Origin of the sequence: Thiohalocapsa marina, assembly GCF_008632335.1 — a bacterium.
GTDB lineage: Bacteria > Pseudomonadota > Gammaproteobacteria > Chromatiales > Chromatiaceae > Thiohalocapsa > Thiohalocapsa marina.
Map to the genome: position 1 here is coordinate 1 of NZ_VWXX01000014.1, position 53,530 is coordinate 53,530.

Annotated in this window: 59 protein-coding genes and 2 tRNA genes (1 of these 61 cut by a window edge); 24 read left to right on the forward strand and 37 right to left on the reverse strand. The window is 66.8% G+C overall.

Annotated features, from left to right (window positions below; genetic code table 11):
* Nucleotides 1-197: 197 nt before the first annotated feature.
* Together F2Q65_RS10320 and F2Q65_RS10325 are read left to right on the forward strand one after the other, a co-directional pair.
* Nucleotides 198-869, forward strand: coding sequence for a c-type cytochrome (locus F2Q65_RS10320; RefSeq protein ID WP_150093063.1), 672 nt, complete (start codon nucleotides 198-200; stop codon nucleotides 867-869).
* Nucleotides 870-946: 77 nt separating this feature from the next.
* A complete protein-coding gene (locus F2Q65_RS10325) occupies nucleotides 947-1,486 on the forward strand; it encodes a DUF302 domain-containing protein (RefSeq protein WP_150093065.1) in 540 nt (179 codons plus the stop codon).
* 64 nt (nucleotides 1,487-1,550) lie between these two features.
* Here F2Q65_RS10325 and rhlE read toward each other — a convergent pair whose 3' ends face one another.
* Nucleotides 1,551-2,984, reverse strand: coding sequence for an ATP-dependent RNA helicase RhlE (gene rhlE, locus F2Q65_RS10330; protein ID WP_150093067.1), 1,434 nt, complete (start codon nucleotides 2,982-2,984; stop codon nucleotides 1,551-1,553).
* A gap of 429 nt (nucleotides 2,985-3,413) precedes the next feature.
* Nucleotides 3,414-5,897 carry a DNA internalization-related competence protein ComEC/Rec2 gene (locus F2Q65_RS10335; protein ID WP_246156135.1) on the reverse strand — a complete coding sequence of 828 codons (2,484 nt, stop codon included), beginning with the start codon at nucleotides 5,895-5,897 and terminating at the stop codon, nucleotides 3,414-3,416.
* Nucleotides 5,898-6,095: 198 nt separating this feature from the next.
* Here F2Q65_RS10335 and F2Q65_RS10340 point away from each other — a divergent pair, with 198 nt between their 5' ends.
* On the forward strand, nucleotides 6,096-6,596 hold the full coding sequence (locus F2Q65_RS10340; RefSeq protein WP_246156136.1) for a DUF2062 domain-containing protein: 501 nt from the start codon (nucleotides 6,096-6,098) through the stop codon (nucleotides 6,594-6,596).
* Here the strand turns inward: F2Q65_RS10340 and lolD are convergent.
* The 3 genes from lolD to F2Q65_RS10355 form a co-directional block, all read right to left on the reverse strand.
* On the reverse strand, nucleotides 6,548-7,279 hold the full coding sequence (gene lolD / locus F2Q65_RS10345; protein ID WP_150093071.1) for a lipoprotein-releasing ABC transporter ATP-binding protein LolD: 732 nt from the start codon (nucleotides 7,277-7,279) through the stop codon (nucleotides 6,548-6,550). The genes F2Q65_RS10340 and lolD overlap by 49 nt on opposite strands.
* Nucleotides 7,272-8,531 carry a lipoprotein-releasing ABC transporter permease subunit gene (locus tag F2Q65_RS10350; protein WP_150093073.1) on the reverse strand — a complete coding sequence of 420 codons (1,260 nt, stop codon included), beginning with the start codon at nucleotides 8,529-8,531 and terminating at the stop codon, nucleotides 7,272-7,274. Before F2Q65_RS10350 ends, lolD begins: the two co-directional genes overlap by 8 nt.
* 86 nt (nucleotides 8,532-8,617) lie before the next feature.
* Nucleotides 8,618-9,415 (reverse strand): lytic transglycosylase domain-containing protein, encoded by a 798-nt coding sequence (locus tag F2Q65_RS10355; protein ID WP_170265638.1) that lies wholly within the window; start codon nucleotides 9,413-9,415, stop codon nucleotides 8,618-8,620.
* A 134-nt stretch (nucleotides 9,416-9,549) separates the two neighbouring features.
* On the opposite strand from F2Q65_RS10355, the gene F2Q65_RS10360 reads away from it, so the two are divergent.
* On the forward strand, nucleotides 9,550-10,485 hold the full coding sequence (locus F2Q65_RS10360; RefSeq protein WP_150093077.1) for a hypothetical protein: 936 nt from the start codon (nucleotides 9,550-9,552) through the stop codon (nucleotides 10,483-10,485).
* Between the two features lie 45 nt (nucleotides 10,486-10,530).
* On the opposite strand, the gene F2Q65_RS10365 is transcribed toward F2Q65_RS10360, so the two are convergent.
* Complete coding sequence (locus F2Q65_RS10365; protein ID WP_150093079.1) at nucleotides 10,531-11,190, reverse strand: riboflavin synthase; 660 nt, start codon at nucleotides 11,188-11,190, stop codon at nucleotides 10,531-10,533.
* Between the two features lie 19 nt (nucleotides 11,191-11,209).
* A complete protein-coding gene (ffh, locus tag F2Q65_RS10370; RefSeq protein WP_150093081.1) occupies nucleotides 11,210-12,619 on the reverse strand; it encodes a signal recognition particle protein in 1,410 nt (469 codons plus the stop codon).
* 165 nt (nucleotides 12,620-12,784) lie between these two features.
* On the opposite strand from ffh, the gene F2Q65_RS10375 reads away from it, so the two are divergent.
* Together F2Q65_RS10375 and F2Q65_RS10380 are read left to right on the forward strand one after the other, a co-directional pair.
* Nucleotides 12,785-13,603 (forward strand): cytochrome C assembly family protein, encoded by an 819-nt coding sequence (locus F2Q65_RS10375; RefSeq protein WP_150093082.1) that lies wholly within the window; start codon nucleotides 12,785-12,787, stop codon nucleotides 13,601-13,603.
* 137 nt (nucleotides 13,604-13,740) lie between these two features.
* A tRNA-Ala gene (locus tag F2Q65_RS10380) sits at nucleotides 13,741-13,816 on the forward strand.
* 31 nt (nucleotides 13,817-13,847) lie between these two features.
* Here F2Q65_RS10380 and galE read toward each other — a convergent pair.
* Nucleotides 13,848-14,858 (reverse strand): UDP-glucose 4-epimerase GalE, encoded by a 1,011-nt coding sequence (galE, locus tag F2Q65_RS10385; protein WP_150093084.1) that lies wholly within the window; start codon nucleotides 14,856-14,858, stop codon nucleotides 13,848-13,850.
* Between the two features lie 234 nt (nucleotides 14,859-15,092).
* On the opposite strand from galE, the gene F2Q65_RS10390 reads away from it, so the two are divergent.
* The 5 genes from F2Q65_RS10390 to F2Q65_RS10410 all read left to right on the forward strand — a co-directional run bounded on the left by F2Q65_RS10390 (nucleotide 15,093) and on the right by F2Q65_RS10410 (nucleotide 17,829).
* A complete protein-coding gene (locus tag F2Q65_RS10390; RefSeq protein ID WP_246156137.1) occupies nucleotides 15,093-15,848 on the forward strand; it encodes a methyltransferase domain-containing protein in 756 nt (251 codons plus the stop codon).
* Nucleotides 15,849-15,859: 11 nt separating this feature from the next.
* Entirely contained in the window at nucleotides 15,860-16,177 is a 318-nt protein-coding gene (locus tag F2Q65_RS10395) for a hypothetical protein (RefSeq protein WP_150093088.1), read from the forward strand.
* Nucleotides 16,178-16,182: 5 nt separating this feature from the next.
* Entirely contained in the window at nucleotides 16,183-16,674 is a 492-nt protein-coding gene (locus F2Q65_RS10400; protein ID WP_150093090.1) for a transposase, read from the forward strand.
* Between the two features lie 173 nt (nucleotides 16,675-16,847).
* Nucleotides 16,848-17,387: a hypothetical protein gene (locus tag F2Q65_RS10405; RefSeq protein WP_150093092.1), complete on the forward strand. Its 540-nt coding sequence runs from the start codon at nucleotides 16,848-16,850 to the stop codon at nucleotides 17,385-17,387.
* A gap of 25 nt (nucleotides 17,388-17,412) precedes the next feature.
* Nucleotides 17,413-17,829, forward strand: coding sequence for an IPTL-CTERM sorting domain-containing protein (locus F2Q65_RS10410; RefSeq protein ID WP_150093094.1), 417 nt, complete (start codon nucleotides 17,413-17,415; stop codon nucleotides 17,827-17,829).
* 209 nt (nucleotides 17,830-18,038) lie between these two features.
* Here the strand turns inward: F2Q65_RS10410 and F2Q65_RS19950 are convergent, their stop codons facing one another.
* The 10 genes from F2Q65_RS19950 to F2Q65_RS10460 all read right to left on the reverse strand — a co-directional run bounded on the left by F2Q65_RS19950 (nucleotide 18,039) and on the right by F2Q65_RS10460 (nucleotide 26,988).
* Complete coding sequence (locus tag F2Q65_RS19950) at nucleotides 18,039-18,290, reverse strand: hypothetical protein (protein WP_150093096.1); 252 nt, start codon at nucleotides 18,288-18,290, stop codon at nucleotides 18,039-18,041.
* Between the two features lie 84 nt (nucleotides 18,291-18,374).
* Nucleotides 18,375-19,049, reverse strand: coding sequence for a V-type ATP synthase subunit D (locus F2Q65_RS10420; RefSeq protein ID WP_150093098.1), 675 nt, complete (start codon nucleotides 19,047-19,049; stop codon nucleotides 18,375-18,377).
* 182 nt (nucleotides 19,050-19,231) lie between these two features.
* Complete coding sequence (locus tag F2Q65_RS10425; protein WP_150093100.1) at nucleotides 19,232-20,608, reverse strand: V-type ATP synthase subunit B; 1,377 nt, start codon at nucleotides 20,606-20,608, stop codon at nucleotides 19,232-19,234.
* A 247-nt stretch (nucleotides 20,609-20,855) separates the two neighbouring features.
* The gene (locus F2Q65_RS10430) at nucleotides 20,856-22,682 is read right to left on the reverse strand and encodes a V-type ATP synthase subunit A (protein ID WP_150093102.1); all 1,827 of its coding nucleotides are present in this window, start codon (nucleotides 22,680-22,682) and stop codon (nucleotides 20,856-20,858) included.
* On the reverse strand, nucleotides 22,669-23,298 hold the full coding sequence (locus F2Q65_RS10435; RefSeq protein WP_150093104.1) for a hypothetical protein: 630 nt from the start codon (nucleotides 23,296-23,298) through the stop codon (nucleotides 22,669-22,671). The genes F2Q65_RS10430 and F2Q65_RS10435 overlap by 14 nt, the downstream gene beginning before the upstream one ends.
* Complete coding sequence (locus F2Q65_RS10440) at nucleotides 23,295-23,594, reverse strand: V-type ATP synthase subunit F (RefSeq protein WP_150093106.1); 300 nt, start codon at nucleotides 23,592-23,594, stop codon at nucleotides 23,295-23,297. The genes F2Q65_RS10435 and F2Q65_RS10440 overlap by 4 nt, the downstream gene beginning before the upstream one ends.
* Nucleotides 23,595-23,601: 7 nt before the next feature.
* Nucleotides 23,602-23,958, reverse strand: coding sequence for an ATP synthase subunit C (locus tag F2Q65_RS10445; RefSeq protein WP_150093108.1), 357 nt, complete (start codon nucleotides 23,956-23,958; stop codon nucleotides 23,602-23,604).
* Entirely contained in the window at nucleotides 23,955-25,799 is a 1,845-nt protein-coding gene (locus F2Q65_RS10450; RefSeq protein ID WP_150093110.1) for a V-type ATPase 116kDa subunit family protein, read from the reverse strand. The genes F2Q65_RS10445 and F2Q65_RS10450 overlap by 4 nt, the downstream gene beginning before the upstream one ends.
* Nucleotides 25,799-26,638, reverse strand: a complete 840-nt coding sequence (locus tag F2Q65_RS10455; RefSeq protein WP_150093111.1) for a hypothetical protein — start codon at nucleotides 26,636-26,638, stop codon at nucleotides 25,799-25,801. The genes F2Q65_RS10450 and F2Q65_RS10455 overlap by 1 nt, the downstream gene beginning before the upstream one ends.
* On the reverse strand, nucleotides 26,635-26,988 hold the full coding sequence (locus F2Q65_RS10460; RefSeq protein ID WP_150093113.1) for a hypothetical protein: 354 nt from the start codon (nucleotides 26,986-26,988) through the stop codon (nucleotides 26,635-26,637). Before F2Q65_RS10460 ends, F2Q65_RS10455 begins: the two co-directional genes overlap by 4 nt.
* A 324-nt stretch (nucleotides 26,989-27,312) precedes the next feature.
* Between F2Q65_RS10460 and F2Q65_RS10465 the strand changes: the two genes are divergently transcribed.
* From F2Q65_RS10465 to F2Q65_RS10520, 12 genes are all read left to right on the forward strand, one after another.
* Nucleotides 27,313-27,630, forward strand: a complete 318-nt coding sequence (locus F2Q65_RS10465; protein ID WP_150093214.1) for an ATPase — start codon at nucleotides 27,313-27,315, stop codon at nucleotides 27,628-27,630.
* Between the two features lie 39 nt (nucleotides 27,631-27,669).
* Nucleotides 27,670-28,716, forward strand: coding sequence for a V0D/AC39 family V-type ATPase subunit (locus F2Q65_RS10470; protein WP_150093115.1), 1,047 nt, complete (start codon nucleotides 27,670-27,672; stop codon nucleotides 28,714-28,716).
* Between the two features lie 71 nt (nucleotides 28,717-28,787).
* Nucleotides 28,788-30,686, forward strand: a complete 1,899-nt coding sequence (locus F2Q65_RS10475) for a V-type ATP synthase subunit I (RefSeq protein WP_246156138.1) — start codon at nucleotides 28,788-28,790, stop codon at nucleotides 30,684-30,686.
* Between the two features lie 39 nt (nucleotides 30,687-30,725).
* A complete protein-coding gene (locus F2Q65_RS10480) occupies nucleotides 30,726-31,172 on the forward strand; it encodes an ATP synthase subunit C (protein WP_150093119.1) in 447 nt (148 codons plus the stop codon).
* Nucleotides 31,173-31,187: 15 nt separating this feature from the next.
* A complete protein-coding gene (locus F2Q65_RS10485; RefSeq protein WP_150093120.1) occupies nucleotides 31,188-31,532 on the forward strand; it encodes a V-type ATP synthase subunit F in 345 nt (114 codons plus the stop codon).
* Between the two features lie 21 nt (nucleotides 31,533-31,553).
* Entirely contained in the window at nucleotides 31,554-32,195 is a 642-nt protein-coding gene (locus F2Q65_RS10490) for a V-type ATP synthase subunit E (RefSeq protein WP_150093121.1), read from the forward strand.
* A gap of 92 nt (nucleotides 32,196-32,287) precedes the next feature.
* The gene (locus F2Q65_RS10495) at nucleotides 32,288-34,081 is read left to right on the forward strand and encodes a V-type ATP synthase subunit A (RefSeq protein ID WP_150093122.1); all 1,794 of its coding nucleotides are present in this window, start codon (nucleotides 32,288-32,290) and stop codon (nucleotides 34,079-34,081) included.
* Nucleotides 34,082-34,432: 351 nt separating this feature from the next.
* Complete coding sequence (locus tag F2Q65_RS10500; protein ID WP_150093123.1) at nucleotides 34,433-35,812, forward strand: V-type ATP synthase subunit B; 1,380 nt, start codon at nucleotides 34,433-34,435, stop codon at nucleotides 35,810-35,812.
* A 44-nt stretch (nucleotides 35,813-35,856) separates the two neighbouring features.
* Nucleotides 35,857-36,150 carry a YkgJ family cysteine cluster protein gene (locus F2Q65_RS10505; protein ID WP_150093124.1) on the forward strand — a complete coding sequence of 98 codons (294 nt, stop codon included), beginning with the start codon at nucleotides 35,857-35,859 and terminating at the stop codon, nucleotides 36,148-36,150.
* 58 nt (nucleotides 36,151-36,208) lie between these two features.
* Nucleotides 36,209-36,832, forward strand: a complete 624-nt coding sequence (locus F2Q65_RS10510) for a V-type ATP synthase subunit D (RefSeq protein WP_150093125.1) — start codon at nucleotides 36,209-36,211, stop codon at nucleotides 36,830-36,832.
* A 76-nt stretch (nucleotides 36,833-36,908) separates the two neighbouring features.
* Nucleotides 36,909-37,109 (forward strand): hypothetical protein, encoded by a 201-nt coding sequence (locus F2Q65_RS10515; RefSeq protein ID WP_150093126.1) that lies wholly within the window; start codon nucleotides 36,909-36,911, stop codon nucleotides 37,107-37,109.
* 230 nt (nucleotides 37,110-37,339) lie between these two features.
* Nucleotides 37,340-40,189 carry a valine--tRNA ligase gene (locus tag F2Q65_RS10520; protein ID WP_150093216.1) on the forward strand — a complete coding sequence of 950 codons (2,850 nt, stop codon included), beginning with the start codon at nucleotides 37,340-37,342 and terminating at the stop codon, nucleotides 40,187-40,189.
* A 442-nt stretch (nucleotides 40,190-40,631) separates the two neighbouring features.
* Here the strand turns inward: F2Q65_RS10520 and F2Q65_RS10525 are convergent, their stop codons facing one another.
* From F2Q65_RS10525 to F2Q65_RS10545, 5 genes are all read right to left on the reverse strand, one after another.
* Nucleotides 40,632-41,138 (reverse strand): GlcG/HbpS family heme-binding protein, encoded by a 507-nt coding sequence (locus tag F2Q65_RS10525; protein ID WP_150093127.1) that lies wholly within the window; start codon nucleotides 41,136-41,138, stop codon nucleotides 40,632-40,634.
* A 69-nt stretch (nucleotides 41,139-41,207) separates the two neighbouring features.
* Entirely contained in the window at nucleotides 41,208-42,437 is a 1,230-nt protein-coding gene (ispG, locus tag F2Q65_RS10530; protein ID WP_150093128.1) for a flavodoxin-dependent (E)-4-hydroxy-3-methylbut-2-enyl-diphosphate synthase, read from the reverse strand.
* Nucleotides 42,434-43,351 carry an NUDIX hydrolase gene (locus F2Q65_RS10535; RefSeq protein WP_150093129.1) on the reverse strand — a complete coding sequence of 306 codons (918 nt, stop codon included), beginning with the start codon at nucleotides 43,349-43,351 and terminating at the stop codon, nucleotides 42,434-42,436. The genes ispG and F2Q65_RS10535 overlap by 4 nt, the downstream gene beginning before the upstream one ends.
* Nucleotides 43,352-43,385: 34 nt before the next feature.
* Nucleotides 43,386-44,222 carry a nucleoside triphosphate pyrophosphohydrolase gene (gene mazG / locus F2Q65_RS10540; RefSeq protein ID WP_150093130.1) on the reverse strand — a complete coding sequence of 279 codons (837 nt, stop codon included), beginning with the start codon at nucleotides 44,220-44,222 and terminating at the stop codon, nucleotides 43,386-43,388.
* 94 nt (nucleotides 44,223-44,316) lie between these two features.
* Nucleotides 44,317-44,673: a hypothetical protein gene (locus F2Q65_RS10545; protein WP_150093131.1), complete on the reverse strand. Its 357-nt coding sequence runs from the start codon at nucleotides 44,671-44,673 to the stop codon at nucleotides 44,317-44,319.
* Between the two features lie 110 nt (nucleotides 44,674-44,783).
* On the opposite strand from F2Q65_RS10545, the gene F2Q65_RS10550 reads away from it, so the two are divergent.
* Nucleotides 44,784-44,860, forward strand: a tRNA-Arg gene (locus tag F2Q65_RS10550).
* Nucleotides 44,861-45,170: 310 nt separating this feature from the next.
* Here F2Q65_RS10550 and F2Q65_RS20425 read toward each other — a convergent pair.
* From F2Q65_RS20425 to rplF, 14 genes are all read right to left on the reverse strand, one after another.
* Nucleotides 45,171-45,614, reverse strand: coding sequence for a PilZ domain-containing protein (locus F2Q65_RS20425; protein WP_150093132.1), 444 nt, complete (start codon nucleotides 45,612-45,614; stop codon nucleotides 45,171-45,173).
* Nucleotides 45,615-46,062: 448 nt separating this feature from the next.
* The gene (locus F2Q65_RS10560) at nucleotides 46,063-46,830 is read right to left on the reverse strand and encodes an SAM hydrolase/SAM-dependent halogenase family protein (protein WP_150093134.1); all 768 of its coding nucleotides are present in this window, start codon (nucleotides 46,828-46,830) and stop codon (nucleotides 46,063-46,065) included.
* A gap of 73 nt (nucleotides 46,831-46,903) precedes the next feature.
* Complete coding sequence (rplQ, locus tag F2Q65_RS10565; RefSeq protein WP_150093136.1) at nucleotides 46,904-47,299, reverse strand: 50S ribosomal protein L17; 396 nt, start codon at nucleotides 47,297-47,299, stop codon at nucleotides 46,904-46,906.
* Nucleotides 47,300-47,317: 18 nt separating this feature from the next.
* Complete coding sequence (locus F2Q65_RS10570; RefSeq protein ID WP_150093138.1) at nucleotides 47,318-48,331, reverse strand: DNA-directed RNA polymerase subunit alpha; 1,014 nt, start codon at nucleotides 48,329-48,331, stop codon at nucleotides 47,318-47,320.
* Nucleotides 48,332-48,352: 21 nt separating this feature from the next.
* Nucleotides 48,353-48,973 (reverse strand): 30S ribosomal protein S4, encoded by a 621-nt coding sequence (gene rpsD / locus F2Q65_RS10575; protein WP_150093140.1) that lies wholly within the window; start codon nucleotides 48,971-48,973, stop codon nucleotides 48,353-48,355.
* 185 nt (nucleotides 48,974-49,158) lie between these two features.
* Nucleotides 49,159-49,545: a 30S ribosomal protein S11 gene (gene rpsK / locus F2Q65_RS10580; RefSeq protein WP_150093141.1), complete on the reverse strand. Its 387-nt coding sequence runs from the start codon at nucleotides 49,543-49,545 to the stop codon at nucleotides 49,159-49,161.
* Nucleotides 49,546-49,605: 60 nt separating this feature from the next.
* On the reverse strand, nucleotides 49,606-49,962 hold the full coding sequence (gene rpsM / locus F2Q65_RS10585) for a 30S ribosomal protein S13 (protein WP_150093143.1): 357 nt from the start codon (nucleotides 49,960-49,962) through the stop codon (nucleotides 49,606-49,608).
* A 124-nt stretch (nucleotides 49,963-50,086) separates the two neighbouring features.
* On the reverse strand, nucleotides 50,087-50,200 hold the full coding sequence (gene rpmJ / locus F2Q65_RS10590; protein WP_150093145.1) for a 50S ribosomal protein L36: 114 nt from the start codon (nucleotides 50,198-50,200) through the stop codon (nucleotides 50,087-50,089).
* A gap of 47 nt (nucleotides 50,201-50,247) precedes the next feature.
* Nucleotides 50,248-51,600: a preprotein translocase subunit SecY gene (gene secY / locus F2Q65_RS10595; RefSeq protein WP_150093218.1), complete on the reverse strand. Its 1,353-nt coding sequence runs from the start codon at nucleotides 51,598-51,600 to the stop codon at nucleotides 50,248-50,250.
* A gap of 174 nt (nucleotides 51,601-51,774) precedes the next feature.
* Nucleotides 51,775-52,209 (reverse strand): 50S ribosomal protein L15, encoded by a 435-nt coding sequence (rplO, locus tag F2Q65_RS10600; protein ID WP_150093147.1) that lies wholly within the window; start codon nucleotides 52,207-52,209, stop codon nucleotides 51,775-51,777.
* A gap of 1 nt (nucleotide 52,210) precedes the next feature.
* Nucleotides 52,211-52,402, reverse strand: coding sequence for a 50S ribosomal protein L30 (rpmD, locus tag F2Q65_RS10605; RefSeq protein ID WP_150093149.1), 192 nt, complete (start codon nucleotides 52,400-52,402; stop codon nucleotides 52,211-52,213).
* A 5-nt stretch (nucleotides 52,403-52,407) separates the two neighbouring features.
* Nucleotides 52,408-52,914 carry a 30S ribosomal protein S5 gene (gene rpsE / locus F2Q65_RS10610; RefSeq protein WP_150093151.1) on the reverse strand — a complete coding sequence of 169 codons (507 nt, stop codon included), beginning with the start codon at nucleotides 52,912-52,914 and terminating at the stop codon, nucleotides 52,408-52,410.
* Nucleotides 52,915-52,924: 10 nt separating this feature from the next.
* Complete coding sequence (gene rplR / locus F2Q65_RS10615; protein WP_150093153.1) at nucleotides 52,925-53,281, reverse strand: 50S ribosomal protein L18; 357 nt, start codon at nucleotides 53,279-53,281, stop codon at nucleotides 52,925-52,927.
* An 11-nt stretch (nucleotides 53,282-53,292) separates the two neighbouring features.
* Nucleotides 53,293-53,530: the final stretch of a 50S ribosomal protein L6 gene (gene rplF / locus F2Q65_RS10620; protein ID WP_150093155.1), read on the reverse strand. 296 nt of this gene lie beyond the right edge of the window; 238 of the gene's 534 nt are visible here — the last part of the coding sequence; the start codon falls outside the window, past its right edge; it ends in the stop codon at nucleotides 53,293-53,295.

A 53,530-nucleotide genomic window follows, 5' to 3' on the forward strand; every position in this document is an offset into this window, starting at 1 on the left:
GCGGATAAGCGAAGCGCATCCGCCGTTGTGGCCTGTGGCGGATGCGCTTCGCTTATCCGCCCTACCGTGCATCCGTGCAGGTTATTTCTGAATCGTGCCTAACGGCTTGTCTTGATTGCCTGACCCCGATTGCCTGACCCCGATTGCCTAACCAAAGAACAGGCCCGACGCCGGGCCCAGAGAGTGGAGTGACCCCAATGACCTTGACGCGATTGTTCCTCGCCGCACTGCTTGCGGCGCCCCTCGGTCTGCATGCCGCGCCTGATGATGACGCGGCCGAGATGGAGCCGGACCTGAAGGCCGGCGAGGTGATGTTCCGGCAATGCGCGCTGTGCCACGGGCAACGTGGTCAAGGCATCCTCGGCGGCAAGTACCCGCGCATCGCCGGCATGCCCGAGTACTATCTGTTGAACGCGCTGCACGACTACCGCTCCGGCGAGCGCGGCTACGATGCCATGGTGGTGGTCGGCGCCCTGCAGACCGCGGAAGATCAGGACCTGATCAACCTCGCCGCCTATATCTCCGATATCGACATCGAGCTGGACGTGCCCGGCCCCGAGGACGGCAGCGCCCGCAGCGGCAAGCGCACCTACAAGAGCGACTGCAAGACCTGCCATGGGCGCAAGGGCGAGGGCAAGTCGCGCAAGGAGTCGCCCCCCCTGCGCGGGCAGTATCATGAATACCTGATGCGCCAGATCGCCTTGTTCAACAGCAAGGAGCGCATCCACGCGGATGACCCCGAAGACGAGACCTTCGTCGACTATGACGAGGAAGACATCCTCGACCTGATGGCCTTCATCGCCTCGCTTGACGACCAGGCGGACGACGAGGACGACGATGACGACGAGGATGACGACGACCGGGATTGAGCCTCGGGCCTCGCCCGACACGCATCCCGTCCAGCCGTCCCGTCTTTCGACACGACCTGTCTCAGGAGTCACCCCTAATGCACAAGAACACCCTTGCCGTCACCGCCGCCCTGCTGTTCACTGCCGCCCCCCTGGTGGCGACCACCCTGTTCCCGGGCCAGGCTCGCGCAGAGCCCGAACGCGCCCCCTCGGTCACCATGTACGAGATCGGCCAGACCGTGCTCAAGATGGGCCTGGCCGAGGGAGTCACGCCGGACGCCGCCATCGAGGCCATGAACTCGAAGGCGGTGGAGCTGAACATGAAGCTGGTGGGCCACCAGAACGTCGGTGCCGAGTTGCAGGCCCGCGGCATCGACTCGCCGCGGCTGGAGATCTACCAGTTCTGCCGGCCTGAAGACGCGGTGAAGATGGTGCAGTTCAACACCATCTACGCCGCCTACATGCCCTGCCGCATCGCCCTGGTGGAAGACGACGAAGGCAACTACTGGCTGGAGATGCTGAACCTGGACATGATCATCAATGCCTACGAGCTGCCACCAGAGCTACAGGCTATTGCGATCACCATCAACGGCGAGATGCTGTCCATCCTCACCGCCGGGGCCACCGGCGCCTTCTAGGGAAGCGCTGATTCATTCAGCGCCTCCCTAGTCGCAATCCCAAGTGTCCGATCAGGCTGGCCGATCAGTCTTCCCGCCGACCGCCACCGAGCAGGGCCGCCTGCTCCGGCTGGCGGTTACCCCGCCCCTGACGATGATGCGGACGCGTTTCCGCTGCTACCGGCCGGCGACGCGCCGGGGCGTGCCGTGATTTGGCGCCCGATTTGGTTGGGGATTCGGCACCTGACCTGGCGGCCGGGGCCGCCCTGCCTGAGCGCCGACCATCACCGCGGCCACGACCGGATGCAGCCGGCTCCGAGCCTCGGCCGCGGCGCCCGTTCTGGATGGGCTCCGGCTGGATGCGCGGATCCGGCTCATAGCCCGGGATCACCTGCTGCGGGATGCGTCGGTTCAGCAGCCGCTCGATGTCGCGCAGCAGCTTGTGCTCGTCCACGCACACCAGGGAGACCGCCTCACCGGCATTGCCCGCCCGACCAGTGCGGCCGATGCGGTGCACATAGTCCTCCGGCACGTTCGGCAGCTCGTAGTTGACCACATGGGGCAACTGATCGATATCCAGGCCGCGGGCGGCGATGTCCGTGGCCACCAGCACGCGGACATCGCCGCTCTTGAAGCCGCCCAGTGCCCGGGTGCGCGCGCCCTGGCTCTTGTTGCCATGGATCGCCGCGGCGCTCAGGCCGTCTTTCTGCAGCTGCTCCGCCAGACGGTTGGCACCGTGTTTGGTACGGGTGAACACCAGCACCTGACGCCAGTTTCCCGCGCCGATCATCTGGCTCAGCAATTCGCGCTTTCGCCCCTTGTCCACCGGGTGAACCACCTGGCTGACGCGCTCTGCGGCGGTATTGCGGCGCGCCACCTCGATCAGCTCCGGCCGATTCAGCAGGCGGTCTGCAAGCTGCTTGATCTCGTCGGCAAAGGTGGCGGAAAACAACAGGTTCTGGCGCCGGCCGTTGTCCGGCAGCAGGGCCAGCACCTTGCGGATGTCGTGGATGAAGCCCATGTCCAGCATGCGGTCGGCCTCGTCCAGCACCAGGATCTCGATGCGGGACAGGTCCACCGTGCGCTGGGCGGCATGATCCAGCAGGCGGCCGGGGGTGGCCACCAGCACGTCGATGCCCCGGCGCAGCTGCTCGATCTGCGGATTGATCTTGACGCCGCCGAACACCACGGCGGCCCGCAGCGGCAGGTGGCGGCCATAGACCTCCACGCTTTCCCCCACCTGCATGGCCAGTTCACGCGTCGGCGTCAGCACCAGCGCCCGCGGCGGACGCGCACCGCGGCCAGACTGGCCCTCGGGCCGGGTTTCCATCAGGCGCTGCAGCATCGGCAGCGTGAAGCCGGCGGTCTTGCCGGTGCCGGTCTGGGCGCCGGCCATGACATCGCGGCCCTGCAGGATCGGCGGGATGGCCTGTTGCTGGATCGGGGTGGGTTGGGTGTAGCCCTGCTCTTGCACGGCACGCAGAAGCTCGGCCGACAGGCCAAGAGAATCGAACGACATCAGGATGACTCCAGTGGTGCCCTGCCGCGTCACGGGGTGCACGCGGGAGTCGGTCTGGGACGTGATAAGGCAGGCTTCAAGCGGAAGGCCCAAGACCCGGCTCTGGCCCAGGCCCCGACAACGGGAACCAGCAGCAGAAGCAGAACCAGGAAACGCGGGAACAAGCGGCTCGAGTGGTTTTTCGCGGCGTGTGGCCGCTCTGGATACCGACCGACCGGGTATCCGAAAGAGGGTAGTCTACACCAACCCAGCGTTGCCGTCAGTTTTTCCTGCACACCCCAGCAAGCGCAAATTCGGACTGCAGAGACGCAGAGACCACCCACAGCCACCGCCGCTTGACAAACAACACGGTTGCTCTAGGATTGATCGAGGCTCGACAACCGGGCGCGTTCAACTTGCTGGCATACCAGGCAAATTCAATCTGGACGGTCACGGCCGATGGCGCCAGATGCGCGGCGACTGATCGCGCCAGCGCACCGGCGGCGGGATCTCGCCGCTGGCGGGCAGCACGAAGGAGACGGCGCCGGCGTCGGCGGTATTGACACTGCGGGCCCCGATGGCATCGACCCGCGCCCGGACCTCGGCGGCCGGAAAGCCGAACCGGTTGCCATAACCCGCGGAGTACAGCACCCAGTCCGGCGCGACCGCCGCCAGGAAGGGCACCGTGCTGGACGTGGCACTGCCGTGGTGGGCAGCCACCAGCAGCTGCGACCGCAGCCCCGCCCCCAGGGTATCCACCAGGTCCAGTTCCACGCCGCCGGTGATGTCCCCGGTGAGCAGGGCCGAGGCCCCGCCGGCGCTGACGATGCGCAGCACGCAGGATGCATCGTTGTCATGCCGCGGCGCGTCGCCGTCGATCGGCGCCGGATGCAGCACCTCGAAGGCGACGCCATCCCACTGCCAGCGCTGGCCCCGCAGGCAGGGCGCGGGCTCCAGATCCCCCATCGGTTTCCCCACCAGTGCTCCCGCAAGGCCCAGCCCTGTCAGTTCTTCCGGCTGGCCGCTGAGCAGGCGCCCCACCGGGATCTTGCCCGCCAGCCCCGCCAGACCGCCGGAATGATCACGGTCGCTGTGGCTGATCATCAGCAGGTCAAGACGCCGCACACCGCGTTCGCGCAGGTAGGGCAACACCACCGCAGACCCGGTCTCGAAGCCGCTGCGATAACTCGGCCCCAGGTCGAACACCAGCGCATGCCGGGCCGTGCGGACCACCACCGCCAGCCCCTGCCCGACGTCCAGCATCGTCAGCTGCGCCGCGCCGGGGGCCGGCGCAGGCGGCCTGACCAGCAACAACGGCGCCAGCAGGATCACGCCGAGCCAGCGTGCCGGCAGCCCCCGCGGGGCCAGCAGCAACAGCACGCCGGCGAACGCGGACACCCAGACCCAGGCGGCACGCCCACCCAGCGACAGCGACGCCAGCGGCCAGTCGGACACCCGGGCCAGCAGGGCATAGCCCTGCTCCAGCAGCAGCACCAGCAGGCCCAGCGGCAATCCCCAGCCGGTCAGCAGTGTGCTCAGGGTGCCCACCAGGACCACCGGCAACAACACCCCGAACAGCGGTACCGCCACCAGGTTCACCAGGGGCGCTACCAGCGAGGCGCGCCCGAACAGCAACAGCAGCAGCGGCAGCAGCCCAAGGGCCACGGCCCACTGCGCCCGCCCCCAGCGCATCACGAGCTGTTCGGCCGGCTGCTCCGACACCTGATTGGGCGGCCGTTTTGGCGGCCGTTTTGGCGGCAGGCGGCGGCCCAGGGCATAGAGCAGCACGGTGACGGCACCAAAGGACAGCCAGAAACCGTAGGACAACACGCTCGACGGATCCAGCAGCAGCACCGCCGCCAGCGCCAGCACCAGTCCGCCGGCGGGGCGCAGCGTCCGGCGGGCCACCACCGCCAGCAGCACCACGGCCAGCATCACCACCGCCCGCTGGGTGGAGATGGCGAATCCGGCCAGGGCCGCATAGCCCAGCGCCACCAGCAGTGCCGCCAGCGCCGCCGCCCGGGGTGCTGCCAGCGCCCGGCCGAGCCGCTCGGAGCGCGACCACAGCCAGCGACCCAGAAAGAACGCAAAGCCGGCGACCAGCCCCACATGCAGGCCGGAAATGGCGATCAGGTGGCTGGTGCCCGTGCGTGAGAACACCTCCCACTGCGCCGGCGTCAGGTCACCCCGCTCACCGATCACCAGCGCCTGCACCAGTGCCAGGCCGGCGGAGTCAGCGCCGTTGGCGGCGGCGGCCGCCTCCAGGCGGTCGCGCACCTGCTGCCGCCAGCGCGCCAGCCAGTCGCGACCCGGCCCCTGACCCAACAGCACCGCACCGTCGCCGGCCCGCACATGGCCGGTGGCGGCGATGCCCTGCTGGAACAGCCAGCGCTCATAGTCGAAGCCACCCGGGTTGGCGAACCCGTGCGGGGATTTCAGGCGCACCACCAGGCGCCACTGCTGACCCGCGCGCAGGTCCGGCGCGTCGCGGTACCAGTTCAGCCGCACCAGACCACGAAAGGGCACCACCGCGCCGTCCGCCGTCAGCCGCTCCACCCGGAACAGGAAGCGCACCCGATCATCGCGGCGCCCCGGTAGCCCGGCGATGCGACCTTCCGCGCTCAGCGAGCGGCCCATGTACGCCTCGGGAAACGGCTGGCACAGGACATCGCAGGCATCGGCCTGGGCCCACAGCAGGCCGAAGGCGAACGCCGCCGCCAGGGCGACGCGACGCCAGCGCAGGGCGCCCAGCAAGGCGAGCAGAAACAGCGTCACCAGCGGCCAGCGCGGCGGCAGCGTGGGCAACAGGTGCAGCAGCCCCACGCCAGCACTGAAGGCCAGGGCGATGCCGAAGAGGCCGATGGAGGGCATCCCCTGCACCCGCCGCCAGTGGGCCAGGGCGCGGCTCACCAGGCCGACCGCCCCGGCGATCATGGCGTCCGCCCGGCAGCCACGGGATGCAATTTTCCGTCTCGCCGTCGGCGCGGTGGCATATACTCGTCCCCGCGACCATCCCGCAGCGAGACCTTCGATGACGCTGGCAATGACGTGCGCAATAACGCCCGTAATGACGCTGGGATCGGCCGGGTGAAACGGTGGCTGAAAGGCATCTTGCCTGACCCGCGGCAGGTCGTGGACAACAAGTGTCTAGGCGTCTTCGGCAACCTGCTGCACGATCCCAACCTCTGGCACATCAATCGCCACTCCGCCTCCGGAGCGGTGGCCCTGGGGCTGTTCGTGATGTACCTGCCACCCATCGGGCAGATGTTCATCGCCGCGGCCGGGGCGATCCGCTTCCGCGTCAACCTGCCGATCTCGGTGTCGCTGGTCTGGATCAGCAATCCCCTCACCATCCCCCCCATGTTCTACCTGGCCTACGCCATCGGCGCCTGGATCCTGGGCCGCCCGATCCGCACCTTCGAGCCCGCCTTCTGGCTGGACTGGCACAACTGGTTCAGTGTCATGGGACCGCTCCTGCTCGGCAGCCTCATCTGCGCCACAGCCTGCGCAGCGGCCGGCTATGTGATCGTCCAGGGGCTCTGGCGCTGGAGCCTGATGCGCCAGATCCGGCTGCGGCGCAAGCGCTACGCCGCCGCTCGGGTCAGCACGCCGTCGTCCAGACGCCAGATCTGATCGGTGCGCGCGGCCAGCTCCAGGTCATGGGTCACGATGACCACGCTGGTACCCACCTCGCGGTTGAGTGCCAGCATCATCTGGTAGACGTCCTCGGCGGTGTGGCGGTCGAGGTTGCCGGTGGGCTCGTCCGCCAGCAGGCAGTCGGGCCGGGTGACCAGGGCGCGGGCAATGGCCGCCCGCTGCCGCTCGCCGCCGGAGAGCTCCGACGGCTTGTGCCGCAGCCGGTGCCCCAGGCCCACCCGCTCCAGCAGGGCGGTGGCCTCCCGGGCCGCCTGCGCCGGCGCGGCCCCGCCGATCAGCAGCGGCATGGCTACGTTCTCCAGCGCGGAGAACTCCGGCAACAGGTGATGGAACTGGTAGACGAACCCCAGCCGCCGGTTGCGCAGCAGGCCGCGGGCCTTCTCGGACAGGCGCATCGGATCCTGCCCCGACCACAGGACCGCCCCGCTGGTGGGGCGCTCCAGGCCGCCGAGACAATGCAGCAGCGTGCTCTTGCCCGAGCCGGAGGCGCCAACGATGGCCAGCCGCTGGCCGCGGCGCACGCTGAAGTCCACCCCCCGCAGCACCGATACCTCCTGCGGCCCCTGCACGAAGGTCTTCACCACCGCTCGGGCCTGCAGCACCGGCTGCAGCGCCGGCACATCGGCCGCGCCCGTCTGTTGCCTGCCGCGATCACTCATAGCGCAAGGCCTCCGCCGGGTCTGTGCGCGCCGCCCGCCAGGCCGGATACAGGGTGGCCAGCACCGAGATCAGGAAGGCGCCGCCGCCGATCAGCAGCACGTCGGCGGCACGCACGTCCGACGGCAAGGCGCTGATGTAATAGATACTCGGGTCGAGAAAATGCACATCGAAGGCACGCTCGATGGCCGCGACGATGGACTCCACGTTCCACCCCAACAGCACCCCGCCCACGACCCCCAGCAGGGTGCCGGCGAGCCCGATGGTGGTGCCCTGCACCATGAAGATGCCCATGATGCGCCCGGGCGATGCCCCCAGGGTGCGCAGTACGGCGATGTCGGAGCGCTTGTCGGTCACCACCATGACCAGCGTCGACAGAATGTTGAACGCCGCCACGGCCACGATCATGAACAGGATGATGCCCATCATGCGCTTCTCGGTGCGCAACGCGGCAAAGAAGTTCCGGTGCACCTGGGTCCAGTCCGTCACCAGGTAGGTCTCGTGCTGCTCGGAGTCCAGCGCGTAGGCGATCTCCCGGGCCACCAGCGGGGCATCGAACATGTTGCGGAGCTTGATGCGCACCCCTTCGGCATTGTCGCCGAGGCGCATCAGGGTGGCGGCATCGGCCATGCTGATGAAGCCGGCACCGCGGTCGTAATCAGCCATGCCCACCTCGAACAGGCCCACCACGTCGAACGCCTTCAGCCGCGGCATCACGCCCACCGGGGTGGCGCTCACCTGCGGCGTCACCACGGTGACCTTGTCGCCGACCCGCACCCCCAGCACCGCCGCCAGTTCCGTGCCGAGAATGATGTTGAAGCTGCCGGGGGTCAGGTCATCCACCGAGCCCAGCTGCATGTCCTGCCGCAGATCGGACACCGCGTCTTCCTGCGCCGGCACGATGCCCCGCAGCAGCGCCGCATTGGTGCGGCCGGCGTTCATCAGCATCGCCTGGATCTCGACGAACGGGGCCGCCCCCACCACCTGCGGATGCGCGCTTACCCGCTCGACCAGGCGGCTCCAGTCCGCGACACCGTCCACCGGGTCGCTCAGGGTGGCATGGGAGGCCATGCCGAGGATGCGTTCCTGGATCTCCTTGTGGAAGCCGTTCATCACCGACAGCACCACGATCAGCGCCATGATGCCGAGCATGATGCCGAGCATGGAGATCAGCGAGATGAAGGAGATGAAGTGGTTGCGCCGTTTCGCCCGCGTGTAGCGCAGGCCGACGAAGACTGAGACGGGTCGGAACATGGTGTGCAAGGGCCAATGCGGCGGGGTGTGCGACGGGATGGGTGCGGGCTTTGCGACGGGCTCTGCGACCGGATCCGGTTGCCGGCTCAGTCCGTGCGCTCGATCACGAACATCGGCCGGCGCTGCGGCCCGGCCTGGGCGGCGGCCGGGACCAGCATCCGCTCGCCGGACAAGGGACGCAGGCGCAGGGACAACCGCGACAGGTCGCCGCGCTGCAGTGACCCTCTGCCGCCGGCGCCGGCCATCGTCGGGGTCAGCGTGATGCCGGTCACCTGCCTGGCCTCCGGCGAATAGGGCTCCACGCCCTTCAGTTGCAGATAGGCCGTCAGCACGCGATGGGTGTATTGCTGGGTCTCGGCATAGGTGACGAAGCCGTTGTGACGCTCGAGCGCCCCTTCGCCGGCATTGTAGGCCATCACGGCCTTGCCGATGCCATACTGTTGCACCAGCCGCTGCAGGTGGCGCGTGCCCACGCGGACGTTGGTCTGCACGTCGAACAGTGCCTCCACCGAGCCGACACCGTAGTCCGCGGCCGTCTCCGGCATGATCTGCATCAGGCCCACTGCCCCCGCCGGCGAGACCGCATGGGCGTCGTAGTTGGATTCCGCCCGCACCACCGCGTGCACCAGGCCGCGCTCCAGACGATGCTGCTTGGCGTAGCGGGCGATGAGTTCGTCGATACGTGCGCGTGTGGGCCGGGGCCGGTCCGGCGGTTGTGGCAACGCCTGTGTACGGCTGCGCTCCACGGAGCCGGTCTCCATGGCCTGGGTCGAACCAGCGCCGCACACCATGCCCAGCAGCAGCAGAACCGGCAGCAGTACCGAAAACGGCCCCGCGGCCAGAGGCGCGACGGCGGCCGGACACTCGCGAGATGACACATTCACCACAACTGGTAACCTCATCGCAACAAGGCGCTTGCAATCCGCTACGGCCGACAACGAAAATATCGGCCACTTCCGCCCGACATCCCGCAAAAACCGAGCCCAGCCGCCGAGCCCCGGAGCCCAGTCCGCCACCCATGAGCCAGGATATCAAGAACGGGTCGCTTGCCGAGATCGACGGCCGTACCTGTATCCACTACGACGGCTACTGGATCAAGTACTACGAGCCGCCGGCGGAGAGCCTCGAGGCGAAAAAGGCCCTGATCGAGGCCCTAACCCGGCGCCTGTTCAACCACGTCGAGCACGGCATCAACATCCCCGGCATCCGCCTGGCGGAGGCGCGCACCGCCTACGAGCGCGAGACCGATCCGGACCGCAAGCGCGTCAAGGGCGCCATGCTTGCTGGTGCCCTGTTCAACCGGGCCGCGGCCATCTTCACCAAGCTGGTGGAACTGCAGGCCGACGGCGTGGAGGTGGAGCCGGACGACGCCCTGATGAAGGAGTGCGGCGGCTACCTGCTCGAGGCGCTGGAACTGGGGCATATGGTACGCCATCGCGGCGGCGACGAGGGGATCGATGAACTCTGGGGCGAGCCGTTCAAGGCCTTCAGCCAGCCCATCGCCACCTTCTACGAAAGCCGCTACATCAAGATCGCGCAGACCATGCGCGACATCGACCGCATCACCGCCACCCTGGTCACCACCTTCGAGGGCAGCACCCAGATCCCCGGGGTCGGCCCGCTGCTGAAGGAGTTCGGCAGCTCGGCCAAGCGCAAGTGCGAGACCCTGCGCACCGACCCCTGCATCTTCGAGGTCTGGCCCGCCTTTGTCGTGGCCAGCGATCGACTGCGCACCATCCAGCCGCGGTTGCCGCCGGCGCCGAGCCTGCTGCAGATCCACGAGGCCCAGGAGGGCAACCGCATCCTGCAGGCCGGCACCGAACTGGTGACGCACATCGTGCGCGCCCGCGTGCCGATGCCCAAGAGCGCGCGTGACCTGATCGACCAGTGCGACCGCTTTCGGCGCAACTACCTGGACGGCAACCCGGAGCACCTGCGCTCGGGCCCGCCCTGAGGAACCGCCGCCAGCGGCCAGCGGCCGCCGGCACCCACCAGCGTCTCAGCGCATGAAACCGTGGTGGCGCAGGAACTCCTCGGTGATCGAGCCCAGTTCCTGCTCCCCGGCATGCTCGCCCAGGATCAGGCGCTCCAGGTAGCGGGCGATCAGGTCCACCTCCAGGTTCACCCGCGTGCCGGCCCGGTAGTCGCCGATGATGGTCTGCTGCAGGGTGTGCGGGACGATGTTCAGGTCGAACACCGCACCGGACACCTGATTCACCGTCAGGCTGGTGCCGTCCACGCAGATGGAGCCCTTGTGGGCGATGTAGCGGGCCAGCTCGCCGGGGGCATGGATCTGCAGCCGCCAGGAGCGGCCGTCCTCATGCACCTCGAGCACCGTCCCCACTCCGTCCACGTGGCCGCTCACCAGATGCCCGCCCAGGGGCGTGGACAGGGTCAGTGCGGTCTCCAGATTGACCCGCCCGCCGGGGCCCAGGCCGCCCAGGGTGGTCAGTGACAGGGTCTCGCGGGACACGTCCGCAGCAAACCGCCCGCCGCCGATCTCCACCGCGGTCAGGCAGACACCGTTCACGGCAATGCTGTCGCCCAGGGCGACCTCCGCCAGGTCGAGTCCGCCGGCACGCACCGACAGGCGGACGTCACCGCCGCGGGGCTGAAGGCGTTCAATCTCGCCGACGGCCTGAATGATTCCGGTAAACATGGGCCTGCTCTCTCCGCGCCTACAACGGGAAACCGCCGCCTGGGGGCGGGAAGCCGCCCGGGCCACCCATGCCGCCACCAAGCCCCGGCGGCAGGCGTCCCTGCATCTGGCGCATCATCTTGGCCATGCCGCCGCCCTTCATCTTCTTCATCATCTTCTGCATCTGCGTGAACTGCTTCAGCAGCTTGTTCACGTCCTGCACCTGGGTGCCGGAGCCCAGCGCAATGCGCTTGCGCCGCGAGCCCTTGATGATCTGCGGGTGCGCCCGTTCCATGGGTGTCATGGAGTCGACGATGGCGATCAGCTTGGTCACCTCGCGGTCGTTCACCTGGCCCTTGACGTGATCCGGGAGCTGACCGACCCCCGGCAGCTTGTCCATCAGGCCGGCCATGCCGCCCAGTTTGTTCATCTGCTGCAACTGCTCGCGGAAGTCCGCCAGGTCGAAGCCCTTGCCCTTCTGGATCTTCTTCGCCAGCTTCTCCGCCTTCTGCCGGTCGACCTTGTCCTGCATCTCCTCGACCAGCGACACCACATCGCCCATGCCGAGGATGCGCGAGGCGACGCGATCCGGGTGGAAGGGTTCGAGCGCGCTGGTCTTCTCGCCGACACCAAGGAACTTGATCGGCTTGCCGGTGATCTCGCGGATGGACAGCGCGGCGCCGCCGCGGGCATCGCCGTCGGCCTTGGTCAGGATGACGCCGGTCAGCGGCAGCGCCTCGTGGAAGGCCTTGGCCGTCCTGGCCGCGTCCTGGCCGGTCATGCTGTCGACCACGAACAGCGTCTCCACCGGCGACAACGCCGCATGCAGCTGCTGAATCTCCTGCATCATGGCCTCGTCGATGGCCAGCCGACCGGCGGTATCGACGATGAGCACGTCCTTGAACTGCCGACGCGCGGCCTCGACCGCGCCCTGGGCGATCTCCAGCGGCGTCTGCTCCGGCGAACTGGGATGGAACGCGGCCCCGACCTCGCCGGCGACGGTACGCAGCTGCTCGATGGCCGCCGGCCGGTAGACGTCGCAACTGACCACCATGGCGCTCTTCTTCAGCCGCTCTTTCAGGAACCGCGCCAGCTTCGCCGTGCTGGTGGTCTTGCCCGAGCCCTGCAGGCCGGCCATCAGGATCACCGCCGGTGGCTGCGCGCTCAGGTCCAGGCCCTCGTTGGCCTCGCCCATCAGCGCCGTGAGCTCGTCGTTGACGATCTTGATCAGCACCTGTCCGGGGGTGAGGCTGCGGGTAACCTCGGCGCCGAGGGCCTTGGCGCGCACCCGCTCGACGAAGCCGCGCACCACCGGCAGCGCCACGTCCGCCTCCAGCAGCGCCATGCGCACCTCGCGCAGGGTCTCGCGGATGTTGTCCTCGGTCAGACGGGCCTGACCGCGCAGGCCCTTGAGCACGTCGCCGAAGCGTTCCTGAAGCGTATCGAACATCTGTTTCCTCTCGATTTCTGACATCGCGCATCGGGGATGCGCCCGGCCCGACGCCGCAATTGCTTAACCTAAATCAAAGTTGCGCGAAAGAATACCCCGACCGGACCGCGCCCGAGCGCGCGACAGACTCCCCCACAGCGGCTTTTTATGCGATTATCCTCCGCCATGAGCATCGCCCCCATCGCCATCGCCAGTATCCTCTCCTACCTGGGCAGCGCCGGCGTCATCGGCTGGCGGCTGTTTGCCCATGCCGACAGCCAACGGGGTCCTGCCCGGGGCGTGACCCTCGGGCTGGGGTTCGTCGGCCTGGCGCTGCACACCTGGCTGCTGTACGCCGCCATCTTCAGCCACGCCGGGCTGAACCTGGCCTTCTTCAACGCGCTGTCGCTGGCCTCCTGGACGGTGGTCGCGTCGCTGCTGATCTCCAGCCTGAGCAAGCCCATCGAGAACCTGGGCATCGTCATCATGCCGCTGGCCGCCATCACGGTGCTGCTGGACCTGCTCTACCCCAGCGTCAGCTTCATGGGCGAGGGCGTGAGCTGGATGCTCAAGCTGCATGTGCTGCTGTCCATGCTGGCCTACAGCCTGCTCACCCTGGCCAGCGTGCAGGCCCTGCTGCTGGCGGTGCAGGATCACTACCTGCGCAAGCGCCGGCCGAACGGCTTCATCCGCACACTGCCGCCGCTGATGACCATGGAGGCGCTGCTGTTCGAGATGATCGGCATCGGCTTCATCCTGCTGACATTGGCGCTGCTCAGCGGGTTCGCGTTCCTGGAGAACATGTTCGCGCAGCACCTGGTGCACAAGACGGTGCTGTCGGTGGTGGCCTGGATGGTCTTCGGCGGCCTGCTGCTTGGGCGCCGCATCTGGGGCTGGCGCGGACGCAAGGCCATCGCCTGGACCCTGAGCGGTTTCGCCATCCTCATCCTGGCCTATTTCGGCTCAAAGCTGGTGCTGGAACTGTTGCTGCATCGCGGCGGGTGACCACAGCGGTCACCGTTGCCGCCTGCCCCTGCTGCCCGTTACCCGCCTGCCCGTCCGACGCGCCCCGCCAGACAGCGCGAAAACCGGCACGCAAAGGCGGCAAGGCTGTTAGAATTCGCCCGTATCGGATGCTTTACGGGGCCGTAGCTCAGCTGGGAGAGCGTCGCGTTCGCAATGCGAAGGTCAGGGGTTCGATCCCCCTCGGCTCCACCATCAGGTCATCAACGACCATCCCGGACAATCCTCAGCCATACCCATCCGGATTCTGCCGCTGCCAGCGCCAGCCGTCCGCCACCATGTCGTCGATTCCCCGGCTTGCCTGCCAGCCGAGTTCGCTCCGCGCCAGCGCCGGATCGGCATAACAGCAGGCGATGTCGCCCGGTCGCCTCGGCACCACCTCGTAGGGAACGGCCCGGCCCGTCACCCGCTCGAACGCGCGCACCATCTCCAGCACGCTGTAGCCGCGACCGGTGCCCAGATTGCAGGTCAGCAGCCCCGGCCGAGCGCTCAGGCGCTGCAGCGCGGCCAGGTGGCCCTGGGCCAGGTCGACCACATGGATGTAGTCGCGCACGCCAGTGCCGTCAGGTGTGTCATAGTCATCGCCGAACACGCGCAGCCTGGGCAGCTTGCCCACCGCCACCTGGGTGATGTACGGCATCAGATTGTTTGGTATGCCGTTGGGGTCCTCGCCGATGCGTCCGCTGGCATGGGCGCCCACCGGGTTGAAATAGCGCAGCAGGGCGATGTCCCACTGCGGATCGGCCCCATGCAGGTCGCGCAGTATCTGCTCCACGAACAGCTTGGTACGCCCGTAGGGATTGGTCGCGGACAGCAGGAAATCCTCGCGAATCGGCACCGACGCCGGATCGCCATAGACCGTGGCCGACGAACTGAACACCAGTCGCTTCACTCCCGCCTCCGCCATGGCGCGGCACAGGCACAGCGTGCCGTTCACGTTGTTGTCGTAATAGTCCAGCGGCAGCGTCGTGGACTCGCCCACCGCCTTGAGGCCGGCAAAATGCACCACCGCGTCCACCGCATGGCGCTGGAACAGCGTCCGCAAGGCCGCCGTGTCGCGCACGTCCGCCTGCTCGAACTGCAGGGCCCGACCACAGATCTCCTGCACCCGGTCCAGGGCGATCAACTTGCTGTTGCACAGATTATCCACCACCACCACGTCGTGACCCGCGGACAGCAGCTCGACGGCGGTGTGGCTACCGATAAAGCCCGCGCCCCCCGTGACAAGAACCTTCATGTTGCCCCCATTGACCGCGTTGTGCCGGGTTGTGCCGGGTTGTGCCGGAGTGACCCAAGCAGTGGCTGATGGTTAAGTGTACCATTCCCCTCGCCGGCCAAAACCCGCGCCAGCCATGCTGCCGCGGCATGAGGAATCCGAAGCACCATTGGTCGACGCATCCGACCGGATCAAGCCGCCTGGGAGTAAAGCAGACTGTCCGCTGATCTGAATTACCGGCTCTACGAGCGCTCGGTGCAATGCCCCGAGGCCGAGGCCGATTTCCTGCACACAGAATTCCAGCGGCTGCGTGGACGCGCGCCGCGCACCCTGCGCGAGGACTTCTGCGGCACCGCGGCGGTCTGCCGCGAATGGGTGCGGCGCGACCCGAACAACCACGCCGTCGGCATCGACCTCGACCCCGAGGTACTGGACTGGGCGCGCGCCGAGGCCCTGGCCAGACTGGCGCCCGAGGCGGGCAACCGCGTGCGGCTGCAATGCGCCGATGTCCGCCGCTGCCAGACCCCCGGCATGGACATCGTGGCGGCCATGAACTTCAGCTACTGGGTGTTCGACCAGCGCCCGGCCCTGCGCGACTACTTCCGCCACGTGCGCGCGCAGCTCGATGCCGACGGCGTGTTCTTTCTCGATGCCTACGGCGGCTATGACGCCTTTCGCGAGCTGGTCGAAGAACGCACCATCGACGACGCCGAGGGGCGCTTCACCTACCGCTGGGAACAGGCCTCGTACAACCCCATCGACGGCGCCATGCAGTGCCACATCCATTTCGAGCTGCCGGACGGCACCCGGCTGGAGCGCGCCTTCAGCTACCGCTGGCGGCTCTGGACCCTGCCGGAACTGCGCGAATTGCTCACAGAGGCGGGCTTTCGCTGCGTCACCTGCTACTGGCAAGGCTGGACCGCCGACGGCGAGCCGGACGGCCAATTCCATCCCGCCGAACAGGCCGACGCCGACGCCGGCTGGATCTGTTACCTGAGCGCGGAGCCCTGACCCCTCATGTCGTGATCGCCCGTAACGCCGGCAACCGCGTCTACTATCGCGCCCCGCCCGCTACCGCCGGCGCGTGCGGGCATCCGTTCTGGTATGGCGCGGCCTTTCGTCTCGCCGACCCCGAGACCTGGAGGCGTCCTTCACAGCGCGCCGAATGGCTCGATCAGACCGTCTCCGGACGGGCCATTCGCCTCACGCTTGAGCGCTGGAGCGACCTGTTGATGCGCGGACATCGCGACAGCCCGATGCAGGCCCACCCCTTCGATGTGGTCCGTTGCCGTGTCTTCGACATCCAGAGCGCGCGCGCTTCAAGCGCCCACTGTGGCTGATCGTGATGGGTCAACGCCGTGGCGAACTGTCCCTGCAACAGATCCAACAGGCCTACCGCCAGCGCTTCGATCTGGAGCACTTCTTCCGCTTCAGCAAACACCACCTGCTCCTCGACCGCTTTCAAACCCCCGAGCTGACCCACGAAGAGCACTGGTGGCCGCTGGTGTGCCTGGCCTACGTCCAGTTATGGCTCGCCGCCCCGCTGGCCAGCGATCGGCCCAGACCTTGGGAGCGGGGGCGCCCCAAGCCGCTTGCCGACACCCGCCTCTCCCCGGCGCGTGTGCAGCGCGACTTCGCACACCTTATTCGCCCGATCGGCACACCGGCCCACGCGCCCAACGCGTCCTGCGGACCGGCCCGAGCCCTGCGGGACCTGTGGACAACCCATGGGCCGAGCCGTCGAGTCCGGGGGCGCTTGGCCAGCCTCCGCCCGGGCGCGGCCCACAGGTTGCCCACACTCTCGGGCCTCGCGCACACAACTCCACAGGCAAAGTAACAGGGTTTACAATGCATCCAGGATAGGGGCTCCACAGGGAGGGGAAAACCCTTTACCCACAGGAAACGTAACAGAGGCACTTTATTGACTGAGTAGTTTCAGTTCGATGGTCAATACAAACCGAAAACCTTAATTTGCTGAGCATAACAGGCATTGTGTACGAGCCAAGCGCGATGAATAAACCATATCGAACACAACCCAATTCCAACCGTTCCTCGAAGCCATCTGCATGGATGTCCCTCGCTTTGGGACTTTCGATCTCACTGATGTCATCCGCGAGTTTCGCAGCGCCATTTGGATATGCAATCGATGGTGACAGTTTGGCTCCCTCTGTCTATGAGATTGACTTTGCTGACAACAGCATCAGCGAGATCGGTACGGCGGTAACTACTGATTTGCCCCATCAGGTAGACGAGGTTGAAGCATCCTCTTTCGGGCCAGGAGGTGTCACGCTATTCGCGGTGACCGATGATAACTCGTATAAACCGGGTCATGACATTGACGATGATGTGGATGGAACGATCCTTACAGACGCGCTCTATACCATCAATACGACCACAGGCGCTGCCACATGGATTGCGGATCTTTCCAGAGCTATCGATGATCCCGGCTTGGCGTTCTGTTCTTCTGATCAGACGATGTATCTGAGCTCAACTGTCACCGGGGGGGGGGGCGCTTTATGTGCTAGACCTGAGTACGGGCGAACTGAGTGAGCGGGGGACGAACGGCATTACTGCCATGTCCGCATTGGCATGCGCTATCGACGGTACCCTCTATGGCGTGAGTCATGATACCGATAAGTTCTATACGATCAACAAGACGAACGGGACAGCTACTGAAGTTGGCGACCTAACTATACCTGTAGCCAGCCAAACTGGGTTGGGTTACATCGGGTCGAAGCTTTACCTTGTGGCTGACTGGTTTGCCGGTTCCAATAGCCCGACAATGCTTTACGAAATCAATATCGTAACTGGAGCAGCATCTTTCGTCGCTAACCTGGATGGTGGTGCCTTGCATTTGGAAAACCTTGCCTCGCCCGAAGAGGCGGCCGGTAGCCCAGTCGCTATCCCCACGCTATCCCAGTGGGCATTGATGCTCTTGATCGGCGCAATGAGCTTGATCTCGATGAGGCAGTTGAAGGGCAGGAGTTTATGATCGCGATGGTGGGGTCGCGATAATTTCAGTAGTAGCCGATCTCGGATGCAAGATATGTACGCGCGACTACGGTGAGACAACGTAGGGCGCCCAGTCGAGTAGTTCGGTCACTTTCTCCGGGGCGCGGAGGCGTCCCCAGGTCTTCACCACTTCCTGCGAAAGCTTGAAGATCAGGCCAAGGACGGTTCCGCGCATGGCACAGGTCCTGGTCAGGCGGGTGCGATGGCCGGGGGGGGGGAGGTCGACTCGATCGGGTTCGCGCTGTGCAGGTGCGCCTTCGCCTTGCCTTGGAGGATCTTGGGCAAGGCATTAGGCACGATACCCATGTTGTGAAACCAGCAGCGCTGGTGGCGCGTGTCGGGGTAGACCTGATCGAGTGCGTTCCAGAACCGCAGGGCACCATCGCCGACGGCCAGCTTGGGGCCGACCTCGAGGCCGAGTACCTTGAGATTACGCAGCACGTCGAGCCAGGACTCGGCGGACTCGACTGGCTACGACCTTGCCTTACGCCGACCTTGAACCGAGTGCAGAACATCCTCCGGTTCTCAGACCGCCAAGGTGCGCACGCGTACGGCCTCTTCGCGCTCGAGTTCTTCCAGGGCGGTGTCGACGGCGCGCAGGGTTGCGTCGAGTTCGGGCAGGAGTACGTCTTCGAGGGCGCGGGCGCGGCGGGCGGTGCGCAGGTATTCCCGGCGCAGGCGTTCCAGGTTGCCGGTGAGCGTGGCCAGCCGGGCGGCGAGTTGCGGCAGCGGCGCGAAGCAGGCCCGGCAGTGCTCGGCCTCGGGGGTGCGCAGCACCGTCGCGGCCCCAGCCTGTTGCGGCTGTTGTTCCAGGACCGGCGCTGCTCGCGGGTCTGCCGCTTTGGCAGGGATACCTGGAATTTCCGCAAGCGGGGCCGGCGGCACGGAGACGACGGCGACGCCGAGCACCGAGCGCGGCGCCCCGGGGGATGGAAAGTCCGTTGGTGGTGATGCCGGGTAGATGCCGAGTTCCTCGATGCCATGCCGGCCCACGGCCAGGCGCAGGGCCGCCAGGGCGACTGACTGTGCCTGGTTCCAGCGGGCCATGGTGTCCTCGTAGTCCCTGAGCTGGGCCAGGATCTCGGAGGCGAGGATCAGGCGCTTTTCGTCGAGAAAGCGATATCCCTCCTGCATGCCGGCCCGCTCGGCCTTGAGCTCGAGGTAGGCGCTCTGGGTGGGGATGATCTCGCGGACGGACATTTTGAAAAAAGTTTGTAGTTCGAAGTTCGAAGTTTGAAAGCTAGTTGGCTTCCGTTTGGCCGCTGATGGCTGGTGGCTGGTGGCTGGTGGCTGATGGCTGGTGGCTGGTGGCTGGTGGCTGGCGGCTGGTGGCTGATTGGCTGGGGCCTGGCGGACGGCGCTGCGCTTGTCCGCCCTACGTGTTACGCCAGGTGACTTTCGATCTGCGCGTCGCTGAGGCGCGTGAGTTCGTTGCGGGGCAGGCCGCGCAGGGCGCGCCAGCCGGCGTCCATGCTCTGCTCGATGTCGCGGCGGTCGGGCTGGGCGAGGACGTCCTGCTCGAAGCGCCCGCCGAAGGCGAGGTAGGTGCGGTCGGTCTCGGACAGGCCCTCTTCGCCGACGACGCTGGCAAGGATGCGGGTCTGCTGCGCCTGGGCATAGGCGGCATAGAGCTGGGCGGCGAGGGCGGGATGGTCGGCGTGGGTGAGGCCGGCACCGGTGCCGTCCTTCATCAGACGCGACAGGCTCGGCAGCAGGCGCACGGGCGGATACAGGTCGCGCCGGTGCAGCTCGCGGTCGAGCACGATCTGGCCCTCGGTGATATAGCCCGTGAGGTCGGGGATGGGGTGTGTGATGTCGTCGTTGGGCATGGTCAGGATGGGCACCTGGGTGACCGATCCGGGCCGCCCGCGGATGCGCCCGGCCCGCTCGTAGAGGGTGGCCAGGTCGGAATACATGTAGCCTGGGTAACCCTTGCGGCTTGGCACCTCGCCGCGGCTCGCCGAGACCTCGCGCAGGGCCTCGCAGTAATTGGTGAGGTCGGTCAGGATCACCAGCACGTGCTTGCCCTGCTCGAAGGCCATGTACTCGGCGGCGGTCAGTGCGAAGCGCGGGGTCAGCAGGCGCTGGGCGCTGGAATCGCTGGCCAGGTTCAGGAACAGCAGGGTGCGGGCAAGGGCGCCGCTCTTCTCCATCTCCTCGCGGAAGAACTCCGCGCTGGCGTGGGGGATGCCGATGCCGGCGAAGACGATGGCGAAGTCCTCACCGCCACGGGCCCCGGGCAGCCGGGCGTTGCAGGCGATGTCCACGGCGATGCGGTCGTGCGGCAGGCCGCCGCCCGAGAACAGCGGCAGCTTCTGGCCGCGCACCAGGCTGTTCATGAGGTCGATGGCGCTGAAGCCGGTCTCGAGGAACTCGCTCGGGGCCTCACGGGCCGAGGGCTTCATGGGCAGACCGTCGACGCGCAGCGAGCGCTCGGCGGCCAGCGGCGGGCCGCCGTCGATGGGCTTGCCGACCCCATTGAAGACGCGCCCGAGCAGGCCGGGGCCGACGTCGAAGCGCAGCGGCTCGCCAAAGAAGCGCACGCGGGTGCCCTGCAGCCGCAGCCCGGCGGTGTCGTCGAGCATCTCCACCGTGACCGTTTCCTGATCCAGCGCGGCGATGCGCCCGAGCCGCACGCCGCCGTCGGCGGTCTCGACCTCGACGGCCTCGTTCAGCCCCACGTCGACGCTGCGCCGCAGGAACAGCAGCGGGCCGTCGACGCGATTGGCAATGTCTTCACCGGTGAGCCTGGCGTACATGTTCAGCCCCTGTTTCGATGACCGGTTCTTGCCGCTTCAAAATGATCAACCGCAGAGCCGTAGGTTGGGGTGAGGAACGAACCCCAACGTCCCCCGCGCCCGAACCTGCCCGAACCTGCTGTTTGTTGGGGTTCGCAAGCTCACCCCAGCCTACGAACTATTGATCGTTGGGGTTCGCAAGCTCACCCCAACCTACGAACTCGTCTTTCCTCTGCGTCCTCCGCGCCTCTGCGGTTCCATACTTCATTCACTCGTCTCCGGAGACCTCCTCGCGCAGCCGTCGAGCGGTGGCGGTGAGCTCGCGGTCGAGCTCGGAGAAGCGCTCCCAGTCGCCGTCGGGGATCTCCTCGCCCATGCGCATCAGGGCGCGGAAGATCGGCGCCTCGGCGATGCGCTCCGGCGGCACATTGGCCTCCAGCAGGCCTTCGGCGGCCTCGATGAAGCTGCCGAGCAGTCGCATCATCACCGCCTGGCGCTGGGGCGTGGCATAGCGGTCGATGTCGGAGAAGGCGGACTGGCGCAGGAAGGCCTGGTTGACCAGTTGCGCACAGAGCAGGATCAGGCGCTGGCGCGCGGGCATGGCGTCGCGGCCGATGATGCGGGCCATGCGCTCCAGCCGCGCCTCGTCCTCCAGCAGCGTCAGAAAACGCCGGCGCAGGGCCTCCCAACGCGTGCAGCCCGCGCTGTGCCACCAGCGCGCCAGGCTGGCGGCGCTGACGCTGTAGGAGGTGAGCGGCTGGATGGCCGGATAGAAACGCGCCTGGGCACGGCGCACATCCAGCGCCCAGAGGCAGCCGACGTAGCGCCGGGTATGGTTGGTGACCGGCTCGGAGAAGTCGCCCGAGGGCGGGCTCACGGCGCCAAGCACGCTGACCGAGCCGTTGGCACCACCGAGGGTGCGCACGCGTGCGGCACGCTCATAGAAGTCCGCCAGCCGGCTGGAGAGATAGGCCGGATAGCCGCCCTCCCCCGGCAGCTCGCCGAGCCGCCCCGAGACCTCGCGCAGGGCCTCGGCCCAGCGGCTGGTGGAGTCGGCCATCAAGGTCACGTTGAGGCCCTGGTCGCGGAAGTACTCGGCCACGGTGATGCCGGTGTAGATGCTGGCCTCGCGTGCCGACACCGGCATGTTCGAGGTGTTGGCGATGACCACGGTGCGCTCCAGCAGCAGCCGGCCGCTGCGCGGGTCCTCCAGCTCGCCGAACTCGGCCAGCAGCCCGGCCAGCTCGTTGCCGCGCTCGCCGCAGCCCACATAGACGATGACATCGGCGTCGCACCATTTGGCGACGGTCTCCAGCAGTACCGTCTTGCCGGTGCCGAAGCCGCCGGGGATCGCCGCGGTGCCGCCGCGGGCGATGGGGAACAGGCAGTCGAGGATGCGCTGCCCGGTGAGCATGGGCTCGTCGGACGGCAGGCGCTGCGCCACCGGACGCGGGATACGCACCGGCCAGCGGTGTGACAGGGCGATGCCGTGCTCGCCGCCTTGCGCATCGCGGACGCGGCAGATGGGCTGGTCTTCACGGTAACTGCCGGCGGCGGCGATCTCGATGACCTGGCCGGCGGGCAGGTCCGGCGGTACCAGGCAGCGCTGGGGCAGACCGCTCAGCGCCTCGCCGCTGCCGGAGAGGCTGGCATCGACGCCGACAGACACATCAGCCACGACATCGCCAGGGCCGATGGCATCCCCCACCCGGACCCGGGGCGTCAGCCAGAACTGCGCCGGGGCCTCGTCGCGCATGCCCGGCAGCACCCAGGGATCGCGTCCCGCCTCCCCGGGGGCAACGCCGATGGGTCGCAGCAGACCGTCGAAGATGTGCCCGAGGATGCCGGGGCCGAGCCGCACCGACAGCAGCCGCCCGCTGCCGTTGACCAGGGTCCCGGGCCTCAAGCCGGAGGTATCCTCGTACACCTGCACCGTGATCTCGTCGCGGGCCAGCCGGATCACCTCGCCCAGCAGGCGCTGCTCGCCCACGGTTACCGCCTCGCGCAGCAGGAAGGCGCCCTCCGGTCGGGCGCGCAGCACCGGACCGCTGATCCAGGTGGTGGCGGCCCGCGCGGCCACATCATGAGCGTTCATGCCGCCCCCCTTGCTCGGCCAGCGCCAGCAACCGGGCCTCGATCCGCGCGCGGTCGCGCAGCAGGCCACTGAGACTCATGTCGAGCACCGCGCCATCGGCGCTGATGATGAGGCCGGCATCGATCTCGGCATCGGCACTGAAGCGAACGGCGTCAGCCCCGGGGCGCTGTTGCCCCAGCCAGGCCGCCGCATCCGCCTGCTCGGCCTCTGGCCAGCCCGCCGCATGCCGGATCAGCCAGCCGCCGCCCGCAAGCCGCGTGGCGGCATCGGCCAGGGCGTGCTCGACCCAGCGCCGTCGCGACGCCGCCTGCGCCCAGCGCGACTGCAACGCGGCGACCAGCGCTGGCCAGGCGGCGGCCACCAGGGCGGCATCCCGTTGCTCGCTGCGCCGACGCAGGCGGGTGTCGCGCTCGGCACGGGCCGCCTGCACCAGCGCCTGGGCGCGGGCACGCTCCGCGCTGACCCGTTGATGCAGCGCCGCACGGTCGCGGGCGAAGGCCTGTCGCCGCATGTCCGAGGCCTGCGTGTCGGCCTCCGCCAGCAGGCGCCGACATTCCTGGTCGCGCCAGTCCTGCACCAGTTTCAACAAGGCCTGTTCGCGCTCGTCGATGTTCATTCCGCCAGCCCGAGTTGACGTTTCAGGGAAGCCGCCAGGTCCGCCGGCTGCCGGCGCCCGCGGATGTCCGCGATCACCAGCGTCGGCGGCGACTGCGTGCGCAACGCCTCGTCCAGCAGCCGCTGCGACAGCTGCTCGGCCAGCTCCGCCGTGATCAGCACCAGCCCGGCCTCGTCGCGCACGCGCTGGAACAGCGCGGTCACCTCGGCCGATGTCGGCGGCGGCACATGGCACTGCAGGCCCGCCAGCCGCCAGCCCGCCGCGCTGATCTCGTCGCCGATGAAGACAGCGTCCATGACGGCCTCACAAGCGGTTCAGGATCAGTACCGACACGATCAGGCCGTAGATAGCGATGCCTTCGGCGAGACCGACCAGGATGATGACGCGGCCGAACAACTCCGGTTTTTCGGTCAGGGCGCCCACCGCCGCAGAGCCGATGTTCGCCACCGCATAGGCGGCCCCCAGGGCACCGATGGCGGTGGCCAGGGCAGCGGACAGGAACCCCCATTTCTGCACCTCCGGGCTGATCAGGCGCTCGGTCACCTCCAGCACCTCGCCCTGGGCCAATACCTGCGGCTGCCAGAGCAAGAGGCTGGCCAGGGTCGCCACCAGGCCGGCGGCGACCACCAGCAGACCGGCAAACAAGACTCGATAGCTCATGTTGACCCTCCTGAAGCCAGTGTAGGCGTTACCAGCGGTGGCGGCGCCGGCAACGGCAGAAAGCGGCGGCCGTTGCCGCGCAGGAACCGGTTGAAGAACTCGAACAGCACCAGACGCGTGGTCTGGATGGAGACCACCAGACCCTCCAGCAGAATGACCACGACATTGCCCAGCAGCAGGATCAGCAGTCCCGCCCAGGCGGGCGCCGCCGCAGCCATGGTGACGATGGCGGAGGACAAGGCCGCATGCGCCAGCGCGAAGGCGCCGACGCGGGCAAAGGACAGGGTGTTGGTCAGCAGTTGCAGGCCGTTCTCGGCCAGATGTCCCAGGGCACTGAGGGCGCCGAGCAGCCGGTGCGCCTGAACGAAGGCGCCGCCCAGGTACCAGACCAGACCGACCACGGCCAGCCAGCCAAGCCCGCTGCCGGGCAGCGCCAACGCCAGCACCAGCCCCAGATACAGCACCAGAAAGCCTGCATCCACCCGCAGCCAGGCGCCGAACTGCCCCCGTCGCAGGGCGCCGAGACCGGACAGCAGCTGCCCCAGGCTAAGCAGCCCGACAGCAAACACCAGCGGCACCGCCAGCACCAGCAGCGGATGCGCCAGCGGATGCAGCCACAGCGGCGGGAACAGGTGCTCCATGCCGAACAGGCTGCCGAACAGCAGGCCGAACACCATCGCCGAGGCGCCGCCGAGCACCATCAGCCGCGCCGCATCAAAACGCCGCGACAGCCAGAGCCCTGCCAGCACCAGCACCAGCCCCTGGCCGACATCGCCGAACATGTAGCCGAACAGCAAGGGCACCACTACCGCCAGCAAGGGTGTCGGATCCGCCTCGTCGCTGGCCGGCACCCCCAGGGCGCGGGCAAACAGCTCGAAGGGCCTGAGCCACGGCGGATTGCGCAACACCTGCGGCGGCCGCGCCCCGGCGGGTGGCCGGGTCAGGCGCAGCAGTGCCCGCGTGTCGGCCTGGTCGAGCGCGTCAGCCAGCCGGCGGCCGTCGATGTCGTCGGTCCAGCCGGTGATCCAGACCAGGTGCTCGCTGGCCAGTTCCAGGGCACCGACATGGGCGCTGAACCAGTCCAGCCAGGCCACCTCGCCCAGGGTGGCGTCCAGGGCGTATTCCTCGAACAGGGTGTCGAGCTCCGCGTACAGCGTGACGCAGCGCTCCGACAGCCAGGCCCGGCGCGCACGCAGTCGGGCCAGGGCGGCCGTGGCGTCGCCGCCAAGCCACGCGGGGCGCTCGACGATGCGCCCCTTGTGCGCCTTGATCCGTGCCTTGGCCTCGTCCATGTGCAAAAGCGGGGTCAGGATCATGTAGCAGTGCTCGTCCTGCCAGGGCACGCCGCGGGGGAGCGCCCAGTCCGGCAGGTCCAGCCGCGTGCGGGCCGGCACGATGGCGCAGAAGGTGCCCAGCAGCGGACCGGAAGCGGTGACCAGGGAGAAGTCCAGCGCGCTGCCCTCGATCTGGCTGATGATCGCCTGCAGCCACTTCAGCCGCGTCAGCTCCTCTTCCGCCGACTGCAGCTGTTCGATCAGCGGGTCCGCCTCGCGGCGCCAGGCGGCGATCCGTGCCAGCGCCCGCTCGATCACCACCATCGGCGCCTCCACCAGGGGCGTGTGGCGCAGCCGGCCCCGCTGCCAGTAGCGCTGGTACCGAGGCAGCAGGGCCTGATAGGCAGCCAGCCCGGTGGCCACGTCGGTCAGCGGGCAGTCCTCGGCGCAGTGGGCGCGCAGTTCCAGCTCGACGGCGCCGGTCTGCGCCAGCGCCGCCAGGGTGTGCACGCTTTCCGCGCGGGGACACAATACCTCGAACCAGCGGGTGGCCACGGGGCGTAGCATCAGGCGGCCCTCCCCGCGGTTGAAATCCGATCCGGCTCCCAGTCCGGCTCCTGCTCCAGTTCCCAGTCCGGCTCCGGTTCCGACCCGGGCGCCGCCCCCGCGGCGGCGAACAGCGCCCGGTCCAGCAAGGCCCGGCGCAGGCGCTCCAGGTCCAGCGCAACCAGGGCCAGGAAGATAAAGGCCGACACCGGCTGCAGCAGATGCTGGTGGAAGGACCGGCGCAACTGCTCGCGCAGTGCCCGGCGGCTGTCCCAGGCCCGGGCCGGGGCCAGTTGCCGGAACGCCGCCAGATGCGCACCGATACGCGCCGCCAGTCGGTCGAGGGCGGCGCGGTCACGCCGCGCACCGCCGGCACCGCTCCAGGGCCAGCGCCGGGGCCAGCGCCGACGCCAGGCGTCCAGCCAGTGCCGTTCGGCCCCCTGCTCGCCGAGCAGCTCTTGCGCATCGGTCTGCTGCCCGGACAGCCATGCCGTCAGGCGCGCATCCCGCTGCGCCCAGTCCGGCGCGCTGCCCCCGCTGCGCAGATGCTCCAGCAGCCCCAGCCGCGGCAGCCAGGCGCACCATCGGATCGCCGGCTGCCAGGGCACGGGCATCAGGTGCGCCGTCTGCTCGACGATCTCGTCGAACTGCCGGCGCAGGCCCTGCTCGATGTCGTGGTGATCGCTCTGCGCCGAGAAGGCCTTCACCCACTGTTTCAGGGCGCCGTCGCGGGCCTCTTCCAGCCAGCCGGAGAGCGTGCGGGCACCCCGCAGCCGCTCCCAGTCGGACTCTTCCGGCAGCGCGGCATAGGCCGCCTGCAGCCTGGCCTGCGCATAGGCCGCCCGGCAGCGCGTGCTCATGCGGGCGGTTCCGTGAGTTCCCGCGCCAGCGCCGTCACCAGCCGCTGCACCAGTTCGGCCTGCGGCGGCGCATCCGCAGGCGACGCTTCGGGATCCGCCGCATCCGACCCGGGCTGTCGCAGCTGGGCCAGCGCACAGGCGATGCCGCGATCGGCGACGGCATGGGCGCGGCGGATGCGTGCGTCGGCACGCGCGCCGATGGCGCGGACATCCTGCTCGGCGCGGGCGATGCGGTCCGCGGCCGCCTGTCGACAGGACGCTACCGCCTCGCGTGCTGCCTGCTCGGCGGCCAGCACCCGATTGAAGGCCACGTCGACGGACAGACCTGGTGTTTTCGGGTCGCTCTTCATCGGCACACCCGTGCAGCAAGGCGGGGTCGCATGGCATCACCGCCCGCTGCCGCGCCCGGCGTTTGAAAGGATTCGGTCACATTTGAATATTAGCCTACGCTCATGCACGAGCATGGGCACCCCGTGCCTTGATTGATCGTCGTCAACCAGGACGCCGAAACCTGGATCGTCACGGGACCGTAGCGGGGTCGCACAGGCCTCGCCGCCGGCCGCAGATCTGATCCACGGCAACGACGGCAAAAATGACCATCCCGGAGCGGCTCCGATTGCACTATCCTTGGGACCTTGGCGATTCCGTTACCGATCCTGATGCCGGAGGCTGCGGTGGACGACACCCTGAAACGACTGCTCGACGCCGAGATGCGCGCGGAACGGCTCGCCCAGGAGGCCGAGCAGGAACAGGAGCGGATCATCCAGGACGCCATGGCCGAGGCCCGCGCCGAGGACGAGCGCTTCACCGCCCGCGTGCCCGATCTGCATCGCGCCTTTATCCGCAAGTCCGAAGAGCGCGCCGAGCAGACCATCGCGGAACTGAAACGCCGGTACGACGAACGCCATGTGCGTCTGCGCGACATGGCCGAGGCCCACGAGCAGGACGCGCTGCAAGAGGCCTTCGCCGTCCTGCTGGACCCGAACCGCTAAGGCTCGCGCGTCACGACGCACGCCGCCACGGACCTTCCGATGCGCACCCAGGCCTACCTGAACACCCGCGTCACAGCGCTGTCCACGCGCCTGCTGGACCGTCAGCAGATGCAGACGCTGGCGCAGTCGTCGCTGGGCACGCTGGCGGAACGCTTCGGCCTGGACGCACTGCTGGAAGACGGCGTTGCCAAGGCCGCCCGGAGCCGCGCGGTGGAGCAGACGTTGATCCGGGCCCTGCTGGCGGAACTGGCCATCCTGATCCGCCCCATGAGCGCACCGGAGCGTGGCCTGCTGCTGACCTGGGGCAGCAAGTTCGCGCTGTTCAACCTGAAGACGCTGATCCGCGGCAAGCTCTATCAGCTGGATCAGAGCGAGATCCGCGAACACCTGTACGACCTGCCGGCGGTGCTGCGGCTGCCCAACCAGGCGCTGTTCCAGGCGGAAAACGTGCCGGAACTGCTGCGGGTGCTGGAGCGCTCGCCCTACAGCCTGATCGCGCGCCAGGCGCGCGAGGTCTACGAGCAGCAGCGCGACCCCTTCGCGCTGGAGGCCGCCATCGACCAGCGCTATTGCGCAGAACTGGTGCGCCGTGCCCAGCAGTTCCAGGGCGAGGACGCCCTGGCCTTGCAGCAGCTGGTGGGCGGGCTGCTGGATCGGCTGGATCTGCTGTGGCTGTTGCGCTTCCGCTTCTCCTACGGTTTCTCGCCCAGCGAGGCCTTCTATCAGCTGGTGCCCTCGCCGAAGCTGCTGCACCGCGAGCGTCTGCTGCAACTGGCCAATCTGGAGACCTTCGATCAGGTGCTCGACGCCCTGCCGTCGCCGCTGGATCAGACCCTGGCGGGCTGCGGCAATCTCATCGAGGTGCAGCGGCGCATGGGTGGCTATCTGGACGCCGAGGCGCGCCGCGTGCTCGGCAGCAGCCGCTCCGGGCTGGCCCGGGCCCTGGCCTATCTGATCCTGCGGGAGAATGACCTGTCGCTGCTGTTCTCGCTGATCCAGGGGCGGCTGCTCGGTCTGCCGCAAGCGCTGATCGAAATCGGCATCGACCTTGCCGAGCCGCACTGCCCCATGGACACGGCGGCCTGAAGCTGGACCTCTCGTCACTCACCGACACATAGTCATCCGCCATCTAGCCCAAGATGCTCAGACCCCAACCCATGAAGCACGCGCGCCTGCTGGTCATGACCGATGACCTGCCGCAGGCCTCGCTGGCGCTGGCCCAGACCGAGAGCTTCCATCCGGACCCGCGGCCGCCGGAGGCGCAGGCGTTGTCGGAGGCGCCCGGCCGAGGCTACCGCGAGCTGTATCAGCAGGCGCGCTCGCGGCTGGACAAGATCGCCAGGCTGGTGGAACTGGAAGGGCCGCCCGACCTGCCGACGCTGCGGGTGGTGGACCACGCAGAACTGGCCGCGACCAACCAGGAGCTGGCAACCCGCTGGGAGGAGGCGTCGCGGTTCGAGGAGGGATTCCGCCGTATCGACGACGCGGAGCGCTTCATCCGCGACCAGGCAGCAGCGCTGGCCAATTTTGCCGACCTGAAGATCGACCTCGGCACCCTGCGCAACAAGACCCGCTTTCTCGATTTCTATGTCGGCATCGTGCCGCGGGAAAACGTCAGCCGCCTGGAGGGCGCGGTGCGCCTGGCGGACCATCTGCTGTTCAATTACCTGCAGCGCGGCGACAGCGCCCATGTCATCATCGTCGGCCCCCGCGGCGAACAGGAGGCGCAACTGCAGTCGGTGCTGGCATCCGCCGCATTCCAGGCGCTGCCGATTCCCCAGGGGCTGGACGAGGACGCCGATCCGGCACATCAGCGCGAACGCCTGGCGCAGCGCCAGGCGGAACTGGAGCAGCAACGCCAGACCCTGACCGAGACGCTGGCGGACTGGCGGCACACCCACCAGGACGCACTGCTGGAAGCCCAGCGCACGCTGCTGCTGGCAGAGCCGTTCGTCACCCTGGACCCGTCCATTCGCAGCACCGGGCATCTGGCAGTGCTGGCGGGCTGGGTACCGGCCCGCGCAGTGGTCGCGCTGCAACAGCGCCTGCAGGACAGCCTGAGCCTGCCGTTCCAGCTGGATTGCCGCGATCCGCGCCCGGACGAACGCCCGCTGGTGCCCTCGGTGCCGGTGCGGGCGCGGCTGCTGCAGCCCTTTGCGCTGCTGGTGAAACAATACGGCATCCCGCAGTACGGCGAGGTGGACCCGACGCCGTTGTTTGCGCTCACCTTTCTGTTCATGTTCGGCTCCATGTTCGGCGATCTGGGCCAGGGCGCGGTGATCGCCCTGCTGGCCTGGGCCTTCCGCCGCCGGCTCGGCCGCTTCTGGCTGTTCGGCATCCTGGCCGGGCTGTCGTCGATGCTGTTCGGCCTGCTCTACGGCAGCCTGTTCGGCTACGAGGAGATCCTGCCGGCGCTGTGGAAGAGCCCCATCCATCACCCGATCCTGATGCTCAAGCTGGCGCTGGGCTACGGCGTGCTGTTCCTGGTCACCGCCTGCCTGCTGGCCATCTACAACCGGCTTGCGGTGAAGAACGTCGCCGGCGCCCTGTTCGGCCATCACGGCGCGATCAACCTGCTGTTCTACCTGGCACTGGTCTGGGGCGGCCTGAACCTGGCCCGAGGCGACGACTTCGGCGCCGCGCCCTTGGCGCTGGTGCTGGCCACCCTGGGCGCGCTGGCCGGCTATGCCTGGCGCCAGTTGCAGGCCCCGGTGGGGGAGAAGGTGCTGGTGGTGTTCATCGAGACGCTGGAGACCATCATCGGCTACATCTCCAACACCCTGTCGTTCCTGCGGGTGGCCGCCTTCAGCCTCAACCACGCGGCGCTGTCCATCGCCGTGCTGACCCTGGCCAACATGATGGGCACCACCGGCCACGTGATCACGGTCATACTGGGCAACGTCTTCGTCCTGGTGCTGGAGGGCGGCATCGTCATGATCCAGGTCATGCGCCTGCAGTACTACGAGGGCTTTTCGCGCTATTTTTCCGGCGACGGTCACGAATTCACGCCGTTGCGACTGCGCCGCGGGGTCCGGCTGACCACACACGGCACCTGATCGTCCAACTCCATTCCGTCAACCCAGAGGAATCCACGCATGTACTGGCTCGTCGCCCTGATGTCCTTCGCCATCGTCGGCCTGATCCTGGCCGGCCTGTATCTGGAGCTGCGCCCGGTCCATGCGCGGCGGGTGCGGCCCTGGTTCAAGCCGGCCCTGGCGACGCAGTTGGTGGTCTTCGTCGGTGCCCAGATCGGGCTGCTGCTGCTGGGCATGAACGCCGCCTTCGCCGAAGAGGTGGTGGAGGTGGTCGCGATCACCGAGATCAGCACTGGCATGGGCCTGGCCATCATCGGCGCCGGCATCCCCACCGGCCTGTCCACCATCGGCGCCGGCATCGCCGTGGGTCCCATCGGCGCCGCGTCCCTGGCTGCCATCACCGAAAAGCCCGAGACCCTGGGCCGGACGCTGATCTACCTGGGCCTGGCGGAGGGCATCGCCATCTACGGCCTGGTCATCTCGATCCTGCTGCTCAACCGCATCTGAGCGAGGCCCCGCCCCATGGCCGAACCCACCGACAGCGCCCCCGCCACACGCATGCTGTTTCTCGGCGACGACAGCCTGGCCGACGGGTTTCGGCTGATCGGCTTCGAGACACACCCCAATCCGCCCCCCGACGCGGTGGACCGGATCTTTGGCGACCTGCGCCGCTCGCGGGACAAGGCCTTCGTCGTCATCGACGAGGCGGTGATGGCCATGGAGGTCACCAACCTGCGCCGGGTGCGCCAGGAGGGCGGGCGTATTGTCGTCATTGCAGTGCCGGCGCTGGCGGATCCGCCGCAGCTGTCCAGCGAGGTGGCGGACCGGCTGGCGACCATGTTCGGCAGTTCAAACCTGATGCAGTAGAGGCGACACAGAGGCAACCCCGTGACCCAAGCACATGAGCTCGAACAGGCCATCCTGGCCCGCGCCGAACGCCTGGCCGGCGAGTACCGCGAGCGGGCCCGGCGCACCCGCGACGCCATCCTGCGCGAGGCGGCGGACAAGCTCCGGCTGCGGGAGCAGCGCGAGGAGGCCATCGCCAAGGCACTGGGCGAACGCACCTATCGGCAGCAGGTGCAGGCGGAGGAATTGCGCCTGCAGAGCCATCTTGACCGCGTGCGCTGGAACCTGGTGCGCGATGTCGAGGCGCGGCTGGCCGAGCAGATGCAGGCCCATGCCCGGGACGAGACGCGACAACTGGCCACGCTCACGGCGCTGATCGCCACCGCGGCGACCGAGATCGAACGCGACGCCGTCATCGTGGCGGCCAATGCCCGCGAACAACGGCTGCTGGCAGCGAACTGGGAGCAGGTCTGCGCCGCCCTGCCCGCCCGCACCCAGGCCACGCTGGCGGATCAGGCCATCGACACCCTGGCCGGCGTGCTGGTCACCGCCGCCGACGGGCGCATCCGCGTGGACAACACCTTCGAGGGTCGCATGGCCCGGCTGCAGCCGCAGATCCAGCACCGCATCCTCGAACGGTTGCTGCCCAGCGGGTTCGACACCGGCGCCGTCTTCGCCGGCTGAGCCGGCTGGGCTGGCCAGATGTGCCCGCACCGCCGGCAAGCGCAGGACGCCCCTTCACTTTATTCAAGCATCGCCCGAGAGACGATCGAACCATGACCGACAGCCAACGCAGCGGCATCGTGCGCGACATCAACGGACCGATTGTGACCATCGACCTGCCCGGCATCCGCAGCGGCGAGCAGGTGCGCATCGGCGAGATCGGCCTGGTGGGCGAGGTGATTTCCCTGTCCGGGCGCGAGGCCAGGGTACAGACCTACGAGACCACCGAGGGCGTGCGCCCCGGCGAACCTGCCACCGGGCTCGGCTGGCCGCTGTCGGTGGAGCTGGGCCCCGGGCTCATGGGCGGCATCTTCGACGGCGTGCAGCGGCCTCTGGAGAAGATCGCGCTGGAGTCCGGCGACTACATCCGCCGCGGCCTGGCAGTGCCGGCGCTGGATCGGGCCAGGCAGTGGGAGTTCGAGCCCAACACCGCACTGGAGCTGGGGCGCGAGCTGGGGCCGGGCTCGGTGCTCGGCACGGTGCAGGAGACCGAGACCGTGCTGCACAAGATCCTGGTGCCGCCCAACGTCCAGGGCGAGCTGGAGGAACTGGCCCCTGCCGGCGACTATGACATCGAGTCCACCATCGCCCATATCCGCGACGAACGCGGTCACCGGCATCGCCTGGGCCTGTATCACCGCTGGCCGGTGCGCAAGCCGCGCCCCTATCGCCGACGCGACGACGGCATCTCGCCGCTGATCACGGGGCAGCGCGTCATCGACACCTTCTTCCCGCAGCTCAAGGGCGGCAAGGGTGCCGTGCCGGGCCCCTTCGGCGCCGGCAAGACCGTGGTGCAGCAGCAGATCGCGCGCTGGTCCAATGCCGACATCGTCATCTATGTGGGCTGCGGTGAGCGTGGCAACGAGCTGGTCGACGTGCTGGAGAGCTTCCCGAAGCTGGAGGACCCCTATTCCGGGCGCAAGCTCATGGAGCGCACGCTGCTGGTGGCCAACACCTCGAACATGCCGGTGGTGGCGCGCGAGGCCTCGATCTATGTCGGCCTGACCATGGCCGAGTACTACCGCGACATGGGCTATGACGTGGTCATGCTGGCGGATTCCACCAGCCGCTGGGCCGAGGCCCTGCGCGAGGTCTCGGGCCGGCTGGGGCAGATGCCCGTGGAAGAGGGCTATCCGGCCTATCTGGCCTCGCGCCTGGCCGCCGTCTACGAGCGCGCCGGTCGCGTCGAGACCTTTGACGCCGGTGCCGGCTCGGTGACCCTGATCGGCGCCGTCTCGCCCCCCGGCGGCGACTTCTCCGAGCCCGTCACCAGCCACACCAAGGACATCATCGAGACCTTCTGGGCCCTGTCGAAGGAACTGGCCGACGCGCGCCACTATCCGAGCATCGACTGGGTGACGAGCTTTTCCGGCCATGTGCACACGGCCGCCGAGTGGTGGCACAAGGAGGTCGACCGGCATTGGGAGCAACGCCGCACCCAGGCCCTGGCGCTGCTGGCGCGGGATGCAGAGCTCTCGCGCATCGTCAACCTGGTGGGCCCGGAGGCCCTGTCAGACGCCCAGCGCTGGCAGCTGGAGGGCGCCTCGCTGGTGAAGGAGGGCGTGCTGCAGCAGAGCGCGCTGGACGACGTCGACACCTTCTGCTCGCCGCAGAAGCAGTTCGCGCTGCTGGATCTGGCCCTGTCCATCTACGACAAGGGCATGGAACTGATCGAACTCGGCGTGCCGGTGAACGAGCTGCAAGGTCTGCCGCAACTGGCCAAGGCGCGGCGCTGCAAGTCCATGTACAACAGCGATCAGGTGGGCAACATTCGCGCCCTCGCCAGCGAGATTGAAAAGGCCTTCGAGGCCATCCGGCTGGAGTACGCCAAGCAGCGTGTCGCGTGAGGATTCAAGCGCGGATGGATTTCACCGCAAAGGCACAGAGGACGCAGAGAGAAAGCGGCGTGTTTTCTCACCGGCTGCATGCAACGCCGCATCCTTTATGTGCACGAATACAGATCCGTAGGGTGGATGAGCGAAGCGACATCCACCGTGTTGCCGCGGGACAGTGGACGGCGCTGCTTCCTGGTGGACGGCGCTTCGCTTGTCCACCCTACCCGGCTGCTTCCTGGTGGACGGCGCTTCGCTTGTCCACCCTACCCAGCTTGTCCACCCTACCGGGGTTGTTTGCACACAGCGTGCGCGTGGGCAGGAAAACGCTGCCCAGCCCAGGCTAACTGACTGGTTTCTTGTCCCATGAGCATCAAAGAATACCGAACCGCAAGCGAGGCCCGTGGAGGCCTGATCGTGGTGCGCGAGACCCCCGGCGTGGCCTTCGGCGACCGCGTGCGCATCACCGACGGCCGCGGCGAGACCCGCGACGGTCAGGTGATCCGCAGCGCCGACGACGAGGTGCTGATCCTGGTGTTCGAGGGCACCGACGATCTCGACCTGGACGATCTCTGGGTCCGCTTTCTGGATGAACCGGTGGAGATCGCCCTGTCGCCGGAGATCCTCGGCCGCGAGTTCGACGGCCTCGGCGCGCCCCGGGACAATCGCCCGCCGGTGCTGTCGAACATCCGTCGTGCGGTGGGCGGCTCGCCCATCAATCCGGCCGCGCGCACCTACCCGCGCGAGTTCATCCAGACCGGCATCTCCACCATCGACGGCCTCAACTCGCTGGTGCGCGGGCAGAAGCTGCCGATCTTCTCCGGCTCCGGGTTGCCGCACAACAAGCTGGCCGCGCAGATCGTGCGTCAGGCCAAGCTGAAAGACGAGGACTCCAGCTTCTCCATCGTCTTCGCCGCCATGGGCGTATCCTACGCCGACGCCAAGTTCTTCCGCGACGAGTTCGCCTCCTCCGGCGTGCTGCGCAATGTGGTGATGTTCGTGAACCTGGCCGATGACCCGCCGGTGGAGCGCCTGACGCTGCCGCGCACCGCGCTCACCGCCGCCGAGTATCTGGCCTATGACCTGGACCGCCATGTGCTGGTGGTCATGACCGACATGACCTACTACGCCGAGGCCCTGCGCGAGGTGGCCACCGCCAAGGGCGATGTGCCGGCACGCAAGGGCTACCCGGGCTATCTCTATTCGGATCTGGCCGAGATCTATGAGCGCTGCGGGCGCATCCACCAGCGCCACGGCTCCATCACCATGATGCCCGTGGTGAGCATGCCCTCGGACGACATCACCCACCCCATCCCGGACCTGACCGGCTACATCACCGAGGGTCAGATCGTGCTGTCGCGGGAGCTGCACAACCAGGGCATCTACCCGCCGGTGCACATCTCCCCCAGCCTGTCGCGACTGATGAAGGACGGCATCGGCAAGGACGACACCCGTGAGGATCACCCGCGCGTCGCTGCCCAGCTCTACGCCCTCTACGCCCGGGCGCTGGAGACGCGCAACCTGGCCAGCATCATCGGCGCCGATGAACTCAGCGAGCGCGATCGACGGTATCTGCATTTCGCCGATGCCTTCGACAGCCGCTTCGTCGGCCAGGGCGATGCCGAGGACCGCAGCATCGAGGCCACGCTGAACCTGGCTTGGGAACTCATGAGCGCCTTCCCCCGCGACATGCTTACCCGCGTGTCGGAGACGGAACTGGCGAAGTATTATCAGGGGAACGAATAACGCTTGCTCGCGCACAGACGCATCGAAGGCCCCGAAACCAGCTGATGACAGACCAGAGAATCCATTGCCCCGACTGCGCCGCCGTCTGCTGCCGCCTGGAGGTACTCTGCATCACCGACACCGGCGTTCCGCGGCACCTGACGCAGCAGCGCGCCGACGGTGTCGAGACCATGGTGCGCCTCGACGACGGCTGGTGCGCGGCGCTGGATCGCGTCAACATGCATTGCAGCATCTACGACCAGCGCCCGCTGATCTGCCGAGAACTGGAGATGGGTGGCGCCGATTGCATCGCCGAGCGTCAGCGCTTCGTCGTCGAATGCTCCGGACCGGCGTCATAGGCACGATTTCTGCCAGCACCGACAGCGCGCCATCCCCTGCAACCTCCCCTGACCCATCATGGCCCAACACGTCCTCAAGGTTCCACCCACCAAGAACACCCTGCTGTCGCTGAAGAAGCAGGTCAGATTCCTCGAAGAGGGGCACGACCTGCTGGAGCGCAAGCGCGAGTTGCTGACGCGGCTGGTCTACGAACGCATTGGCGAGTATCGACGGCTGCGCGGCGAGTCCGAGAAGGCGCTGGAGGAGGCCTATCGCTGCCTGTCCATCACGCACCTGCGCATGGGCAGCCGCGGGCTGCACCAGGCCGCCCTCGGCGCCGAACCGGCCTTGCAGGTGGAGATCCTGCCGCGCCGCTCCCTGGGCGTGGAGTACCCGGCCGTGACCAGCAGCCGCCTGCCGATCAAGCCCGTCGGGCTGCTCGGCACTGACTCCAGCTTCGACAACACCCGTGACAACCTGGCCCAGGCGGCGGTATTGCTGGCCCGCCTGGGCGAAGTGGAGATCGCCCTGCACCGGCTGATGGAGGAGCAACGCAAGGCGCAAAAGCGCGTCAATGCACTCAAGTACAACATCATCCCGCTGTATCAGCGCACCATCCGCTTCATCCAGTCGTCGCTGGAAGAGGAAGAGCGCAACACCCTGTTCCAGGTAAAGATCCTGCGCGAACGTAAAGCGATCTGAGCCCGATTGAACGGGCATCGACTGCGATCTGAAAGACGTTCGCTGTTGATCAAGCCACCACAAAGAGGACCCCAACATGGACTCCGGAGCCGTCAAGGCCATTGAATTCATCGTCATCATCGGCGCCGTCGCCTGGTTCTTCAACTCCCAGCAGCGCAACCTGAAGCGGCTGAAAGAAGAGCGCGAAGCCCGGCAGCAGGCAGAGCAGGAGACAGCCAGCCCGGCCAGCAAGCACAGTGACGGCGACAAGGCGGCCGACGCCAACCCCAAAGCCTGACCCGGCCACTCGCTATGCACATGTGAGGGATGCCCGCCTAATTCAGTGCACTGTCACCGTAATGCGAAGGTCCAGACCCCTGGGATGCCTATCACATTTAAAACACTGTCACCTTGATTGAGACTTGAAGCCACAGCGGCCGATCGCCTGGAACGCGCCCGAAAATTCACGGTTACAGCGTATATACTGTCCGGCTTTGGCCAATGGACTCTGCAAGCGGGCACGACGAGATGCTGGACAAGAACTACGACCCCCACACCATCGAGCAACAGTGGTACCAGCGCTGGGAGCAGGCGGGCTGGTTCGCGCCGCGTATGGACAGCGATGCCGACGGCGCCTACTGCATCATGATCCCGCCGCCCAACGTCACCGGCAGCCTGCACATGGGCCATGGCTTCAACAACGCCATCATGGACGCCCTGGTCCGCTACCGGCGCATGACCGGCGAGCGCACCCTGTGGCAGCCCGGCACCGACCATGCCGGCATTGCCACCCAGATGGTGGTCGAACGCCAACTGGAGGCCGAAGGCAAGACCCGCCATGATCTTGGCCGCGACGCCTTCATCGAGCGCGTCTGGCAATGGAAGGCCGAATCCGGCGGCAACATCACCCGTCAGCTGCGTCGGCTCGGCTCGTCGCTGGACTGGCAGCACGAGCGCTTCACCATGGACGAGGGCCTGTCCGAGGCGGTGCGCGAGGTGTTCGTGCGGCTGTTCGAAGAGGGCCTGATCTACCGCGGCAAGCGCCTGGTCAACTGGGATCCGGTACTGCACACGGCCGTGTCGGACCTGGAGGTGCTGTCCGAGGAAGAGGCCGGTCACATGTGGGACATGCGCTACCCGCTGACCAACGGCACCGGCCACATGGTGGTCTCCACCACCCGCCCGGAGACCCTGCTCGGCGACTGCGCCGTGGCCGTGAACCCCGAAGACGAGCGCTACCGGCACCTGATCGGCGAGTACGTGGAACTGCCGCTGACCGGTCGGCGCATTCCCATCATCGCCGACGAGCACGCCGACCCCGAATTCGGCACCGGCTGCGTCAAGATCACCCCGGCCCACGACTTCAACGACCACGCCGTCTGGCTGCGCCATCGGGATGAAAACCCCATCGCCGACCAGCCCCACGGCGGCCTGATCAACATCTTCACGCCGGATGCCACCATCCGTGACAACACGACGGACGAAGGCGACCTGATCCCGACGGCCTACATCGGCCTGGACCGCTACCAGGCGCGCACGCGCATCGTCGCCGACCTTGAGGCCCAGGGCCTGCTGGCCGGCGTGCGCGAGCACAAGCTGATGGTACCCCGCGGCGACCGCTCCGGCGCCGTGATCGAGCCCTACCTCACCGACCAGTGGTATGTGAAGGTCGCGCCGCTGGCGCAGCCCGCCATCGAGGCGGTGGAGGACGGGCGCATCCGCTTCGTGCCGGACAACTGGAAGAACACCTACTTCGAGTGGATGCGCAACATCCAGGACTGGTGCATCAGCCGCCAGATCTGGTGGGGCCATCGCATCCCGGCCTGGTACGACGCCGAGGGCAACGTCTATGTCGGTCGCTCGGAGCAGGAGGTGCGCGAGCGCCACGGCCTGGCCGCGGACTTCGCGCTACAGCAGGATCCGGACGTGCTCGACACCTGGTTCAGCTCCGCGCTCTGGCCGTTCAGCACCCTGGGCTGGCCCGAGGACACCGAGCGCCTGCGCGCCTTCTACCCCACCTCGGTGCTGATCACCGGGTTCGACATCATCTTCTTCTGGGTCGCCCGGATGATCATGATGGGCCTCAAGTTCATGGACGACGTGCCCTTCCGCGACGTCTACATCCATGGCCTGGTGCGCGATGCCCAGGGCAACAAGATGTCCAAGTCCAAGGGCAACGTGCTCGACCCCATCGATCTGATCGACGGCATCGACCTCGAGCCCCTGGTGGAGAAGCGCACCCGCGGCATGATGCAGCCGCACCTGGCGGAGAAGATCGCCAGGCAGACCCGCAAGGAGTTCCCGGACGGCATCCCCGCCTTCGGCACCGATGCCCTGCGCTTCACCTTCGCCGCCCTGGCCACCACCGGGCGCGATATCAAGTTCGACCTCGGCCGCATCGAGGGCTACCGCAACTTCTGCAACAAGCTGTGGAACGCCTCGCGCTACGTGCTGATGAACGCCGAGGGGCAGGACTGCGGCCTCGGTGCGCCGGGCGAGCAGGGCGACACCGGCGCCATCGAGCTGAGCGCCGCCGACCGCTGGATCCGCAGCCGCCTCAGCGAGACCACCCGCACCGTGCGCGACGCCATCGACGGCTACCGCTTCGACCTGGCGGCCCAGGCCATCTACGACTTCACCTGGAGCCAGTTCTGCGACTGGTACCTGGAACTGTCGAAGCCGGTGCTGACCAGCGACAACGCCTCCGCCGCGGCAAAGCGCGGCACCCGCCAGACCCTGGTGCAGACCCTGGAGGCCCTGCTGCGGATAGCGCATCCGTTCATGCCCTTCATCACAGAGGAGATCTGGCAGAAGGTGCGGCCGCTGGCCGGCGTGCAGGGCGACACCATCATGCTGGCGCCCTACCCTGACGTGGACACCGCCGCCGTCGACAGCGAGGCCGAGGCCGAGATCGAGTGGGTGCGGCAGTTCATCCTCGGCGTGCGTCGCATCAAGGGCGAGATGAACATCCCGCCGGGCAAGCCGCTGCCGGTGCTGATCGCCAATGCCGGCGAGCGCGACCGGCGCTGGATCGAGATCGCCCGCCCCTACCTGGACTTCCTGGCGCGCACCGAGTCCATCACCGTACTGGACGATGAGTCCCAGGCGCCGGAGTCGGCGCTGGCGCTGGTGGGGGAAATGAAGATCCTGATCCCCATGGCCGGACTCATCGACAAGGATGCAGAACTGGCCCGCCTGGCCAAGGACATCGCACGGCTGCGGGCGGATATCGAGCGCATCGAACAGAAGCTGGCCAATCCCAACTTCGTCGACAAGGCCCCACCCGCGGTGGTGCAGAAAGAACGCGACCGCCTCACCGAACAAGGCGCCGCCATGGCCCAGCTGGTTGCCCAGCAGACGCGGATCGCGGCGTTGTAGGCCGTTGCCAGCCTTCAGCCGCCAGCCGCTCAACATACCCTGACGCTCCTGCCGCGGCATGATCAACCGCAGAGTCGCAGAGCGCGCAGAGCGGAAAACGCGGAGAGGACCCGCCAACCGATAGCCGTGCAGGGTCCGATTGCGGTGCAGGGCTGGCGGGCTGGGTGTCGGCGGTCGGGGCTCTTGATCGCAGGGATGCCGGTGCAGGGCTGGTGGACTGGGTGTCGGCGGTCGGGGCTCTTGATCGCAGGGATGCCAGTGCAGGGCTGGCGGGCTGGGTGTCGGCGGTCGGGGGTCTTGATCGCAGGGATGCGATCATGAAGCCTCCACGGACGGATTCACGGCGTCCCCAGACCGCCGACACCCAGCCCACCAGCCCGCCCCCCGAAAGCTAAAACCGCTTGCCACGCTAAAGGCAGAAAGCTGGCGGCTGTCAGCTCTCCTACATCGCCATCTCCAGATCATCCTGCACGGCTTCGACCCCGGCCCGGGCGCATTCCTCGTCGGTCTCGCCGGCGGGCGCGCCGCTGACGCCGACCCCACCCACCAGCGAGCCGCCCACCTGCACCGTCACGCCACCGGCGGACATGACCAGAAAGTCCTGACGGCCAACGGCCGTGTTGGCACGTGGCTCAAGCGCCGAGGTGTCGGCATTGAAATTCACCGCGGTGTAGGCCTTCTTGTAGCTGATCGGCACGGTGATGGGCGCGGCGATGGTGTCGCGCAACTGCGCCTGCACCACCCCGTCGCGATCCACCACCGTCACGCCGATCTGGATGCCCTTCTCGCGGCAGGCGTCCACCGTGGCCTGGGCGATGCGCTGCGCCGTCTCGAGCGACAGCCGCTTCACCGACACCATCATCGGCTCCTCCGCCAGCGCCGGGGACGAGGCCGCCCCACCGGCAATGGCGGCGGCGCAACAGACAGACAGCAGATACTTCTTCGACATGGGTTACCTCCTCTTGTGATGCGTCAACAGTTATAAAATTTTTGCCATGCCCGCAGTTCGACTCACTGATCAGGGCCGATAGTGCTCGACCACGTAGGCATCGACCATCTCCTTGAACCGCTGGGCAATGCCCGCCCCCTTCAGCGTGGTCACCTTCTCGCCGTCCACATAGACCGGTGCCGACGGCTGCTCGCCGGTGCCGGGCAGGCTGATGCCGATGTTGGCCTGCTTGCTCTCACCCGGTCCGTTCACCACGCAGCCCATCACGGCCACCTGCATGGTCTCAACGCCCGGATGGGTCTCGCGCCAGACCGGCATCTGCTCGCGCAGGTAGTTCTGGATCTCCTCGGCCAGCTCCTGAAACACCGTGCTGGTGGTGCGCCCGCAGCCAGGGCAGGCCGTGACCATGGGCGCAAACGACCGCATTCCCATGGTCTGCAGGATCTCCTGCCCCACCACCACCTCGCGCGCCCGCGACTCGCCCGGCGCCGGCGTCAGCGAGATACGAATGGTGTCGCCGATGCCCTCCTGCAAGAGCACCGCCAATGCCGCCGTGGAGGCGACGATGCCCTTCGATCCCATGCCGGCCTCGGTCAGCCCCAGGTGCAGCGCGTGGTCGCTGCGCTGGGCCAGCGCGCGATAGACGGCAATCAGGTCCTGCACCCCGCTCATCTTGCACGACAGCACGATGTGGTCGCGGGGCAGACCCAGTTCCTCGGCGCGCAGCGCGCTGCCCACGGCGGACTCCACCATGGCATCGCGCATCACCTGCTCCGCCTCCTTCGGCTGCGCCGCCTGGGCGTTGGCATCCATCATGCGCGCCGCCAGGTCCTGGTCCAGGCTGCCCCAGTTGACGCCGATGCGCACCGGCCGATCGAACCGGCAGGCGATCTCCACCATGGTCGCGAACTGGCTGTCGCGGCGCTCGCCGCGGCCGACATTGCCGGGGTTGATCCGGTACTTGGCCAGGGCCTCGGCACAGGCCGGATGGTCGCTTAGCAGCCGGTGGCCGTTGAAATGGAAATCGCCGATCAGCGGCACCTCGATACCCATGGCCGCCAGCCGGTCGCGGATATGCGGCACCGCCCGGGCGGCGGCCTCGTTGTTCACCGTCAGACGCACCATCTCCGAGCCTGCCCGCGCCAGCTCCGCCACCTGGGCCACGCTGGCGTCGATATCGGCGGTATCGGTGTTGGTCATGGACTGCACGCGGATCGGCTCGTCGCCGCCCAGGGCGATGCCGCCCACCGGCACCCGCACCGTCCGATGACGTCGGATGGGAGATTGACTCGTGCTCATACCTTCCTCGTGTTGAAACTGGCCGGGGCCAATGAGGGACGCAACCCCTGCACGATCGCCAGGTATTCCGGGTGCTCCGGACCGATCAGGCCGTGGCGGACCAGGAAGTCGATCACCACGAGGTTGCAGTTCAGTTTGAAGTCGTCGGTTTCGGCCACCAGCTCCATCACCCGCTGCACCGGCCACAGGTGGAAGGCGGCCACCTCGTCATCGTTGCAGCGCGGCTCGAAGCCCTCGGGCAGTTGCAGATCGTAGCAGTAGATCACGTCCGGCTTCAGGCCGCGCTCGGAGTCCCGACAGTAAGTCACCATGCCCACGGGCACGGCGCCGTCGGCGATCTCCGCCGGCATCGATGCCTCTTCCAGACACTCCTTGCGCAGGTTCTCCTGCAGGCCGACCCCCCAGGGCAGACCGCCGGCCACCATGTTGTCCAGCCGGTTGGGGTAGACCCGACGGCTGGCGGAACGGCGCGCAATCCACAGATGCAGCCCGTCGGCCCGCCGGACGAAGCCGTTGAGGTGCTGGCCGAAGGCACGCACGCCGAAGTATGGCGCGCAGGCGCGGTCGATGAGAAAGCGGGCGTCCTCGCGCCGGCCCGGCGTCACCGGATAGCGCTCGCCGTGCAGATGGCTGATCAGGCCGCATCGCACCAGCGCCTGGCAGACCGCCTGCATGGCCTCGCTGCGGGGGCCGAAACCGGTCACCGCCGGGCGCCAGTGCAGGCCGGTAGCGTCGAGGGTGAAGTCGGCCCGCTGTTGCGCCAACGCCCCGAGTTGCCCAGACTCCGCCAGTTCTGCCAGCGCGGCGGCGAAGGCGGGACGTACGCTGCCCAGGCGCTCGCCGTCGACGACGAAGGGCAGGAAGGCCGCCGGATCCCAGCGGTTGTTGGCCTGGATCTGCGCCAGAAAACTCATGGATTGGTCACGCTCATGATCATGATGCCCCGCATCAGCGCTCGTCCGCCTTGACCTGGGTCCAGAGGCGTTCCATGGCGTCGCGGTGCTCCGGTGCCGGCTCCAGACCCGCATCGCGCAGCTGCGACTCCACGTGGCCGAAACGGTGTTCGAACCGCTCATTGGCTACCCGCAGGGCCTGTTCGGCGTCCACCCCCAGGTGCCGCGCCAGATTGACGCAGGAAAACAGCAGGTCGCCCACCTCGTGCAACCGCTCCGCCGGATCGACCGAGGCCGGGAAGGTCGCCTCGCACTCGGCCAGTTCCTCGCGTACCTTGTCCGCCACGCCGCCGAGGTCGTCCCAGTCGAAGCCCACCCGTGCGGCCCGTTTCTGCAATTTCTCCGCCCGCACCAGCGCCGGCAGCGCCCGCGCCACACCGTCCAGCACCCGCGCCCGGGGCTGCTCGCCCTTGCCGGCGCGCTCCGCCGCCTTGATCGACTCCCAGTGCTCGCGCACGGCCTGATCGTCGGCCAGGCGGGCCTCGCCGAACACATGCGGATGTCTGCGAATCATCTTGCGCGCAATGGCCGACACCACATCGCCGAAGTCGAAGGCGCCCCGCTCCTGGGCCATGCGGGCATACAGCACGATCTGGAACAGCAGGTCGCCGAGTTCCTCGCAGAATTCCGCCATGTCGTCATTGGCGATGGCCTCGGCGACCTCGTAGGCCTCTTCCAGCGTGTAGGGGACGATGGTGCACGGCGTCTGCTTCAGATCCCAGGGGCAGCCGTGTTCGGGATCGCGCAGCCGCGCCACCACCGCCAGCAGCGTGTCAATGGCGCGCGGATCGCTGTCCGCCGTCGGCTCGGAGTCAGACGCGCGGTTGCTCATGCCTGGCATCGACTGCACGCGTGAGCCGGGAGATGGTCCGGCGCCTGATCCGGCAGCTGGTCCGACATCACGGCCGGCCACGGCTGCCGGCTATTCAAGGTCGCACCAGCGCATCGAACAGGACACCCAGAAACAGGGCCCCGATGCCGCCCCATTTCCAGTAGCCCACCGGGATGCCGATCACCTCGTCCGGTCGAGAGCAGCTCGGATCCCTGACCACCGCCCACAGGTGCGGCCCGGACAGGAACCAGGGGATGAACCCGAACATCACCGGCAGGGAGATCCACAGCGGCCAGGGCTGGTTGATGTAGATCAGCACCAGCAACGCCGGCCAGCCGACAAAGTAGGCCGCCGTCAGCTTGGCATCCAGCGTCTTCTCCCGCGTCTGCACAAAGGCCAGCACCGCCCCCACACCCCACAGCATCGCCAACGCAATCAGTACCAGCCGCATCGCTTCCCCCCGTAAGACCCCAGCACCAAGGTGTTAGGATACAGCATGCAGGCCGGAATTTGGTCTTGACAGAAAAGATCCATGCGCCCATACTACGCGCTTCCCATCGAGCGCCAGTAGCTCAGTTGGATAGAGTACCTGGCTACGAACCAGGTGGTCGGAGGTTCGAATCCTTCCTGGCGCGCCATCTAAATCAACGGCTTAGCTTCACGAGGAGCTAGGCCGTTTTTGTTTTGTGCGCTTTCATGCTTTCTGCACCCACCATTTCGCCCGGCACCCTCGGTAGGTAGAGGACTCCGGGTGGTCTGCCTTTCGGGAACTTGGCCGAATCGACAAAGGCACCGATGTCATCGATCTCGATCACCGCGCATCGGTGTCGCTGCTGAGGTTGCCGTGGTTGCGCTGGCCGCTGTCGTGTCCGCATCGGCACCTAGCAAGTGCGGCGGCGAGCATGGGTGCCAAGACCCACGCCAACATGCCTGGTGGGTGGCCTGTGTTCACGCCGTCCGCTGCCCCCGTTTGTGTTGATGCACCAACTGGCGCAGGTCGTGGCGAGCCGCATCGCTCGGCTCCTCGAATTGAATACCGATCCGGTAGCGCTCCTGGAAATCGACCCGCGCCATCCAGCGTACCTCGGCCATGACTCGGATCGGCGCCATGGCGGTGTCCGGCTCCAGACCAAGCAGGAGGCGGCTGCCGACAGCATGGGGTTCCGCAGAAAGCAGGCAGAGTCCGCCAAGACTCAGGTCTTCGGCCAGCAGATACCAGCATCGGTGCGGCTCCCCGATCGCGCTGACGCAGACGGGTTCTCGGTAGACGATGCGTGAATGCCGACGCCGCTGTATGGCATGGGGCGGCAAGGCCCGGTGGTCGATTGACCGGAGGCGCGCGATGACCGCGCTGGCGGTTCCGTGACTAGCTGTACCTGCCATAGCCGGCATTGCGCAGTGTCAGCAGCGTGAGTGCCATTCGGGCCATCGCTTACATCTCCCATACGAGCTCATCGCTGAGCCATCAGGGCGTAATCTAAGTTGTCACACCGAGAACAAGGTTACACGTAGAATTCGGGTGCTTCCACCATCCAGGGTAAAATTTTTTCGTGTACCATATCGGCACCCTACCCGCTTCTCGGGCCTCATGGCTGCGCTGGCGTCGGAGTCTGGCAATCATCCAGCAGAGGCAAGCCATGCGTGAGACCATCGAGCTGACGACCATGCGCTATGCGATATATCTGGATGTGCATCCGGTCATCATCGGCGGACGCGAGCTTTGGGGATTTCCAAAGAAGCGTACATTCTCCTTTCAAGCCGGTTCAGGCGCTCAGCGCAGCCGCCTTGCCGGTCAAGAAACCATTGGTCGAGGGCATGTAGGATATTGGGCCATAGGGATTCACAGTGGTAGCCCGCCAGTCTGCGAGAAAGCGATTGCGTCACCGACGCCAAGGTCGAGCAGCTGATCGGCACGGGCTTGATTGACGGCGATCTCCAGCAAACGGAAGGCGTTGGCATACCAGAAGGCTGTGCCTGGCGGGACCTCGGAGAAGGTGCGGGCATGGCGGATGGGTCGATCGCCAAGTGCGATGACCCAGTCGCGATCGATCGTGCGGGCATCGATGCCGGTGATGAGATTGCCGTAATGGTCCACGTAGCAGATTTTTGCTTGCTGCGGAGGAAGCTCTCGGCCGACCAGCGTATCCGAGGGGATGGGTATTGCCTTGGGCAGCGCGCCGCGGACCATGTGTGCCGCCAAGGGTGCGAACAGATCGCGCCCATGAAAGCTGTCGGAGAGGGCAGGAGGGCGCCAGTCGATGCGAAACACCTCGGCCTCGGGGTCGGACCGGATGGCTGGCACCAGCAGGCCGTTGTCCGGACCGATGAGCCAGTGGTCACGCACCCGGGCTGCGATGATCGCGCGATCGCTACCGACACCGGGATCGACGACACAGAGGTAGAGCGTCTGTGCCGGCATGTCCTCGATCAGCGCCGGCAACAGGTAGGCGGCCAGGTCGGGTCGAAACGGTGCCAGATCCGAGATCAGCGGGATGACGGGTGTCGCGGGGATCAGACCTGACAACAGCAGCCGGATCTGACCGACGTAGGGACCGACACCGAAATCGGTGACCAGGGCAATGCGCCTGGGGTAATCAGTCAGCGTCATGACAGGCCCACTCATCAGACGAAAAAAGGCCGGGGTTAGCCGGCCTTTTTTCATCAACGCAGTGCTACCGCGATCACTCGATGTCGAGGGCCTCTTCTTCCGCCTCGACAATGGGGCGATCAACCAGTTCGACATAGGCCATGGGCGCCGCGTCGCCGGGCCGATAGCCGCATTTGAGGATGCGCAGGTAGCCCCCGGGGCGGCTCTCGTAGCGAGGACCAATTTCGGTGAACAGCTTGCCGACGGCCTCCTTGTCCCGCAGTCGGGAGAAGGCCAGCCGGCGGTGATGCACCGAGTCGGTCTTGCCCAGGGTGATCAGGGGCTCAGCCACACGACGCAGTTCCTTCGCCTTGGGCAGGGTCGTCTTGATAAGCTCGTGGCGAATCAACGAACCAGCCATGTTGCGGAACATCGCCTCGCGGTGGGCGCTGTTTCGGTTGAGTTGTCTTCCAGCCTTGCGATGGCGCATGGTTCTTCTTCCGCTAGGTTACTTGACCATCAATTCTTCGATATTCTCGGGCGGCCAGTTATCCAGCCGCATGCCGAGAGAGAGACCCCGAGTCGCCAGCACATCCTTGATCTCGGTAAGCGACTTCTTGCCGAGGTTTGGCGTCTTCAGCAGCTCCACCTCGGTGCGCTGGATCAGGTCGCCAATGAGATAGATGTTTTCCGCCTTCAGGCAGTTGGCCGAGCGGACGGTCAGTTCCAGCTCGTCCACCGGGCGCACCAGGATCGGGTCGAACGGCGGCTCGTCCGTGGTCTGCTCCTGCGCCGACTCCGTTCCTGTGGTCTGCTCCAGGTCGACGAAGCTGGACAGCTGATCGCGCAGGATCGTAGCAGAACGCTGGATGGCGTCCTTCGGATCCACCGTGCCGTTGGTCTCGATATCCACCACCAGTCGGTCCAGATCGGTGCGCTGTTCCACACGCGCCGACTGCACCTCCACGGCCACCCGGCGAATCGGGCTGAAGGAAGCGTCCAGCGGCAGCATGCCGATGGGCCGATCCTCGCCTCCCTCTACCTCTCGCTGCGTGGCTGGCTCGTAGCCGATCCCACGACGGATGGTCAGACTCATGCTGAGTTCCGTATCGCCGGTGATGTTGGCGATGACCAGATTCGGATTGGCGATCTCGGCGGTGTGATCGATGACGATATCCGCCGCCGTGACCAGCCCCGGCCCGGTCTTGCTCAGGGTAAAGGTTGCCTCGTCTCGCCCGTGCAGCGTGATGGCAAGTTGCTTCAGGTTGAGCAGGATCTCGAGCACATCTTGCTGCACACCCTCGATGGTGGTGTACTCATGAAGGATGCCCTGGATCTCGACCTCGGTGACTGCATAGCCATCCATCGAAGACAGCAGGATCCGGCGCAAGGCATTACCCAGGGTGTGCCCAAAGCCACGCTCCAGCGGTTCCAGCGAAACCTTCGCCCGATGCAGGCTGCCCTCGACAGGCTCAACCTTGACGATTCGCGGCTTCAGAAATCCGGTACCGACGTCGGCCATATATTCTCCCCTGCTTGACGCTTACTTCGAGTACAGCTCGACGATCAACGATTCGTTGATGTCTGCCGGGAGGTCGACACGATCCGGAACGCGCTTGAAGACGCCCTTGAAGGCCTTGGTGTCCACCTCGACCCAGTCGGAGAAGCCATACTGCTCCGCCAGCGCCAGTGCGTTTTGCACCCGCACCTGCTTCTTGGCCTTCTCGCGCACCTCGATCACGTCATCGGCTGCGACGCTGTAAGACGGAATGGACACGACGCGACCGTTGACCAGGACGCCCTTGTGACTGATCAGCTGCCGCGCCTCGGCGCGGGTGGCACCGAAGCCCATCCGGTAGACCACACAGTCTAGCCGGCGCTCCAGCAGCTGCAGCAGGTTCTCGCCGGTTGCGCCCTTCAGCCGGGCGGCCGCCTTGTAGTAGTTGCGGAACTGCTTCTCCATCACGCCATAGATCCGGCGCACCTTCTGCTTTTCGCGCAACTGGATGCCGTAGTCGGACAGCCGACGACGACGATCCTGGGATTGACCGGGGGCCTTCTCCATCTTGCACTTGGTTTCCAGCGCCCGTGCACGGCTCTTCAGCCCGAGATCGGCGCCTTCACGCCGAGCCAGCTTGCAGGTTGGTCCTGTATACCTTGCCATGTTGCTCTAAATGCTCCTGTTTGCCTTTCGGCGATGTCTCTCGACCATTTCCCCGTCAGGCCGCACGACGGAGGTTGATCCAGCGGGCTATTGAGCCGGCTGGCCATCACGCATGTCGAGGCGAACTGTTCGATCATCTAGCCGTCTTAACAGCCGGCCAATGATGCGAAGGGATGTGCGGGTCGTCAGACCCGACGTTTCTTCGGCGGGCGGCAACCGTTATGCGGGATCGGTGTCACGTCGGTGATGCTGGTGACCTTGAAACCCGCGCTATTGAAGGCGCGCACGGCCGATTCGCGACCTGGGCCAGGGCCCTTGACGTTGACGTCCAGGTTCATGACGCCAAACTCCTTTGCCGCCGCACCAGCCCGCGACGCCGCCACCTGTGCGGCGAAGGGCGTGCTCTTGCGCGAACCGCGGAAGCCGGAGCCACCCGCCGTTGCCCATGCCAGCGCATTGCCTTGGCGATCGGTGATGGTGATGATGGTATTGTTGAAGGAGGCGTGGACATGGGCGATGCCGTCCGCAACCTGCTTCTTGACCTTCTTACGTGTACGTACTTGCTTCGCCACTCAGTATTCTCCAACTGGCAGTTGCACCGGATCGGCCACGACCACGCGGCCCGCGGCCGGCTATCGTTTGATCGGACGACGCGGCCCCTTGCGGGTGCGGGCGTTGGTACGGGTGCGCTGGCCGCGCAACGGCAGGCCCCGGCGGTGGCGGATGCCACGGTTGCAACCGAGATCCATCAGTCGCTTGATGTTCATGGAAACTTCACGCCGAAGGTCACCCTCGACGAGATGCTTGCCGACCTCGACGCGCAACCGCTCGATGTCGTCCTCGGCAAGATCCTGGATCTTTGTCGTGGCCGGCACGTTCGCCGCATCGCAGACCTTTGCTGCCAGCGAGCGGCCAATGCCGTAAATGGACGTCAACGCGATGATTGCGTGCTTACGGTCCGGAATGTTGACTCCAGCAATACGGGCCATGCGGCATATGCTCCTGCGAAAACGGCGGGCTCGAGGCTTTGTTGACTCGAGCGGAAACCGCCTAAATTAACACGATTAAACGCCAGTATCAAGCAGCGACTGCGCGAACAGGGCGCCGACGGGGTCAGCCCTGCCGCTGCTTGTGGCGGGGGTCCTTGCAGATGACGCGGACCGTACCGTTGCGCCTGATGATCTTGCAGTTGCGGCAAATCTTCTTGACCGAGGCTCGAACTTTCATGATTGTCTCCAAATGTTCCAGGCCGACCGGCAAGCGCCGGCGGCGAATTAGCGCATCAAGCCCGCACCCGGCGCCTTGAGGTTGGCCTTCTTCATCAGGCCCTCGTACTGGTGAGACATCAAATGGGCCTGCACCTGGGCCATGAAGTCCATCACCACTACCACCACGATCAGCAGCGAGGTGCCGCCAAAGTAGAAGGGTACGTTCCAGCCGACGATGAGAAACTCCGGCAGCAGGCATACGGCGGTGATGTAAAGCGCCCCGGCCGCCGTCAAGCGGGTCATGACGGTATCGATGTATCGCGCGGTCTGCTCGCCCGGACGGATACCCGGGATGAATGCGCCTGAGCGCTTCAGGTTATCGGCGGTATCCTTCGCATTGAACACCAGCGCGGTGTAGAAGAAGCAGAAGAAGATGATCGCCGCCGCATACATGATGACGTAGATCGGTTCACCCGGAGACAGCTTGCCGGCGATGTCCGCCAGCCAGCGAAAATCTTCGGACTGGCCGAACCACTGCCCCAGCGTCCCCGGAAAGAGGATGATACTGGAGGCGAAGATCGGTGGAATGACGCCCGCCATGTTCAACTTCAGTGGCAGATGAGTGCTCTGGGCCGCCATCATCCGCCGCCCCTGTTGCCGGCGTGCATAGTTCACCGTAATACGACGCTGCCCGCGTTCCACGAAGACGACGAACGCCGTGACGCCGAGCGCCAGTGCAAAGAGCGCGAGCACGGCAATGGCATTCATTTCGCCAGTGCGAACCAGTTCCAGCGTGCCGCCGACAGCCGATGGCAGACCGGCCACGATACCGGCGAAGATGATCAGCGAGATGCCGTTGCCGATACCACGCTCGGTAATCTGTTCACCCAGCCACATCAGGAACATGGTGCCGGTCACCAGCGATACGGCCGCGGTGAAGACGAAGCCGAAGCCCTGGGTCACCACCAGCGGCGAACCGGCGGCGGTCTGACTTTGCAATGCAATGGAGATGCCGATGGATTGGAAAGTGGCCAGCAGTACCGTGCCGTAGCGGGTGTACTGCGTGATCTTGCGCCGACCGGCCTCGCCCTCCTTCTTCAGCTGCTCTAGCTTCGGAATCACCGCCGTCATCAGCTGCATGATGATGCTGGCAGAGATGTACGGCATGATGCCCAGGGCCAGGATGCTCGCACGCTCCAGCGCGCCACCAGAGAACATGTTGAACATGTCCAGGATGGAGCCCTGATTCTGATCGAACAGCACCGCCAGCGCCTCCGGGTTGACCCCGGGGACGGGAATGAAGGTACCGATGCGATATACCAGCAGCGCCCCGAGTACGAACAACAGGCGCTGACGTAGTTCGGTCAGTTTGCCCATGCCGCTCAGGGACTGCATCATGGATGCACTGCTCTTGGCCATGTCGTGGTGCTGCTCGCTCGTCTGCTTCGGTTTTGCGACGCGGAAGCGGGTGGCGGCCTCGGCCGACACCCGCCCGTCTCAACCAGGCCCGGGCTTGGGCGCTGATCTTGATCCTGCTTCTGCTCTAGACCAGGGCCCTGTTTCGGAGCCTGACCTGGAGCCGGGCTCCTGGCGTCAGTCCTGAATCGAACCGCCGGCCGCCTCGATGTCGGCGCGCGCGCCGGCGGTGACGCCGATGCCGCGCAGCACGACGGCCCGCTCGATCTTGCCGGACTTGATCACCTTGACCTGACGCACGGCGCGACCGATCAGGCCCGCGGCACGCAGGGTCTCCAGGGTCACTTCGGCGCCTTCCAGGCCGTTCAGTTCACTCAGACGGATCTCGTCGCCCAGACGTGCCTTGCGCGAGCGGAAGCCCACCTTGGGCAAGCGCCGCTGCAGCGGCATCTGGCCGCCCTCGAAGCCGGTCTTGTGGAAACCGCCGGACCGGGACTTCTGGCCCTTGTGACCGCGACCACCGGTCTTGCCAAGGCCGCTGCCGATACCGCGGCCGACGCGCTTGCGCGCAGGATTGCTGCCCTCGGCGGGTTTCAGATCATTCAATCGCATGTCAGGCATCCTCCACCAGCGTCACCATGTAGGCAACCTTGTTCAGCATGCCGCGGGTTGCCGGGGTGTCTTCCACCTCGACCACCTGATGCATGCGCCGCAGCCCAAGACCGCGGACGCAATCCCGGTGGGCCTTCAGACGGCCATGCTGGCTGCGCACCAGCTTGACCCGCATCGTTTTCGCTTGTGCCATGTCGGTTACCCCAGGATCTCTTCGACCGTCTTGCCGCGCTTGGCAGCGACGATCTCGGCATCCACCATCTTCGACAGCCCGTTGATGGTGGCCTGCACGACATTGATGGGATTGTTGGTGCCGATGCACTTGGCCAGCACGTTCTGCACCCCCACCACCTCGAACACCGCGCGCATGGCGCCGCCGGCGATGATGCCGGTACCTTCGGATGCCGGCTGCATGTAGACATGGGCAGCGCCGTGGCGACCAACCATCGGATACTGCAGGGTCGTGCCCTTCAGGCGCACATCGACCATGTTCTTGCGCGCCGACTCCATGGCCTTCTGGATCGCCACCGGAACCTCGCGGGCCTTGCCGGTACCGAAACCGACGCGCCCCTTGCCGTCGCCGACCACGGTCAGCGCGCCGAAGCCGAACACCCGACCGCCCTTGACCACCTTGGCCACACGATTGACCGAGATCAGTTTCTCGAGGAGATCGTCACCCTCGGGCTTTGGATTGAAACTCGCCATGGATAACTCCTCAGAACTGCAGTCCGTTCTCGCGCGCGGCGTCCGCAAGCGCCTTCACACGACCGTGATACTTGAATCCGGCGCGGTCGAAGCTGACTCGCTCGACACCTGCGGCACGGGCGCGATCCGCAATGATCTTGCCTACAGCCGCCGCTGCTCCGGTGTTGCCGGTATAACCCTCGGCGCCCTGACGGTACTCCTTGTCCAGGGTCGAGGCGCTGGCCACCACCTTGTTGCCATCGGGGGAAATGACCTGGGCATACATGTGCCGCGGCGAGCGGAACACGCACAGCCGGTAGACGCCCAATTCGCGCATCTTGGCGCGAGCGCGGGTGGCACGCCGCAGACGGGCTTGCTTCTTGTCCATTGTCATGACCCCTATTTCTTCTTGGCTTCTTTACGGATGACATGCTCATCCGTGTAGCGCACACCCTTGCCCTTGTAAGGCTCCGGCGGACGGAAGGCGCGGATCTCCGCGGCGACCTGGCCGACACGCTGCTTGTCGGCACCGCGCACGACGATTTCGGTGGCGGCAGGCGTCTCGATCTCGATGCCCTCGGGCACCGGATAGTCCACCGGGTGGGAGAAGCCCAGCGCCAGGTTCAGCACCTTGCCC

What these genes read in the sequence shown, in the direction of transcription:
- F2Q65_RS10320 (WP_150093063.1), top strand. Translation starts at nt 198, where the DNA reads ATGACCTTGACGCGATTGTTCCTCGCCGCACTGCTTGCGGCGCCCCTC.
- F2Q65_RS10500 (WP_150093123.1), top strand. Translation starts at nt 34,433, where the DNA reads ATGAGCATCAAAGAATACCGAACCGCAAGCGAGGCCCGTGGAGGCCTG.
- F2Q65_RS10325 (WP_150093065.1), top strand. Translation starts at nt 947, where the DNA reads ATGCACAAGAACACCCTTGCCGTCACCGCCGCCCTGCTGTTCACTGCC.
- F2Q65_RS10560 (WP_150093134.1), bottom strand. Translation starts at nt 46,830, where the DNA reads ATGACGCTGACTGATTACCCCAGGCGCATTGCCCTGGTCACCGATTTC.
- ispG (WP_150093128.1), bottom strand. Translation starts at nt 42,437, where the DNA reads ATGAGCACGAGTCAATCTCCCATCCGACGTCATCGGACGGTGCGGGTG.
- F2Q65_RS10505 (WP_150093124.1), top strand. Translation starts at nt 35,857, where the DNA reads ATGACAGACCAGAGAATCCATTGCCCCGACTGCGCCGCCGTCTGCTGC.
- mazG (WP_150093130.1), bottom strand. Translation starts at nt 44,222, where the DNA reads ATGAGCAACCGCGCGTCTGACTCCGAGCCGACGGCGGACAGCGATCCG.
- F2Q65_RS10375 (WP_150093082.1), top strand. Translation starts at nt 12,785, where the DNA reads ATGAGCATCGCCCCCATCGCCATCGCCAGTATCCTCTCCTACCTGGGC.
- lolD (WP_150093071.1), bottom strand. Translation starts at nt 7,279, where the DNA reads ATGAGTGATCGCGGCAGGCAACAGACGGGCGCGGCCGATGTGCCGGCG.
- rhlE (WP_150093067.1), bottom strand. Translation starts at nt 2,984, where the DNA reads ATGTCGTTCGATTCTCTTGGCCTGTCGGCCGAGCTTCTGCGTGCCGTG.
- F2Q65_RS10445 (WP_150093108.1), bottom strand. Translation starts at nt 23,958, where the DNA reads ATGAGCTATCGAGTCTTGTTTGCCGGTCTGCTGGTGGTCGCCGCCGGC.
- rplR (WP_150093153.1), bottom strand. Translation starts at nt 53,281, where the DNA reads ATGGACAAGAAGCAAGCCCGTCTGCGGCGTGCCACCCGCGCTCGCGCC.
- galE (WP_150093084.1), bottom strand. Translation starts at nt 14,858, where the DNA reads ATGAAGGTTCTTGTCACGGGGGGCGCGGGCTTTATCGGTAGCCACACC.
- secY (WP_150093218.1), bottom strand. Translation starts at nt 51,600, where the DNA reads ATGGCCAAGAGCAGTGCATCCATGATGCAGTCCCTGAGCGGCATGGGC.
- rpsE (WP_150093151.1), bottom strand. Translation starts at nt 52,914, where the DNA reads ATGGCGAGTTTCAATCCAAAGCCCGAGGGTGACGATCTCCTCGAGAAA.
- F2Q65_RS10460 (WP_150093113.1), bottom strand. Translation starts at nt 26,988, where the DNA reads ATGAAGAGCGACCCGAAAACACCAGGTCTGTCCGTCGACGTGGCCTTC.
- F2Q65_RS10410 (WP_150093094.1), top strand. Translation starts at nt 17,413, where the DNA reads ATGTCCGCATTGGCATGCGCTATCGACGGTACCCTCTATGGCGTGAGT.
- F2Q65_RS10515 (WP_150093126.1), top strand. Translation starts at nt 36,909, where the DNA reads ATGGACTCCGGAGCCGTCAAGGCCATTGAATTCATCGTCATCATCGGC.
- F2Q65_RS10335 (WP_246156135.1), bottom strand. Translation starts at nt 5,897, where the DNA reads ATGATCGCCGGGGCGGTCGGCCTGGTGAGCCGCGCCCTGGCCCACTGG.
- F2Q65_RS10545 (WP_150093131.1), bottom strand. Translation starts at nt 44,673, where the DNA reads ATGCGGCTGGTACTGATTGCGTTGGCGATGCTGTGGGGTGTGGGGGCG.
- F2Q65_RS10525 (WP_150093127.1), bottom strand. Translation starts at nt 41,138, where the DNA reads ATGTCGAAGAAGTATCTGCTGTCTGTCTGTTGCGCCGCCGCCATTGCC.
- F2Q65_RS10485 (WP_150093120.1), top strand. Translation starts at nt 31,188, where the DNA reads ATGGCCGAACCCACCGACAGCGCCCCCGCCACACGCATGCTGTTTCTC.
- F2Q65_RS10480 (WP_150093119.1), top strand. Translation starts at nt 30,726, where the DNA reads ATGTACTGGCTCGTCGCCCTGATGTCCTTCGCCATCGTCGGCCTGATC.
- F2Q65_RS20425 (WP_150093132.1), bottom strand. Translation starts at nt 45,614, where the DNA reads ATGCCGGCTATGGCAGGTACAGCTAGTCACGGAACCGCCAGCGCGGTC.
- F2Q65_RS10435 (WP_150093104.1), bottom strand. Translation starts at nt 23,298, where the DNA reads ATGAACATCGACGAGCGCGAACAGGCCTTGTTGAAACTGGTGCAGGAC.
- F2Q65_RS10450 (WP_150093110.1), bottom strand. Translation starts at nt 25,799, where the DNA reads ATGCTACGCCCCGTGGCCACCCGCTGGTTCGAGGTATTGTGTCCCCGC.
- F2Q65_RS10570 (WP_150093138.1), bottom strand. Translation starts at nt 48,331, where the DNA reads ATGGCCGACGTCGGTACCGGATTTCTGAAGCCGCGAATCGTCAAGGTT.
- F2Q65_RS10405 (WP_150093092.1), top strand. Translation starts at nt 16,848, where the DNA reads ATGAATAAACCATATCGAACACAACCCAATTCCAACCGTTCCTCGAAG.
- F2Q65_RS10425 (WP_150093100.1), bottom strand. Translation starts at nt 20,608, where the DNA reads ATGTACGCCAGGCTCACCGGTGAAGACATTGCCAATCGCGTCGACGGC.
- F2Q65_RS10495 (WP_150093122.1), top strand. Translation starts at nt 32,288, where the DNA reads ATGACCGACAGCCAACGCAGCGGCATCGTGCGCGACATCAACGGACCG.
- rplO (WP_150093147.1), bottom strand. Translation starts at nt 52,209, where the DNA reads ATGCGATTGAATGATCTGAAACCCGCCGAGGGCAGCAATCCTGCGCGC.
- F2Q65_RS10430 (WP_150093102.1), bottom strand. Translation starts at nt 22,682, where the DNA reads ATGAACGCTCATGATGTGGCCGCGCGGGCCGCCACCACCTGGATCAGC.
- F2Q65_RS10475 (WP_246156138.1), top strand. Translation starts at nt 28,788, where the DNA reads ATGAAGCACGCGCGCCTGCTGGTCATGACCGATGACCTGCCGCAGGCC.
- rpsM (WP_150093143.1), bottom strand. Translation starts at nt 49,962, where the DNA reads ATGGCCCGTATTGCTGGAGTCAACATTCCGGACCGTAAGCACGCAATC.
- F2Q65_RS10440 (WP_150093106.1), bottom strand. Translation starts at nt 23,594, where the DNA reads ATGGACGCTGTCTTCATCGGCGACGAGATCAGCGCGGCGGGCTGGCGG.
- F2Q65_RS10365 (WP_150093079.1), bottom strand. Translation starts at nt 11,190, where the DNA reads ATGTTTACCGGAATCATTCAGGCCGTCGGCGAGATTGAACGCCTTCAG.
- F2Q65_RS10535 (WP_150093129.1), bottom strand. Translation starts at nt 43,351, where the DNA reads ATGAGTTTTCTGGCGCAGATCCAGGCCAACAACCGCTGGGATCCGGCG.
- F2Q65_RS10350 (WP_150093073.1), bottom strand. Translation starts at nt 8,531, where the DNA reads ATGTTCCGACCCGTCTCAGTCTTCGTCGGCCTGCGCTACACGCGGGCG.
- F2Q65_RS10520 (WP_150093216.1), top strand. Translation starts at nt 37,340, where the DNA reads ATGCTGGACAAGAACTACGACCCCCACACCATCGAGCAACAGTGGTAC.
- F2Q65_RS10400 (WP_150093090.1), top strand. Translation starts at nt 16,183, where the DNA reads ATGGGTCAACGCCGTGGCGAACTGTCCCTGCAACAGATCCAACAGGCC.
- F2Q65_RS10420 (WP_150093098.1), bottom strand. Translation starts at nt 19,049, where the DNA reads ATGTCCGTCCGCGAGATCATCCCCACCCAGAGCGCCTACCTCGAGCTC.
- ffh (WP_150093081.1), bottom strand. Translation starts at nt 12,619, where the DNA reads ATGTTCGATACGCTTCAGGAACGCTTCGGCGACGTGCTCAAGGGCCTG.
- F2Q65_RS10510 (WP_150093125.1), top strand. Translation starts at nt 36,209, where the DNA reads ATGGCCCAACACGTCCTCAAGGTTCCACCCACCAAGAACACCCTGCTG.
- rpmD (WP_150093149.1), bottom strand. Translation starts at nt 52,402, where the DNA reads ATGGCACAAGCGAAAACGATGCGGGTCAAGCTGGTGCGCAGCCAGCAT.
- F2Q65_RS10455 (WP_150093111.1), bottom strand. Translation starts at nt 26,638, where the DNA reads ATGAGCACGCGCTGCCGGGCGGCCTATGCGCAGGCCAGGCTGCAGGCG.
- F2Q65_RS10470 (WP_150093115.1), top strand. Translation starts at nt 27,670, where the DNA reads ATGCGCACCCAGGCCTACCTGAACACCCGCGTCACAGCGCTGTCCACG.
- rplQ (WP_150093136.1), bottom strand. Translation starts at nt 47,299, where the DNA reads ATGCGCCATCGCAAGGCTGGAAGACAACTCAACCGAAACAGCGCCCAC.
- rpsD (WP_150093140.1), bottom strand. Translation starts at nt 48,973, where the DNA reads ATGGCAAGGTATACAGGACCAACCTGCAAGCTGGCTCGGCGTGAAGGC.
- rpmJ (WP_150093145.1), bottom strand. Translation starts at nt 50,200, where the DNA reads ATGAAAGTTCGAGCCTCGGTCAAGAAGATTTGCCGCAACTGCAAGATC.
- F2Q65_RS10360 (WP_150093077.1), top strand. Translation starts at nt 9,550, where the DNA reads ATGAGCCAGGATATCAAGAACGGGTCGCTTGCCGAGATCGACGGCCGT.